This window comes from Allobosea sp. GW821-FHT10B12, from assembly GCF_059415545.1.
Map to the genome: position 1 here is coordinate 611052 of NZ_JBWKNL010000002.1, position 55663 is coordinate 666714.

Here is a 55663-nt window from a genome sequence, read left to right on the forward strand (position 1 = left end):
AACATAGGAGGCCTTGGCGATCGTCGCGATGTCGCCATGGCCCTCGATACCGAAGCCGACCACCGGCTTGCCGGTCTTGGCGATGCCGTCGACGACGCGCTTGGTCCAGCCGTCCTCGATGCCGATGACGACGACGGCGGCGACGTTCGGGTTCGAGCCGGTGCCGATCAGGGTGCGGAAATGGACCTCGAGGTCCTCGCCGAACTGCAGGCGGCCGTAGGCGTGCGGAATCGCCAGCGTGCCCTTGATGTTGTTGGCGACGGCCTCGCAGGCAGCGTTGGAGAGGTCGTCGAGCGGCAGCAGCAGCACATGGTTGCGCACGCCGACGCGGTCGTTCTCGCGGCGCCAGCCCAGGAAGGAATCGAGGCTGCGGCCGGTCGGGCGCTTGACGAAGGGCGTCTTGAACTCGGGCGCCTCGATCTTGCGGCCCTTCACCCTGGCGAGCTTGCCTTTGACGAGGTCGAAATTGGCGACGATGGAGGACATTGGCGTTTCCTGGATGGTTGCGGGCTCGACCTGGCGGGAGCCCGGAGATCGGGATGGACGACTGCCGGCGCTTACCAGCGCCGAGTGCTCACCAACGTTTTGTCTTGGCGTTGTGAACGTGGAGATGTTCGCCCTGCTTCACGTCGGCGACGGCCTTGCCGATGTCCTGGCCGTATTTCCAGATCGTGTCGCCCTTCTTGATGTCCTTCAGCGCGACCTTGTGGCCGATCGGGATGTCCATCTTCGCGGCGAGACGGAAGTCGGAATTGTCATGCGTGACGACACAGAGCATGTCGGTCCCGGCCTTCAGGCCCTCGACGACGACGACGCCGACCGTGTCCTCCTTCTCATGCACCAGCAGATGCGGTTTGCTCATGGCGAACTCCCCTGAACCGATTTCGTGACCTGCACGCCGACCCATTGCGAAATCGGGCTCGACGTGGCGGCGCCCAAGTCTTATATAAGACATATGAGTGTGCACAAGCTCGAAATCGCAGGGCCGCCACGCGAGTCCGACACGCCGGAGACGCTGGGCTTCCGGCCGCTTTATCGGCAGGTGAAGGCGATCTTCGTGCGCAGGCTCATGGATGGCGTCTGGGCGCCTGGAGCGGTGCTGCCGAGCGAAGGCCAGCTCGCCGCCGAGATCGGCGTCAGCCAGGGCACGGTGCGTAAGGCACTCGACGAGCTCGCCGCCGAGAACCTGGTCGTGCGACGCCAGGGTCGCGGCACCTTCGTCGCCGAGCATGACGAGCGCCGTATCCTGTTCCAGTTCTTCAAGCTGGCGCCGGACCAAGGTTCGCCGCGCTTCCCCGACAGCGTCGTCCTCTCGGTGACGACCGCCCTGGCCAGCGAGGCCGAGCGCGCGGCACTGGATCTGGCGGAGGATGCTGGGGTCATCCGCATCCGCCGGCAGCGCGCTTTCGACGGCGCGCCGCTGATCGTCGAGACGCTCAGCCTGCCGCAGCAGCTTTTTCCCGGGCTGGAGAACGGGCCGATCCCGAACAATCTCTACAGCCTGTATGCGGGGCACTACGGTATCACCATCGCCAATGCGCGCGAGCGGCTGAAGGCGGTGGCGCTCTGCGCTGAAGACGCCGCGGCTCTCGGTGTTCAAGCCGGCGAACCGGCCCTGCAGATCGACCGCATCGCCCTGTCGCTCGACGGCACGCCCGTCGAGCACAGGCTCAGCCTGTGCCTGACCCAGGAGGTTCACTACCTGTCGGACCTGCGCTGAGCCGCCCCCGCGCTTCACAGCCGCATCAGAGCGCCGATCGATCGTAATCGACGCATCATCAGTTTGTTGCCAAACATTTCTAAAGTTTCGCTCGAACAGAGCGTTCCAAGCTCGAGGACCAGATGGCCCGAGATTTCGACCAAGCCGACGCAGAGCGGCCGCCACACCGGAGGAAACGAATGATCGCCCATTTCCGCAGATTCCTCATGACGCGCCGCGGCGCCCTCGCGGGGCTGTTCCTGCTGGGGTTAAGCACGCCGGCACTCGCCCAGAGCTTCCCGAGCAAGCCGATCACCTTGATCGTCCCCTTCGCCGCAGGCGGCCCAAGCGACGTAATCGCCCGCCTGCTCGGCGAGCATATGGGCCGCACCCTCGGCCAGCAGATCATCGTCGAGAACATCGCCGGCGCTGGCGGGACGGCGGGCGCCAAACGCTTGGTTTCAGCCGCGCCCGATGGCTACACGTTGCTGATCCATCATCTCGCGCTTGCCGCAGCGCCGGCGCTCTACAGCAATCTCGGCTACGAGACACAGACTGCCTTCGCGCCGGTCGGCCTCGTCAACACCGGCCCGATGGTGATCGCCGGCAAGCTCGCTTTGCCTCCTGTCGACGGCAAGGCCTTCTTCCCTTACGCGAAGCAGCAGGCCGAGAAGCTCACCGTCGCCCATGCCGGTATCGGTTCGAACGCGCATCTGTGCGCCGTGCTGATCTCACAGGCACTGAGCGTCAAGCTCGCCCAGGTCGCCTATCGCGGCACGGGACCGGCGATGAACGACCTCGTCGGCGGCCAGGTCGACGTGCTCTGCGACCAGTCGACCACGGCGGTGCCGCAGATTCAGTCCGACAAGATCCGCGCCTATGCCGTGACCTCGCCCGAGCGGCTCGGCGTGCTGCCGAACGTGCCGACCTCGCGCGAAGCCGGCACCGAGATCGACATGACGATCTGGCATGGACTCTACGCCCCGAAGGGCACGCCGGCAGCGGCACTCGACAAGCTGAACGGCGCATTGCAGGCGGCACTGAAGGACCCGGCCGTGCTCGAGCGCTTCAAGGCAGTCGGCACCAGCGCCTTCCCGGCGGCGGAATGGACGCGCGAAGCCCACGGCAAGCGCTTCGCCGCCGAGGTCGCCAAATGGAGCGCGGCTTTGAAGGCCGCCGGCCTGACGCCGCAGAACGCCAACTGACTCGGGCGGGCCGCTCGCCTGTACGGGCGGCCCGTGCTACCGGCAGCGGATGACCAACCTTGTCGCGCTCGACCACTTCCTGGCATTGCCGGAGCAGGCCCGCCTGCTCGGGCTCGATCTCGGGACCAAGACGATCGGGCTCGCCCTCTCCGATGTCGAGCGCCGGATCGCAACACCGCTGGAGACGATCCAGCGCGTCAAGTTCAAGCTGGATGCGGCGGCACTGCTGAAAGTGGCGGAGAAGCACGCCATCGCCGGCCTCGTGATCGGCCTGCCGCTCAACATGGACGGAAGCGAGGGGCCGCGTGTCCAGTCGACCCGGGCCTTCGTGCGCAACCTCGCGCCGCTGACGACGCTGCCGATCGTGTTCTGGGACGAGCGGATGTCGACGCTCGCGGTCACCCGCACCTTGCTCGACGCCGACGCCTCGCGTGCCCGGCGTGCCGCCGTCGTCGACAAGATGGCGGCCGCGTACATCCTGCAGGGGGCGCTCGACCGACTCGCTCGCCTCGCATCGGATGGAAGCGAGCCGGGAGAGGACTGGGCTACGGAATGACGTAGCCGCGCTTGATCGCCTTCTTCTGCGCGTCGCGGTGATTCTTGAGCGCCTGCTTCTGGTCTTCAATGCTCATCCGGTTGACCGGATTGCCGCGGCCATAGCCGCCGCCGTAGCCATTGTCCCCGCGATAGCCGCGGTCACGCCGGCCCTGATCATAGCCACGATCGTAGCCGCGATCATAGCCACGGTCGTAGCGGGGGCGATCGCGGCGGCCATAGCCATCGTCATAGTACTGGGCCACAGCAGTGCCGGACCAGAACGCCGCCAGGGCGACCGCGCCACAGCCGGACAGCAGCGTCTTGAACGAGGGTTTCATCGTCTTTCTCCAAGGTCGACAAGGCAACGGCTCCGGGATCGGAGCCGCGGGTTCCCGTACGCCGTGAAAAGGGCCGCCGCCGTCGAGCGACGGAAGCGACCCTTCAAAGCTTAAACTTCAGGCGTTCAGAATTGATTAAGGCTGTTGCCCTGGCCGGATCTCAGCGATAGCTGCCGCCAGCCGGGTCCCGGATATTGTCGGGATAGTAGCCGTAGGAGCGCGGCGCATAATAGCGCCGCGGCGCCACATAAACCGGCTCCTCGTAGACATAGCGCGGCTCATAGCCATAGCCGTCATCATAGCCATAGACCGGCTCGGCATAGCGCGGCCGGCTCGCCGCGATTGCCGCGGCGCCGAGGATGCCGAGGCCGACTCCTGCCGCGATCGCCGCGCCGCGATTATTACCGCGCCAGCCGCGACGATAATACTGAGAATAGTCGACCTGTGCCGCATCGAGGCGGCTCTTGTCGAAGCTGACCGAACGGGTCTCGCCCGCCATGACGGGGGTCAGACCCGCCGCCAGAATGCTGCCGGTGACGGCGAGCGTCACGAGGAAGCGACTCTTTCCGAAAGCTGACATGGCATTCTCCTTGAGGGCGGATGTCCGCCTTGACGCCCGATTTAGCTCGCCCCGGTTGAACCGGGCCTGAACCAATCGCGGCTGAATTGCGACCGCCGAGGAACGCGCAGATCAGGAAAACGTTCCATCACAAGAAAATTTTATGCACGCAGTGATTGCATTATTGGAAAGCGAGTAGCAAGAATAGAGCCTATCGAACACCGGTTCGTTCCCGGGCTGAAGCGACCGCGAGGCCAGATAAGATGAGGAAAGCAACGTCACGTCGTATCAAGGAGGATAAAATCTATCCGGATGACAGTCGCTTGCCCCGAGTTTCCCGCCTAAGCCGCAGCGCCGTGCCCTCCCCTGGCCCGCACAGGATGGATGCGCTTGCGCGCATGCAACTTGAAGTTGCTTCGTATATCGAAGAGATCAGCATCGAACTCGGCGCGATGGCCAAGGCCGCACAACTCAGCAGCCTCGCCTATTTCGTCGACATGCTGCGGCTCGAAGCTGTGATCAATCGCCGAACCTGCCAATTGCAGCTCGGCGAGGCAACCGACCCTGACAAAACTGTTTAGGCAAACATGTCCTTTGCAGATTATTAAATCATAGGTTGCGATACTATCGATCAGCAACCTGACGGGAGTGCCTCATGCCGGCTCCTCCGACGACCGATGCTTACGCTTCCAGCGACCATGTGGCTTCTCGGAGCTTGTACGTCCTTGGCGAACCTGAGGCTCTCGCGCTTCAGCTGCTCGTCGAGAAGAGAGCGCGACAACGCGACCTTCAGCGCGATGTGGCAGTCAAGGCGGCCAAGATGCTGGCCGAACTCGGGACTCAGGCTCGCGCAGCCGATCTTGATCTGCTCGGCACCTTCCTGGAACTTGCGGCGGTAGAAGCCGAGCGGGAGCGTTGCCGTTGGGGCGAGGCGACGGACCGATAATTCCTCAGCCGCCAGTTCATGCCAGCCGTGAGAGCGTGCCGCCGGCGTGCCGTTGCACTACGCCTTCCAGTTCCAGTTCGAGCAGTATTTGGCTGACTTCACGTGCGGGCTGGCCGCTGGCGCGAACAAGGTCGTCCATCGCCATCGGTGTCGAGCCGATCAGATCGAGCAATCGCCGGCGCGGCACGTCCTCGGTGATGTCCTGTGGCGGCAGCAACTCACGCTCGAACTCGGTTTTCGGCGCAGGCAACACGTCCGGCAAGTCCAATTCGTCCCAAAGCGGTTCCTGGCGGCGCCCAGGCTCCCCCTCTTCACGAACGAGAATCGGCGCAGGCCCGAACAGGTCGTCGCGCCTCAGCATCGGCGACAGCGCATCGATGACATGAGCCGCCTCGGCGCAGAGAATTGCGCCCTCGCGAATCAGGTGATTGCCGCCCTCAGCCCGCGGATCGAGCGGCGATCCGGGCACGGCGAAGACCTGGCGCCCCTGCTCATTGGCAAAGCGCGCGGTGATCAGCGAGCCGGATTTGCGCGCCGCCTCGACCACCACCGTACCGAGCGCCAGACCCGAGACCAGGCGGTTGCGGCGCGGGAAATCGCGCCCGCGCGGCACCCAGCCGAGCGGCATCTCGCTCAGCGCCGCGCCGCGCTCGCGGATGCGGTCCAGCAAAGGGATGTTCTGCGGCGGATAGACCTCGTCGAGTCCGCCGGCGAGCACCGCGACTGTGCCGCTTTCCAGGCTGGCCTGATGCGCGGCGGTATCGATGCCGCGAGCCAGGCCGGAGACGATGACGAAGCCGGCCTCGCCCAGTTCGCGTGCCAGGGTCGCGGTGAACTTCAACCCGGCGGCGGACGCATTGCGCGATCCGACCAATGCGATGCAAGGGCGATTGAGCGCCGCCGGATCACCATCGATTGCAATCAGCGGCGGGGCCGAATCGATCGCCTGCAGCGGCACCGGATAGGCCGCCTCCCCCAGCGCGATGAGATGGGCGCCGCGCCGCCGTAGCGCCTCGAATTCACGCTCGGCCTCGGCAGGCGTGCACAGCCGGAGCGTCCGCCCGGCCTGCCGGCCGAGCTCCGGCAAGGCGTCGAGCGCTCCGGCTGCGCCACCGAAACGGTTGACCAGGGTACGAAAGGTGCGCGGGCCGATGCTCTCGCTGCGGATCAGGCGGAGCCAGTCGAGGCGTTGCCGGTCGTCGAGAGCGAAACCGGCCATCGGCATTCAGCCCTTCTGCCCGATCTTGCCCTCGCGGCCGGAGAGCAGTCTCGCGATGTTCTCGCGATGCATGAACCAGAGGAGCAAAGCGAGGACGGCCATCAGCCCGGCCATCTGCACATCGCGCACCCAGAACCAGAGCAGCAGCGGCGTCAGCAGGCTGGCGATCAGGGCCGAGAGCGAGGAATATTTGGAGAGATAGGCGATGCTGAGCCAGACCGCGGCGAAGATCAGCGCGATCGACCACTTCAGCCCGATCAGGATGCCGAGAAAGGTCGCGACCCCCTTGCCGCCCTTGAAGCGCAGCCAGACCGGGAAGATATGGCCAAGGAAGGCGCCGAGGCCGGCAGCCAACGCCGCCCCCTTGCCGCCGAGGAGCCAGCCGGCAAGCAGGACCGCGGCCGTCCCCTTCAGCATGTCGCCAAGTAGCGTCAGCGCCGCCAGCTTCTTGTTGCCGGTCCGCAGGACATTGGTCGCGCCGATATTGCCGGAGCCGATCGTGCGCAGATCCGGCCCGCCTGCGAGCCGGGTCAGGATGATGCCGAACGGGATCGAGCCGCAGAGATAGCCGAGGACGAGCGCCGCAAGCCCCATTGGGCCTGGAAACGTCCAAGCGAACGCCTCAGCCATACAACCTCCCCTGCCCGCCTTAGCTGAGCTTAAGCTGCTTCGCCGCGATAGACCACCCGGCCACCGACGAAGGTCGCCTGCACCAGCCCCTGCAGCCGCGCCTCGTCGAAGGGCGAGTTCTTGGCGCGCGATTTGAGCTTGCGCTTGTCGACGACGAAGGGCGCGTCGATGTCGATCAAGGCGAGATCGGCCGGTGCGCCTGCCACGAGGCGGCCACAACCCAGGCCCAGCAGTTCGGCCGGCCGGCTCGACAAGGCGGCGAACAGCGAGGCAAGGCCGATCTGCTCGCCGTGATAGAGCCTGAGCGCCGCCGGCAGCAGCGTTTCGATACCGAGCGCGCCATTTGCGGCCTCGGCGAAGGGCTGGCGCTTGGTCTCGACATCCTGCGGGTCGTGGTCGGAGACGATGACGTCGACCAGACCCTCGGCTACCGCCGCGATCATCGCCAGCCGCTCGTCCTCGTGCCGGAGCGGCGGCGAGACCTTGCAGAAGGTGCGGTACTCGCCGACATCGTTCTCGTTCAGGCAGAGATTGTTGATCGAGACGCCGCAGGTGACGGAAAGCCCGTCCTCCTTGGCCCGGCGGATCAGGTCAAGCGAATCCGAGCAGGAGATCATGGCGGCGTGGTAGCGGGCGCCGGTGGCCCTGGCGAGGCGCAGATCGCGCTCCAGCATCACCGTCTCGGCCTCGTGCGGGATGCCCGGCAGGCCCTTGCGGCTGGCGAACTCGCCCTCGTTCATCACGCCGGAGCCGCGCAAATCGGGGTCTTCGACATGGTTCATCAGCAGCGCGTCGAAATCGCGGGCGTAGATCATGGCGCGGCGCATGAGCTGCGGGTTGCGCACGCCGTTGGCGCCGTCGCTGAAGGCGACCGCGCCGGCCTCGAGCAGCAGGCCGAACTCGGTGATCTCCTTGCCGGCCAGCCCCTTGGTCAGCGCTGCCGCCGGCAGGACATTGACGATCGCCTTGTCGCGGGCGCGGCGCTTGATGAAGTCGATCACTGAGGGGTCGTCGATCGGCGGATCGGTGTCCGGGCGGCAGATCACCGTGGTGACGCCGCCTGCTGCTGCGGCCTGCGAACCGGTTCCCAGCGTCTCGCGGAATTCGGCGCCGGGCTCGCCGAGAAAGGCGCGCAGGTCGACGAGGCCAGGCGCCAGAACGAGGCCGCGCGCCTCTTCCACCTCGATACCGGCGGGCAGCTCCGGGCGATCGCCGCCCCAGTGGACATCGGCGATCAGCCCGTCGCGGATCAGGACGCTGCCGACGCCGTCGCGGCCGGAGGCCGGATCGACCAGCCGCGCGCCGAGGATCGCAACGTCGCCACTCTGCCCGCTGCCGTCAGCCATCGCTACGCTCGACCCCGTTTTCGCGCTCGCGGCGCTGCGTGAAGACATAGTGCCAGAACCCGACCAGCCCCCAGATGCCGACGCACAGGAGCGCGCCGAGCAGCACAATCAGCCAGGTCCAGGCCGAACGCGGCTCGGCATAGACGAAGCCGGCCACGACCAGGAGATAGAGTCCGACGAAGACAATCCGAGCCCGGCGCATCTGACGTAGCAGCCAGGCGAGGAAGAGCTCCATCAGGCTCAACCATTCGGGAGATGCTGCGCAAGCGCATCGAGCACCGCCATGCGCACGGCGACGCCCATCTCGACCTGCTCGCGGATCAGCGACTGGGCGCCGTCGGCGACCTCGGAAGAGATCTCGACGCCGCGATTCATCGGGCCGGGATGCATGACGAGCGCGTCGGGCGCCGCCAGCGAGAGCTTCTCGCGGTCGAGCCCGAAATAGCGGAAATACTCCTTCGAGGACGGCACGAAGGCGCCGTTCATGCGTTCGAGCTGCAGGCGCAGCATCATCACGATGTCGACGCCCTCCAGCCCCTTCTTCATGTCGCGGAAGACCTCGACCCCCATGCGCTCGACACCGGTCGGCAGCAGGGTCGAGGGCGCGATCAGGCGCACCTTGGCGCCAAGCGCGCTGAGCAGGATGATGTTGGAGCGGGCGACGCGCGAATGCACGATATCGCCGCAGATCGCGACGGTCAGCCCGGCGATGCGGCCCTTGTTGCGGCGGATCGTCAGAGCGTCGAGCAGCGCCTGTGTCGGATGCTCATGGGCGCCGTCGCCGGCGTTGACGACCGAGCAGTCGACCTTGCGGGCGAGCAGGTTGACCGCGCCGGCGGCGTGATGACGCACCACCAGGATGTCGGGCCGCATCGCGTTCAGCGTCGCGGCGGTGTCGATCAGCGTCTCGCCCTTCTTCACCGAGGAGGAGCCGACCGACATGTTCATCACATCGGCGCCGAGGCGCTTGCCGGCGAGCTCGAACGAGGCTTGCGTCCGCGTCGAGGGTTCGAAGAACAGGTTGATCTGGGTGCGTCCGCGCAGCGTCGCGGTTTTCTTCTCAATCTGCCGCGATAGCGCGACATAGGTCTCGGCGCGCTCGAGCAGCGCCTCGATATCCAAATGAGACAGCCCCTCGATCCCGAGGAGGTGCCGGTGCGGATAGAGCGGTGCGGGCGATGTCATTTGAAGACCGCTGTTTAGGGGCGAGTCGTGGCCGGCGCAAGGCAGCGGACGAACTTGCTGTGGAGCTTCGTCACTCCGCCTTCAGCGCGTAGACATGCTGCTCGCCCGGAAACTGCCGGCTGCGCACCTCGGCGGCATAGGTATGCACCGCTTCGCGCGCCTGCCCGGCGAGATCGCCATAGGTCTTGACGAATTTCGGCACGCGGCCGGTGAGGCCGAGCATGTCGTCGAGGACGAGGACCTGGCCGTCACAGGCCGCCGAGGCGCCGATGCCGATGGTCGGAATCGCGATCCGGTCGGTGATCTCGGCCGCCAGCGGCTCCGCAACCGCCTCGATCACCAAGGAGAACGCACCCGCGTCGGCTATCGCCGTGGCATCGGCGATAATCGCCGGCCATTCCGCCTTGCTGCGCCCCTGCGCCTTGTAGCCGCCGAGCGTGTTGACCGCCTGCGGCGTCAATCCGACATGGCCCATCACCGGCACGCCGCGCTCGACGAGGAAGCGCACCGTCTCGGCCATCCTCTGGCCGCCCTCGAGCTTGACCGCCCCTGCCCCGGTCTCCTTGAGCAGCCGGGCGGCATTGCGGAAGGCCTGCTCCCGGCTTTCCTCATAGCTCCCGAAGGGCATATCGATCACGACAAGCGAGCGCGTCGTGGCGCGCGTCACCGCCTGGCCATGCAGGCTCATCATCTCCAGCGTCACCGGGACAGTGCTGTCGAGCCCGTAGACGACCATGCCGAGCGAGTCGCCGACCAGCGCCACGTCCGCAACCTCGTCGACGATCCGTGCCATCGGCGCGGTATAGGCGGTCAGCGCGACGAGCGGCTCGCCGCCCTTGCGCCCGCGTATGTCGAGAGAGGTCAGCCGGGTTGTCCGGTTCTGCGACGACATGCTCAGCTCTCCATGACATACATCAAAACAGCGTTGGCTGGTGACGTAGCCTGACCACCCTGCCCTCGAAAAGCAGAATCGGGTTTGACAGGGCCGGCCGCGTGAACCACTTTCGCGCGCAATCCCGAACCGCTATCAACGCGCCCCGCGCCAAGTTCGGCGAGGCTGGCAAGATATGTGCGCCGGCCTCACCTCTTGCTTATGAGATTTGAAGCGTCATGAAGCTCCTCGTCGTCGAGTCGCCGGCCAAGGCCAAGACGATCAATAAGTATCTGGGCCCCGACTACGAGGTCATCGCCTCGTTCGGGCACATTCGCGACTTGCCCGCGAAGGACGGCTCGGTCGACCCCGAGAACGACTTCGCCATGCTGTGGGAGACCGAGGGGCGCGGCGCCAAGCAGGTCGCCGAGATCGCGCGGGCAGCCAAGAACGCCGAGAAGGTCATTCTCGCCACCGACCCGGATCGCGAGGGCGAGGCAATCTCCTGGCATGTGCTGGAGGCGCTGAACCAGAAGCGCGCCATCAAGGGCATCCCGGTCGAGCGTGTCACCTTCAATGCCGTGACCAAGGATGCGGTGCAGAAGGCGCTGGCCAATCCACGCCCGATCGACCAGGCGCTGGTCGACGCCTATCTCGCCCGCCGCGCCCTCGACTATCTCGTCGGCTTCACGCTCTCGCCGGTGCTCTGGCGCAAATTGCCGGGCGCCCGCTCGGCCGGGCGCGTGCAGTCGGTGGCGCTGCGCCTGGTCTGCGACCGCGAGCGCGAGATCGAAGCCTTCCGGGCGCGCGAATACTGGTCGCTGATCGCGACGCTCGCGACCGGCAGCGGCGCGACCTTCGAGGCGCGCCTCTCCGGCGCCGACGGCAAGAAGATCACGCGGCTCGACATCGGCACAGGCGAGGAGGCGCAGGCCTTCAAGGCAGCGCTGGAGACCGCGCGCTTCTCCGTTGCCGAAGTCGAGGCCAAGCCGGTCAGGCGCCACCCCCAGCCGCCTTTCCAGACCTCGACGCTGCAGCAGGAGGCCTCGCGCAAGCTCGGCATGGCGCCTGCCCGCACCATGCAGGTGGCGCAGCGTCTCTACGAGGGCGTCGACATCGGCGGTGAGACCGTCGGACTGATCACCTATATGCGAACCGACGGCGTCGACATGGACGGCTCGGCGATCGCGGCGGCGCGGCGCGTCATCGGCAAGGAATTCGGCGACAATTACGTGCCGGACGTGCCGCGCAAATACACCGTCAAGGCCAAGAACGCGCAGGAGGCCCACGAGGCGATCCGCCCGACCGATCTCGGCCGCCTGCCGGCAATGGTCTCGCGCCATCTCGAACCGGAGCAGGCCAAGCTCTACGAGCTGATCTGGAAGCGCACCATCGCCAGCCAGATGGAATCGGCCTCGATCGAGCGCACCACCGTCGACATCGCCGCTCAGGTTGGTGCCCGTGCACTCGAATTGCGTGCCACCGGCCAGGTCGTGCTCTTCGACGGCTTCCTGACGCTCTATCAGGAGAGCCGCGACGACGAGGAAGACGAGGACTCAAAGAAGCTGCCAGCAATGAAGGCCGGCGATCCGCTGGAGAAGCGCGCCATCGCCGCCGACCAGCATTTCACCGAGCCGCCGCCGCGCTTCTCGGAAGCGAGCCTGGTCAAGCGCATGGAGGAGCTCGGCATCGGCCGCCCTTCCACCTATGCCGCGACGCTGGCGACGCTGCGCGACCGCGAATATGTCCGCGTCGAGAAGAAGCGGCTGGTGCCCGAGGACAAGGGCATGCTGGTCACGGCATTCCTGGAGTCCTTCTTCAAGCGCTATGTCGAGTTCGACTTCACTGCCAGCCTGGAGGAGAAGCTCGATCTGGTCTCCAGCGGCGATGTCGACTGGAAGGCGCTGCTGCGTGAATTCTGGGAGGAGTTCACCAAGTCGATCGGCGAGACCAAGGAACTGCGCGTCGGCGACGTGCTGGAGGCGCTGAACGGCATCCTGGGCGAGCACGTCTTCCCGCCGCGCGCCGATGGCGGTGATCCGCGCAGTTGTCAGGTCTGCGGCACCGGCACGCTCTCGCTCAAGCTCGGCAAGTTCGGCGCCTTCGTCGGCTGCTCAAACTATCCCGAATGCCGCTTCACCCGCCCGCTCAGCGCCTCCGCCGCCGACGGCGAGGCCTCGGCAGAAGGTGGGCAGGCGCAGAACGGCGTGCGCATCCTCGGCAAGGACCCGGTCACCGATCTTGAGGTCACCGCACGCGACGGCCGCTTCGGCCCCTATATCCAGCTCGGCGATGGCGAGAAGCCGAAGCGTTCGAGCCTGCCCAAGGGCGAGACCGTCGGCTCGCTGACGCTGGAAAAGGCGCTCGCCCTGCTCTCGCTGCCGCGCGAGGTCGCGAAGCATCCGACCAGCGGCGAGCCGATCCTTGCCGGCATCGGCCGCTACGGGCCTTACGTCCAGCACGGCAAGACCTACGCCAATATCGACAAGGCCGACGATATCCTGGAGATCGGTGCCAACCGGGCGATCGATCTGATCGTGGCCAAGGAAAGCGGCGCGGGCGGCCGCCGTTTCGGCAATGCCGCGGCGACGCCCGGACGTGAGCTTGGCGAGCACCCGCAGGGCGGCAAGATGGAGGTCAGGGCCGGCCGCTACGGACCTTACGTCGCCTGGGGCAAGGTCTACGCCACCCTGCCGAAGACAATGGCGCAGGAGAGCATCACTGCCGAGCAGGCGATCGAGCTAGTCAACGCCAAGGCAGCGGCCGGCGGCGGCGCGAAGGGCAAGGCGAAGGCTCCTGCCAAGAAGCCGGCGGCCACCAAGAAGGCCCCCGCGAAGGCGAAGGGTACCAAGGTCAAGAAGGCCGACGCCGCCGAGACGTAGAGCAAGCCGTCATAGAACGCAGCTCCATGACAGGTTTCGGAGCTGCGTTGCTTGCGTCGCTTTCCCGGAACGACGCTTCAACCGATTAAAAATTGCTCTGAGGCCAATCGCAGTTAACTCTGGATTCAAGGCCTCTCGCTACCTTGCAGCGCCGCAGTCGAACTAGCGGCCTGCGAGGGGACATCATGAAATCCATCAGGACCCAGATTCTGGGGCTGATCGCGATCGTCGCGGCCGGCGCCTTGGTTGCAGTCGGTTGCGCATTGCTGGCGATGACCCGCATCGACACGATGAACGAGCGCTCATCACAGCAGAACCATATCGCCCTCGCTGCCGAACGGCTCAATGCCGCGGTCAACCTGGTGGTCGCCGATTCCTATCTCGTCTACACCGCCCGCAATCCGCATTTCGCCGGGATCGCCGCGACGACGGTCGAGGGCGGCCTGACCAAGGTCGAGGAGCGCCGCAAGGACCTCGCCAAGCTGGTTCCCGCCAGCGAGCGCGAACGCATGGAGAAGATCAGCGCGCTGATCACCGAGTTCGTCGCCATCCGGCTCGAGACGACACGCATGGTCCGCGAGATTTCGGCACGCGCGGCCGAAGCCTGGGGCAACAGCGACGCCAGCAAGAAGAACCGGACGACGCTGCAGGAAGAGCTCACCGGACTCAGCGGCGCCAACGAGGCCCTCGCCAACGAAGTCGACGCAGCCTCGAGCGCCTTTTCTGAGCAGGTTCGGACCTGGCTGCCGGTTGCGCTGATCCTGGTGCTCGGTGCCGCCATTTTCGGCGCGCTGGTGTTCTCACGGCGCTCGATCATCCGTCCCCTGATCGATCTTGGCGGAACGATGAGCCGCCTGACCGCAGGCGACACCCAGATCGAGGTGCCGCATACCAGACGCCGCGACGAGATCGGCGAGATGGCTCGCGCGGTCTCGGTGCTGCGCCAGAGCACGGAGCAGGTCGCGCTGCTGCAGGAGCAGGAGCGTGCGGCCTCCGCGGCGCGGATTCGCTCGGCTGATGCGATGGCCTTGGTGGTGTCGGATGTCGGCGAGGTCGTCGCTGCGGCGGCGGCTGGCGATTTCTCGGCCCGGCTCCAGATCGAGCATGGTGACGAGCAGATGCAGCAGCTGGTCGCCGGGATCAACGAGATCAACGTGGTGGTCGACAATGCCACCACGGAATTCGTCGCGGTGCTGCAGGCCCTCGCTGCCGGCGACCTGACCCATCAGGTGCCGACCGCCTATCGCGGCCGCTTCGCCGAGCTGAAGGATGCGATCAACGAGACGATGTCGCGCCTGTCCTCGACGGTCAGCACGATCCAGACCATGTCGGCGGATGTCGGGCTTTCGGCGCGCGAGATCAACACAGGCGCGGACGACCTTTCCAAGCGCACCGAAGAGCAGGCCTCCTCGCTGGAAGAGAGCGCTGCGACGACCGAGCAACTCGCTGCCTCGGTGAAAGCGGCCGCCCAGGCCGCCCAGCAGGCAGTGCGCCAGGCCGGCGAAGCGATGCAGGTCGCGCAGACCGGCGGCAACATCGTCACCGACGCCGTCTCGGCGATGGAGCGGATCGAGGCGGCCTCGAAGAAGATCTCCGACATCACCCGCGTGATCGACGATATCGCCTTCCAGACCAACCTGCTGGCGCTGAACGCGGCGGTCGAGGCGGCGCGTGCCGGTGATGCCGGCAAGGGCTTCGCCGTGGTCGCCAGCGAGGTGCGCACCCTCGCCCAGCGTTCCGGCGAGGCGGCCAAGGACATTTCGGGTTTGATCTCCTCCTCGAACATCGAGATCGAATCCGGCGTGAAGCTGGTGCGTCAGGCCGGCGATGCGCTCACCCGCATCGTCTCGGCCTCGCAGAACGTCCAGGCGACCGTCTCGGAAGTGGCTGCCGCTTCGAGCGAGCAGGCCAACGGCATCGAGGAGATGAGCCAGACCGTCGCCCATATGGACGAGATGACCCAACAGAACGCCGCCCTCGCCGAGCAGAGCGCCGCCTCGGCCGGCGCGCTGTCGAGCAAGATCGGCGAGCTCAACACGCTGGTCTCCGGCTTCCGGACCGGCGAGGGCGCCGGCGCGAGCTCGCATCAGTCGGCTGCGCTTGCACCAGCCAATGCGTCCGAGCCGGAGCGGCTTCGGGGGCTGGCGGAGGCGGCCTTTGCGCAGCAGCAGCGGCCTGCTCCACGCCGCGAGCGCGCTACCCCAGCCTATGCCCCGGCCTCTGCCCGCAAGGTCGCGAACGCCCGCGGCGGCGATGCCGGATGGGAAGAGTTTTAAGCGGACGACGCGCAGGGTCGGCGGTCACTCCGCGGCCCTGCATGCTGCTCAATGGATTGGGGCCAGCTTCGCGCTGGCCCCTTTTCGTTTGTCAGTACCGCCTGATGCGTTGGAGGTGGCAGACCTTGACGCGCCCGCCCCTTCCGTCCGAGCGCCAGGTGCAGCCCGAATTGCGCGGCCGGCCTTCATGGATGTGATAGACGCCGCGATTCCTGCGGTCGAAGCGCTGGTTCGAGACGTCATGCCCGCCAATGCGGACATTCTTGCCGAAACGCACTTCGGCAGTGGCCGGACCGGCCACTGCCAATGGGAACGCCAGCACCGAGAACGCCAGCAGGCGTATCGCAAGATCGGCCAGTCTCGTCATTGGCCGATCAGACCAGCCTGATGCCGATCGCGCAAGGCAGGCGGAGCGCTTCAGCTCCGGCCGGCGACGACGACGAGTTGCTTGATCTCGCCACGCAGGAAGGCCTGCAGGAAGCGATCATAGTCCTTGACCGAGACGCAGCCATTCGAGTCGCCGCGCGGCCCGAGCAGGTAGTTGTGGACCAGCAATCCGGCCCGGCCGAAGATCTTGCCGCTGCCGCCGACCGGATGCATGCGGATGGCGCGCACGCCATGGAACAGGGCTTCGCGTTCGGTCAGATTGTAGACGTGCGGCGGCGTCGGCCCCTTCATCCGCACGTGGACGAAGCGGAGGTCGTTCATCATCTCACCGAAGCCGGAATTGGCCTCAAGACGCTCGCCATTGGGCAGGTACACCACGCGCGCGCTGATGTCGTAAACCGCGGTCTTGCCGCTGGCTGCCGGCGGCGTCGACGCCATCGGCGCCGGCATGGGGGCCGGCGCGACCGTGAGGCCGCTGCCGCGGCCGCTGCGCTGGGTGATGTCGTCCTGCGGCGCGGCATAGGCGAGACGCTCGCCGGAGCTCTGCGGCGCATTGGCATTCACGCCGAAGAGCTTTTCGAAGAAGGAGCGGTTGTCGGTGGGCTCGACCTTGGCGACGACGTCCTTGCCTTGGTGAGTCGTCGCACGCACGGCGACGCGCGGCTCGGGCGGCGTCGGCAGCTTGAGATCGGAAGGGCGCGGGACCGGGCGCGGCGCGATCAGCGCGATGCGCGACGGTTCGGTTGCGGGCTGAACGGCGATCGTGGTCGTGCTCGTCGCCGCGCTCGGGCCGACCGGTTCGGACGGCGCGATCGAGCCCGTGGTCTCAGGATCGAACACCGTTGCAATCTGTGTCGGCATCGCAGACTGGAACCGACCGGAGAGCGGACCGCTGTCGGCGAGCGACTGCGCGACATAACCGGCGACATAGCCGGGGCGGAGCAGCGGCGTCGAAGTGTTTGCGGGCATGGCCGGCCGGTGCTGCGCCTGTTTCGCAGCGACATGTCCGATGCTGGCAACCGGCACGACCTGCCGGTTCGACCAGGCCGACATGCCTGCCACCGCACCGCCGGCGACCGCTATGAGCACGCCGAGGCGAATGAACGGGATGCTACGCCGGCGCTTCAGACTATAGGAATAGCCGGCGAACTTGGTCGAGCTACGCATACGCAACGCCTCGGGACACCTTGCAGGCTTCCCGCTGAGGCACAGCGCCCTACTCGTCTAGCCATCGCGCTCGATTGCGCGCTGGGCAGACCGTAGCGGCCCGTTCGTCAGTCTCGGGAAGCCCCAACCTCTCGAGGTTCATTCAGCGCGACCTTGGTTAATTCGCGATGAATCAAAAGCAATTTTAGGGAACGCCTCTCGCGCTGCGGCCGGGGTGGCCGTAGCGCGTTTTTATGACCCGGACGTCGTCAGGCCAGGGGCTTCAGTCCGGCCTCGATCGTCGCCCGCTTCGACTCCAGGAAGGGGGGCAGCGAGAGCCCCTCGCCCATGGTCTCGAAGGGCTCGTCGGTGGCGAAGCCCGGCCCGTCGCTGGCGATCTCGATCAGCACCCCATTCGGCTCGCGCAGATAGAGCGAGCGGAAATAGAAGCGATCGACCGGCCCGCTATTGGGGTAGCCCGAGGCGCGCAGCCGCTCGGCCCAGGCATCGTACTCGCCGAAGCTCGGCGTACGCAGCGCCAGGTGGTGGACGCCGCCAGCGCCTTCGCGCGCCGGAGCAAGACCGGCCTCGACTGCGACGTTGAGCTCGGCTGCCGGGCCGCCCTCGCCGATCCGGAAGACATGGATGTCGCCGGTGGCATGGGCCGCGTCGCGATAGTCCGCGATCCGCTGCAATCCGAGCAGCTTGGTCAGGACGAGCTCGGTCCGCTCGATTTGCGGTACCGAGATCGTCACTGGACCGAGGCCGCGGATCTGGTGCTCGGCCGGAACCGGACTCTTCTCCCAGGCGACGAAGGGGATCGCACCACCATCGACGACGAGCGTCAGGCGCTGGCCTTCCGGATCCTCGAAATCGAGTGCGGCGCGACCATTGAGAAGACGCGTATCCGAGACCGCAACGCCCGCCGCCGTCAGGCGCTCGCGCCAGAAGTCGAGCGAGGCTTCGCTCGCGACCCTGAGCGCGGTGCGGGTGATCGAATGCGTGCCGCGCCTTGCGGGAGCCGTGGGCCAGTCGAAGAAGGTCAAATCGGAGCCGGGCGAGCCGGCGCCGTCGGCATAGAACAGGTGATAGGCGGAGGTGTCATCCTGGTTCACCGTCTTCTTGACCAGCCGCAGGCCAAGCGTCTCGACATAGAAGCGCCGGTTCTGCGCGGCCTGGGCGGTGATGGCGGTAACGTGGTGGATGCCGGTGAGCTGCATGGTGCTGACCCCTTGGTTGCACGCCTCATCTGACGAGGCGCTTCCGTTGCCCACCAAGATAGTCGTTGCGTCTACGCCATAAAGGCGGCGCACATCCAATCATAAATTGCGCCAATGCAATGTCAGGCGCATCTCCAGCGCTTCTGGTGTTGCGGCGTTGCGCGGCTTCTCCGGAACTACGGAGGAGTTTCCACTACTCCGCCGCCCGTGCGACCGAAACCGCCGGAGCGCCGCCATGCCGGCTCGGCTTGGCCTTGATCTTCAGGTCCTGCAGCTCTTCGCGCTCGCGCGGCGTGTTGCGCATGAGCTGATCCTTGCCGGGCTGGTACTGCACCGGCTGGGCGACATCGGCGCCATACCAGGCTGCGGCCCGCAGCACGAAGGAGGGATCGGCCAGATGCGGCCGCCCGAGTGCGACGAGATCGGCGCGCCCGGCAGCGACGATGGTGTTGGCCTGGTCGGCAGAGGTGATGGCGCCGACACACATGGTTGCGACACCGGCCTCGTTGCGGATCCGGTCCGCGAAGGGAGTCTGGAACATGCGGCCATAGAGCGGGCGCGCGCGCGGCGTGGTCTGACCGGTCGAGACGTCGACGAGGTCGCAGCCCGCCTCGGCGAACGCTTCCGAGATGGCGACCGAATCCTCGGGGCTGATGCCGCCCTCCTGCCAATCCGTCGCCGAGATGCGCACCGACATCGGCTTGTCGGCCGGCCATGTCTGGCGAAGCGCGGCAAAGACTTCGAGCGGGAAGCGCAGACGGTTTTCGAGCGAGCCGCCATAGGCGTCGGCGCGCTGATTGGTCAGCGGCGAGAGGAAGCTCGCGAGCAGATAGCCATGGGCGCAGTGCAGTTCGAGCATGTCGAAGCCGGCGCGCAGGCCGCGCTCAGCCGCCGCGACGAAGTCGGCCTTGACCCGGTCCATGTCGGCACGTGTCAGTTCGCGCGGAATCTGGCTCTCGGGATAATACGGCAAGGGCGAGGCCGAGACGATCGGCCAGGCGCCTTGCGCAAGCGGACGGTCCATCCCGTCCCACATCAGCTTGCTCGCGCCCTTGCGGCCGGCATGGCCGAGCTGCAGGCAGATCTTCGCAGCCGAGTTGTCGTGGACGAAGTCGACGATACGGGTCCAGGCCGCTTCCTGCTGGTCATTGTAGAGGCCGGTGCAGCCGGGGGTGATGCGGGCATCGGCCGAGACGCAGGTCATCTCGGTGAAGACGAGCCCTGCCCCACCGACGGCGCGGGCGCCGTAATGCATCAGGTGCCAGTCGCCCGGGAGGCCGTCCTCAGCCGAATACTGGCACATCGGCGAAACGACGAAGCGGTTCGCGACCTTCATCTCGCGCAAGGCGAACGGCTGGAAGGCCGGCGGCACCGGCGTGCCGTCGCGGCGCGTCGCCTGATCGGCGCCGAGATCGTCGGCGACCAGCCGGTCGATCGCCGCGACGAAGTCCGGCGCGCGCAGAGCGAGATTGTCGTAGGTGATCGCCTTGGAGCGGGTCATCAAGCCGAAAGCGAAGCGCAGCGGCTCGAAATCCCAGAAGCGCTCGAGTTGCTCGAACCAGACCAGCGAGACATCGGCGGCGTGCTGGGTCTTCTCGACCTCCTCGCGCCGCCCGGTCTCGAAGGCGGCGAGCGCCGCTCTGACGTCGAGCCCGGCACGATGGAAGGCGCGGTGCAGCGCGATCGAATCCTCCATGGCGAGCTTGGTGCCGGAGCCGATCGAGAAATGCGCCGTCGCCTTGGCGTCGCCGAGCAGCACGACATTGTCGACCACCCAGTTGCTGCAGCGGATCATCGGGAATTGCCGCCAGAGCGAGCGGTTGGCGATCAGCCTGTGGCCCTGCAGTTCCTCGGTGAAGACCTCCTCCAGGAAGGCGGCGGTGCCGGCTTCGTCCATGCCCTCCAGCCCGGCGCGGGCGAAGGTTTCGGGATCGGTCTCGAGCACCCAGGTCGATTGCCCCGGCTCGTACTGGTAGCAATGGGCGATGAAGACGCCATGCTGCGTCTGCTTGAAGAAGAAGGTGAAGGCGTCGAAGGGCCGGGTCGAGCCCATCCAGACGAAGCGGTTCGGCCTGAGGTCGACCTCAGGCGCGAAGCGCTCGCGATCACCCTCGCGGATGCGGCTGTTGATGCCATCGGCAGCGACGACGAGGTCATAATCGCGCTTCAACGCCGCGACATCCTCGATCTCCTGCGAGAAGGTGAGCTTGACGCCGACCTGGCGCGCCCGCTCCTGCAGCAGCATCAGCAGCGTGCGGCGCGAGCAGCCGCAGAAGCCGTTGCCGGGCACGCGGCGCACCGTGCCTTTGAAATGGATCTCGATATCGTCCCAATAGGCGAAGCTGCGGACGATCGCCTCATAGCTCGGCAGATCGGCGGCCTTGAACAGGTCGAGCGTCTGGTCGGAGAAGACGACGCCGAAGCCGAAGGTGTCGTCGGGGCGGTTGCGCTCGAAGACGGTGACGTCGAGCTCGGGCCAGTCCCGCTTCATCAGCAGCGCGTAATAGAGGCCTGCCGGCCCGCCGCCCACCACCGCAATGCGCATGACGCTCTCCCTGGCTGAGAAAATCATTTTAAACCTAAAATAATTTTGGCTCAAGCCTCCGATCGGAAGTTAGCGTCGAGCCGCTGCTCATTCGGGCCAAACTCAACAAGAACATGCATAAAACTCTGATATTTCGGACCATTCTGCACCAACGTGCAACTCCCCCCTCGCCTCTTGCAAAATGTTTCAGACCTAAAATATATTGACTGCCAAGAGGGAGTGAACGGCATGGCATCGGCTCTGGCGGGACAACATGCCCTGGTGAGCGGCGGCGGACGCGGCATTGGCCGCGCTATCGCCTCCACCTTGCGCCAGGCCGGCGCCCGCGTCTCGATCATCGGCCGCAATGACGACATCCTGCAACAGGCGGTGCTCGCCGGCGCGGCCGATTCCGCCCATGCCGTCGACGTCACCGACGAAGCGGCGGTGCGCGAGGTGATGGCCGGGCTCGCGGCGGGACGCCCCTTCGACATCGTCGTCGCCAATGCCGGCGCGGCCGAGAGCGCGAGTTTCCAGCGCAGCGATGCCGAGCTGTTCCGGCGCATGGTCGAGATCAACCTGATCGGTGCGGTGAACTGCTTCCGGCCGGCCTTGCCGGGCATGACCGAGCGCCGCTCCGGCCGGCTGATCGCGATAGCCTCGACTGCGGGCCATCGTGGCTACGCTTACGTCTCGGCCTATGTCGCAGCCAAACACGCCGTGGTCGGCCTCGTGAGGTCGCTGGCCCTGGAAACGGCGCGCAGCGGCGTCACGGTCAACGCCGTCTGCCCCGGCTATACCGATACCGACATGGTCGCCGGCAGCCTGACGACGATCGCCGCCAAGACCGGCAAGAGCCGCGAAGAGGCGTTGGCGGAGCTGACCAAGGACAATCCGCAGCATCGGCTGATCACGCCGGAGGAGGTTGCTGCCGCCGTGCTCAATCTCTGCGGCCCGCAGAGCCGCGGCATCACCGGGCAGTCCATCCTGATCAATGGCGGGGAGTTCTGATCATGGAGATCCCGTCCACCGCCCCCCTGCTCGACCGCGAGACCAAGGCGAGCGAGCGCCCCGGCGACCATAAGGACGAGCTTCGGCTCTGGCTGCGGATGCTGACCTGCTCGACCCTGATCGAGAGCGAGATCCGCACCCGCCTGCGCGAAGAGTTCAAGACGACACTGCCGCGCTTCGACCTGATGGCGCAGCTCGAGAAATCGACGACCGGCATGACCGTCGGCGAGGTCTCGCAGCGCCTGATGGTCTCGAACGGCAACGTCACCGCCGTCGTCGCGGGCCTGCTCGCCGACGGGCTGGTCGACAAGCGCCCGGCGGCGCAGGACCGGCGCGTCCAGGTGCTGACGCTCACCGCCCAGGGCCGGCGCGCCTTCAAGGCGATGGCCGAGCGCCATGAGGACTGGATCGCCGAGCTCTTCGCCGGGCTGGGACCGGCCGAGATCGGCCAGCTTTTCCGGCTGCTTGGTGGGGTCAAGACCTCGCTGCACCAGGCCATCAGCAATCGCCAGAACGGCACGCCGTCCACGGCGGGAGAGAACGAATGACCAGCGCCAACCCCGTCACCCTGCCGCTCTCCGGCTTCAAGCCGCAGCATTTCCAGCTCTCGGTCGCCGGCAAGGTCGCGACGGTGACGCTGAACCGGCCTGAGAAGAAGAACCCGCTGACCTTCGAGAGCTATCGCGAGCTCACCGACTTCTTCCTGGCGACGCAGAAGGAAGAGGACGTCAAGGCAATCGTGGTCACCGGCGCCGGCGGCAATTTCTCCTCGGGCGGCGACGTCTTCGAGATCATCGGGCCACTGGTCGCGATGGACACCAAGGACCTCCTCAAATTCACCCGGATGACCGGCGAGCTGGTCAAGACCATGCGCGCCTGCCCGCAGCCGGTGATCGCCGCGATCGACGGCATCTGCGCCGGCGCCGGCGCGATCGTCGCGATGGCCTCGGACCTGCGCCTCGGCACGGCCGAGACCAAGATCGCCTTCCTGTTCAACCGCGTCGGCCTCGCCGGCTGCGACATGGGCGCCTGCGCGATGCTGCCGCGCATCATCGGCCAGGGCCGTGCCGCCGAGCTGCTCTATACCGGCCGGGTGCTCAAGGGCGACGAGGCCGAGCGCTGGGGCTTCCTCAACCGCCTGATCGCCCGCGAGACCGTCCTCGCCGAGGCGCAGGCGCTTGCCGCCGAGCTCGCCGACGGGCCGACCTTCGCCAACGCCATGACCAAGCGCATGCTCGAAATGGAATGGGCGATGTCGGTCGAGTCCGCGATCGAGGCGGAAGCGGTGGCGCAGGCGCTGTGCATGCAGACCGAGGATTTCGCCCGCGCCTATCACGCCTTCGCCGAGAAGCGGAAACCGGTGTTCGAGGGCAATTGAGATGGCTTCGCTCGGCACCGGCATTCTTGGCGACACGCTCGACTGGCCCTTCTTCGAGGCCGATCACCGCGACTTCGCGCAGCGGCTCTCCGCCTGGGCCGACGCCACCCTGCCCGGCCTGCCGCATGACGACGTCGACGAGGCCTGCCGGGCCCGGGTGAAGGCGCTGGGTGATGCTGGCTTCCTCAGGGCCGCGGTGCCGGCCGAACATGGCGGACTGCATGCCGCGCTCGACGTGCGCACGCTCTGCCTCGCCCGCGAGATCCTGGCCGCCCGCGACGGGCTCGCCGATTTCGCCTTCGCCATGCAGGGGCTCGGTACCGGCTCGATCAGCGTCGCCGGCTCGCCCGAGATGAAAGCACGCATCCTGCCGGCAGTGGCGCGTGGCGAGGCGATCGCTGCCTTCGCCCTCTCCGAGAAGGAGGCCGGCTCCGACGTCGCGGCGCTGGCGACGACGGCGACGCCGGATGGCAATAGCCATGTCCGGATCGACGGCGAGAAGACCTGGATCTCGAATGGCGGCATCGCCGACCATTACGTCGTCTTCGCCCGCTCCGGCGAAGCGCCGGGCGCGCGCGGCCTCTCCGCCTATCTGGTCGAAGCCGATACGCCCGGTCTCTCGATCGCCGAACGCATCGACGTGATCGCGCCGCATCCGCTGGCGACACTGCGGTTCGATGCCTGCCGCATCCCCGTCACGAACCGCATCGGCGGTCCGGGCGACGGCTTCAAGGTCGCGATGGCGACGCTCGACATCTTCCGCTCGACAGTCGGCGCCGCGGCGCTGGGCTTCGCCCGGCGCGCCCTGCACGAGACGGTGTCGCACGCCAAGAACCGCAAGCTCTTCGGCGGCACGCTCGGCGACCTCCAGCTCTCGCAGGCGGCGATCGCCGACAGCGCGACCGAGGTCGATGCCGCCGCCTTGCTCGTTTACCGCGCCGCCTGGACCAAGGACCGGGGCGCGGCCCGCGTCACCCGTGAGGCGGCACTGGCCAAGCTGGTCGCGACCGAGAACGCCCAGAGGGTGATCGATCGCGCCGTGCAGATCCATGGCGGGCTCGGCGTCACCCGCGGCGTCAAGGTCGAGGAACTCTACCGCGAGATCAGGGCGCTCAGGATCTACGAGGGCGCCAGCGAGGTGCAGAAGGTCGTGATCGCGCGCGACCTGCTGAAGTAGGCGCGAGCATAGTCCGCAAACGGGGGAGCCGGCTTTGCGACAGGACCATGCTCGAGAGATAGACCAGGGGAACGAGATGGGTACCGCAGATTTCATGCGGTCGGGACATGTGGACAGTTTCGCGCGGGACAACCTGCCGCCGCGCGAGAGCTGGCCGCGCCTCGACCTCGCCGCCGCCGGGCTGAACTATCCCGAGCGGCTGAACGTCGTCACCGAATTCGTCGATCGCCATGTCGCCGAGGGGCGCGGCGGGCGCGATGCGGTGATCGGGCCGAGCGAGACCTGGAGCTATCAGGCGCTCGCCGACACTGTGAATCGCATCGCCAATGTGCTCACTCGCGATCTCGGCATGGTGCCCGGCAACCGCGTGCTACTGCGCGCCGCTAATACGCCAATGATGGTCGCGACCTATTTCGCAGTGCTGAAAGCGGGCGGCGTCGTGGTCGCGACCATGCCGATGCTGCGCGCCGGCGAGCTCGCCTATCCGATCCGCAAGGCGAAGATCGGCCTGGCGCTCTGCGACGCGACGCTGATCGACGAACTCAAGGCAGCGCAACAGCTTGCGCCGGAACTCTCGACCATCGTCACATGGGGCGACGGCGGGCTCGAAGCGCTGATGGAGAAAGCCGGCTACGAACATTTCGAGCCGGCTGACACGGCTCAGGACGATGTCTGCCTGATCGCCTTCACCTCGGGCACCACCGGCGAACCCAAGGGCACGATGCATTTCCAGCGCGACCTGCTGGCGATCTGCGATGCCTATGGCGCGCGCGTCCTCAAGGCAGCGCCCGATGACCGCTTCATCGGCTCGCCGCCGCTCGCCTTCACCTTCGGGCTCGGCGGCATCGTGCTCTTCCCCTTGCGGATCGGCGCCGCCTGCGTGCTGCCGGCCAAGGTCGCGCCGCCCGATCTGACCGAGGCGATCGAGCGCTATCGCGCCACCGTCTGCTTCACTGCTCCCACAGCTTATCGCGCCATGCTCGGCAAGCTCGGCGAGCGCGACCTCTCCTCGCTGCGCATCTGCGTCTCCGCTGGCGAAGCCTTGCCGAAGGCGACCTTTGACGCCTGGCGCGAAGCGACGGGCATGTCGCTGATGGACGGCATCGGCGCGACCGAGATGCTGCACATCTTCATCGGCGCGCCCCACGAGAAGATCCGGCCGGGCTCGACTGGCCTGCCGGTGCCAGGCTACGAGGCGAAGATCGTCGACGAGGACGGCACGGAGGTGCCGGACGGCACGCCCGGGCGCCTCGCCGTGCGCGGCCCGACCGGCTGCCGCTACCTCGCCGATCCGCGCCAGGCCAAATACATCCTCGATGGCTGGAACATCACCGGCGACACCTATCTGCGCGATGGCGACGGGTATTTCTGGTACCAGGCCCGCTCCGACGACATGATCATCTCGGCCGGCTACAACATCGCCGGGCCGGAGGTCGAGGCCTGCCTGCTCACGCATGCGGCGGTGGCCGAATGCGGCGTCGTCGGCGCGCCCTGCCCCGAGCGCGGCCAGATCGTGAAGGCCTATGTCCTGCTGCGCGAGGGTTTTGCCGGCGATGCCGCCCTCGCCAAGGCGCTGCAGGACCACGTCAAGGCAGCGATCGCGCCCTACAAGTACCCGCGCGCCATCGCTTTCGTGACAACCCTGCCGAAGACCTCTACCGGGAAGCTGCAACGCTTCGCCCTGCGCGAACTCGCGCGTCAGGAAGCCTCGGCGTCCTGACTATTGCTTGAGAAAGATCACGCCATGACCAGCGGCATGCCGCCCTCCGATACCGCTTCGCGTCGCGCCCGCGCCGTCCTGCCCGAGGGCTGGCCGCAGCCGCGCGGCTATGCCAACGGCATGGTCGCCGAAGGCAAGGTGCTGATGACCGGCGGCCTCGTCGGCTGGGATGTGCAAGGCGTCTTCGCCAAGGGCTTCGTCGCGCAGGTCGGCCAGACGCTCGCCAACATCAAGGCGGTGGTCGAGGCCGGCGGCGGCCGGGTCGAAGATGTCGTGCGATTGACCTGGTACGTCACCGACATCGAGGCCTATCGCAACAGCCTCTCCGAGCTCGGCCCGGCCTACCGCGCCAGTTTCGGGCGACATTTCCCGGCCATGGCGGTGGTCGCCGTCGCGGCGCTGGTCGAGCCCGAGGCGATGGTCGAGATCGAGGCGACGGCGGTGCTGGCGGGCTGAGCATTCCGCCCAGCAAGGTTTCCGGGCTGATAGGAATTTACCAAGAATTATCCACGATACTCGACCGCGCCGTCCATACCCGGGCGGTGCGTAACCAGGAGTATCGCATGACAAGCATTGGCGGCGTTGGGGGCTTTCGGCCACCACCGCCGGGAAAACCACCGAGCTTCGACAAGCTCGACGGCAATGCCGACGGGGCGCTCAGCCTCGATGAGTTTGCTGCCGGCGCGCCGAAGGGCGCCGACAGCAAGAAGACCGAGCGGCTGTTCAAGGCGATGGACGCCGACCAGGACGGTTCGGTCAGCAAGGCGGAATCAGACGCCTTCAAGGCGAAGTTCGAGAAGGCCGAGCAGCAGATGCAGGCCCTCCTGCTGATGCTCCAGTCGGATACGACCAGCACCAAGACGGACGCCAAGGATGGCGAGGACAAGAACTACTTCGCCAAGCTCGACGCCGATTCCGATGGCAGCGTCGCCAAGGAAGAATTCCTGAAGGCGGTCGCCCCAGATGGCGACAGCTCGAACGGCCTGCTCAACCGCCTCTTCGCTGCGATGGATGCGGACAAGGACGGCAAGATCTCCAAGGAGGAGATGGCCGACTTCAAGAAGCAGATGGAGGAGCGTGCCTCGCACCGGCCGCCTCCGCCACCGCCGCCGGCCGAGATCACCGGCGCGTCGGAAGCCTATGGCCAGACCTACCAGCTCGGAACAAAGGCTTCCGCTGGCACGACCTACTCCCAGGCGGCTTAAGTCACCGCTTGCGCAACGCCGGGCCGGCAGAAGGCCGTCCGGCGCTCTTCAGCTTCCGCTTTTCAGATTCCGGCCCCGTCATAGAGCGCAGGCGGCGTCCGCTTCGCCCACACTCTCGCATGCAGGCCCTTCAGCAATGGCCGCAGCGCGACATCACCGAGCCCCAAGGCAGCCGCAAGGCTCCACTGCCCCGTCGTTAGCGCTACCGCGGCAAAGACCAGCAATCCGCTCGCCAGACGCCAGCTCGCCGCCTCGAACCAGGCTCGCCGCTCCTGCGCACCGCGCCAGCCTACGAGACGCAACGCCGCACGGCGAGCCGAGCCGGCCTCCACTGTCAAACGCTCGTTAGATTTATTCTTGCGCGCCTCGATGAAACCGAACGCGACCGTCTGGTTGCTGAGCCTGTCGATCAGGATGAAGCCGCCGAGCTCGCGGCTGTGAGTGTAGTCGAGCACCGCAAGCTGTCGGTCGAGCGTCAGCGTCGCCAGCCCGATGCCGTTCATCGCCAGGCTCTCGGCCGGCGCCTCGGCATAGCTCTCGATGTCGACGCTGTGATGCAGCCGGACGATCTGGGCGTTGGCCGTCGCGGTGGCGAGCTTGAGGATGAACTCACCGCCTTCGCGCAGCGCCGCCTCGCCGGTCCAGAGCAGCCGCGCCTGCAGTTCCTGCTTCACCAACGGGGCATGCGCGACCGAGGCGATGACGTCGCCGCGCGAGATATCGATCTCGTCCGCGAGCGTCACCGTCACCGACTGGCCGGCGCTCGCCTGCGAGACGTCGCCGGACGGCGCGAGGATGCGCGCGATCGTGCTGCGGCGGCCTGACGGCAGCGCCGCGACCGCATCGCCGACGCGCAGGCGTCCGCGCGCCACCGTGCCGGCAAAGCCACGGAAGTCGAGATCGGGCCGGTTCACCCACTGCACCGGCAGCGCGAAGCCGGCCTCGACCTCAGCCTCGGCGACGACCACGACGGATTCGAGCAGCGGCAGCAGCGCGGGCCCGCGATACCAGGGCGTCAGCCTGGACAGGCTGGTGACGTTCTCGCCGTCTCGGGCCGAGACCGGGACGAAGTCGATGCTGGCGAAGCCCAAGCCCGCCACCGCCTTGCGATAGTCCAGCTCGATCTGGCGGAAGACCGCCTCGTCATAGCCGACCAGGTCCATCTTGTTGACGGCGACGACGACATGGCGAACCCCGACCAGCGAGACGATGAAGGAATGCCGGCGCGTCTGCGGCAGCAGGCCCTTGCGGGCGTCGATCAGGATGATGGCGAGATCGGCGGTCGAGGCGCCGGTCGCCATGTTGCGGGTGTACTGCTCATGGCCGGGCGTGTCGGCGACGATGAAGCTGCGAGCATCGGTCGAGAAATAGCGATAGGCGACATCGATGGTGATGCCCTGCTCGCGCTCGGCCGAGAGCCCGTCGACCAGCAAGGCGAAATCCGGTGCCGCGCCCTGCGTGCCGAACTTGCGGGAATCGCTGTCGAGCGCAGTGAGCTGGTCGTCGAAGACCGCGCCGGCCTCGTAGAGGATGCGGCCGATCAGCGTCGACTTGCCGTCGTCGACCGAGCCGCATGTGATGAAGCGCAAGAGCGCGCGGGCGCTGCCCTCGGTGTTCTGACCCTGGTCATTGGCGGGATGCGGCTGGCCAGCCGGCGCCGGCTGGCCCTTCAACTTCGCGAGCGCCGCCATCAGAAATAGCCTTCCTGCTTCTTCTGCTCCATCGAGCCGGAACCGTCATGGTCGATGACGCGCCCTTCGCGCTCGGAGGAACGTGACGCCCGCATCTCAGCGATGATGTCGGTGAGGTTCGCCGCCTCGCTCTCGACCGCCCCGGTCAGAGGGTAGCAGCCGAGCGTGCGGAAGCGGACCATGCGGGTTTCGAGCTGTTCGCCGGGCAGCAGGTCCATGCGCTCGTCGTCGCGCATGATCCAGGCGCCGTTGCGGCGCACGACCGGACGCGGCGCAGCGAAATAGAGCGGCACGACCGGGATGTTCTCGAGCGCGATGTAGTCCCAGACGTCCTTCTCGGTCCAGTTCGACAGCGGGAAGACGCGGAAGCTCTCGCCCTGGGCCTTGCGGGTGTTGAACAGCCGCCAGGGCTCCGGCCGCTGGTTCTTCGGATCCCAGCGATGCTGGGCCGAGCGCAGCGAAAACACACGCTCCTTGGCCCGGCTCTTCTCCTCGTCGCGGCGGGCACCGCCGAAGGCCGCGTCGAAGCCGTATTTGTCGAGGGCCTGCTTCAGCCCTTGCGTCTTCATCACATCGGTGTGCAGGCGCGAGCCCGAGGCGAACGGATTGACGCCGGCGCTAACGCCCTCCTGGTTGATATGCACGATCAGGTCGAGCCCGAGCCGGCTGGCGGTCTGGTCGCGGAAGGCGATCATGTCCCGGAATTTCCAGGTCGTGTCGACATGGAGCAGCGGGAATGGCGGCTTGCCGGGATAGAAGGCCTTCATGACGAGATGCAGCAGGACGGCCGAGTCCTTGCCGATCGAATAGAGCAGCACAGGCTTCTCGCAGGTCGCGGCCACCTCGCGGATGATGAAGATCGCTTCAGCTTCGAGCTTCTGCAGATGACTGAGCTGGATCACGCCAAAACCTCCGCAGCCGGCTTCGACCGCACCAAACGACCATCCGGGCCGACATGCAGACCGCATTCCTTGGCGGCCTCCTCTTCCCACCACCAGCGCCCGGCCCGCTCCGGCTCGCCCGGCTGGATGGCGCGGGTGCAGGGCTGGCAGCCGATCGAAAGGAAGCCTCGCTCGTGCAGCGGGTTGAGCGGGATATCGTTCTTGCGGGCGAAGGTCAGCGCCTCGTCGCGTGACCAGTCGAGCAGCGGGTTGAGCTTGATCAGGCCGCGCTCCCGGTCGACCTCGGCAAGTGCGACGCCGCCGCGTGCAGCCGACTGGTCGGCGCGCAGGCCGGTGATCCAGGCGGCGGCGCCTGCGAGCGCCCGGCCGAGTGGCTCGACCTTGCGGACAGTGCAGCAGGCCTTGCGGGCCTCGATCGAGTTGTAGAAACCGTTGATGCCATGGCCGAGAACGAACGCCTCGACGGCATCGTGACGCGGATAGAACGGCGTGATCGTGATGCCGTAGCGCGCCTCGGTCTCAGCCCAGAGCGCGTGGACTTCGCCGAAGAGCCGGCCGGTATCGAGCGTGACGATCTCGATCGGCAGGGCCTGCGTCGCGATCAGATGGGTGACGACCTGGTCCTCGAGGCCGAAGCTGGTGGTGAAGACGAGGCGACCCGCGACTTGGCGCACCAGCCCCGCAAGGCGCTCGGCAGCATCCGCCGTTCCGAACGCAGCGTTGAGGTTTTCGGCCTGATCCTGCAACTCGAACATGTGTTTGCTCTGCGCATGCGTGGCCAACGCGAGCCGCTCAACGCTGCCCTCGCTCGCCGCCACCCGCCATACCACTCGTCATTCGGGTGTTCTGTAAATCGAACAATCCACATATAACCTGAACGCCGTCCAATCAATTTACATCAGGTAGCGTGAATTTTCTTATTTGACGGAGGAAGGAGAAGATCCTTCCCGCGTTACCCAACTCACGCGGCGAACACCGGTGCGGCTGGCCCTTTGCCATAGGAACTTTCGCTCCGGCACCTGCGTTGAGCGGACAGGCAGGCAGGGCCCTGCGACGCAACAGGGGAACGTCATGGTGAATTCCACGAACCAGGCGGTCGAGAGCTTGCGCAAGGAGCAGCGCGAGCAGCGTAAGGACGAGAAGAAGGCCCGCGGCAAGGGCGAGAACGAGCTCGACAAGGCGCTCGAGGGCACATTTCCAGCCAGTGACCCTGTCGCCCCCCAAAGCCCAACCAAGTCCGGAGCGCCCAAGCGCGGGGCCTGATGCTGACAGGCCTGGTTGAGAATGCAGTTACTCTCCCCCATCTCGACCTGACGAGATGGAGATGACTATGCCCGAGCGCGCCAGAGTTGATGCCTTCGTTGCCGCTGTCGTCAGCGGTGACCATGTCGGCGCCATTCGCGACTTCTACACCGACGACGCGACGATGCAGGAGAACGCCAACGAGCCGCGCCGCGGCCGCGAGGCGCTGATGGCGCATGAGGCGCGCGCTTTGGCGAGGCTTGAAAAGATGCACACGCACCCTGCCGTCGCGGTTCTGGTCGACGGCGATCATGTCGTCGTCCGTTGGATTTTCGATGCGACCGACAAGGCAGGCGTGACGCGCCGGCTGGAAGAGCTCGCATTCCAGCGCTGGCAGGGCGACCGCATCGCCGAGGAGCGCTTCTTCTACGATACCGGAAGCGCCTGGCGGGAGGTCGGCTCCGACGCTCTCTGACCCCCGAGCCGGGCTTTCACGGCCTCCATGCTTGCGCTTGCTGCCGCTGCAGCGGGGGCGCTATCGATCTCATTTCGAAAGCGAGAGCATTGATGGCCCCACCCGATCGGAATGATATCCGTCATGCCGCCATGTTCCTGCCTGGCGGAGTTCGGCTCCACCTGACGGAATACGGCCCGCAGGAAGCAGAGGCGGTGCTCCTTCTGCACGGATGGCCCCAGACCTCCTACGCTTGGCGGCATGTTTCACCGCTGCTTGCAAAGGCTGGTTACCGGGCGATTGCGGTCGACCTTCGCGGCTTCGGCCATAGCTCGAAGCCGCCAGGCGGCTACGACAAGAAGACGGTCGCAAGGGATTTGCTCGAATTGCTCGACAGCCTCGCCATTCAGTCGTGCTGGGTCGTCGGTCATGACATGGGTGGCCAGGTCGCCTACCCCTTCGTGGCGCAATGGCCTGAACGGGCGAAGGGTCTGGTCTTCATTGAATCGGGGCTCCCCGGCTTCGGCCAGGAGAACGCCATGAATGTTGCGCGGGGCGGCAGCTGGCATTTTGGCTTCAACGCGGCTGGCGACATTGCCGAAGCCTTGGTCGCCGGCCGCGAGCATATGTTCATCCGCCACATGATCCATCGCGACAAAGTCGGGCTATGGGACCGTACGGCAATCACTGAGGATGATATCGCAGCTTATGCCGCCGCCGCAGCAGCGCCCGGCGGCTTGAGGAGCATGTTCGCCTACTACCGGACCCTGTTGTCGCATGATCTTCCGGACAACATTGCGCTGGGCGCGCGCAAGCTCCCGCTTCCAGTCCTCGCGATCGGGGCGGAGCATGGCTATCGCGACGCAGCGCTCTCGACGATGCAGCAGGTCGCGTCAAATCCGCAAGGCTGGATCGTGCCGAACTGCGGCCACTACGTGCCGGAAGAGCGTCCGAACGAGCTCGCCGAGCGGCTTGTGTCCTTCTTCGCACATGCCGATCAGGGCTAGATTTGGCAATGCTCTGAACCTCAGCGCAGGCCGCTCGGCCCGACCGCCAGCTTGTCGCCGAGCTGGATGAATTTCAGCGGGTTGCGCGCCTCGTCCAACAGCCGTGTCTCATAGTGCAGATGCGGGCCGGTCGAGCGACCCGTCGAGCCGACGCGGCCGATCACCTGCCCGGCGGCGACGATCTGCCCTTCCTTGACGTCGAAGGCCGAGAGGTGGCCATAGCGCGTGGTGATGCCGTTGCCGTGGTCGAGCTCGATCAGATTGCCGTAGCCGCCGGCGACCTCGGCGCGCAGCACCTTTCCGGCTCCGGGCGCGCGGATCGGTGTGCCGGTCTCGCCACGGAAATCCATGCCGGCATGCATCGCCGTGCCGCCGGTGAACGGATCGGAGCGCGGGCCGAAATTGCTGGTCGTGGTGTCATCGCCTTCGAGCGGGCGCTGGAACGGCATGATCGCCGCCAGATCACGCCAGCGACCGAAGACCGCCCTCGCCTCGCCGAGCTGCATCAGCGCATGCTCGAAAGTGCCGGGCTTCACAGTTATGGGGATGAGCGGCCCGCCCATGCCGGCACGGCCCGGCGGCAGCTTGACCTTGGCCGGGTCGAGCCCGACCTCAGCCAGCGCCGCCCTCACCTCCTGCACGCGGCCGACGAGTTGGCGGCCAAGCGCGGAAAGCTGCTGGTTCTGGCCGTTCTGAACCCGGTCGAGCGATTGGCTGAGCACGGTGATGCGCTGGTCGAGCGACATGGTCTCAGTTGCCTTGACCGCCGCCGCGACCTGCCGGCGCTGTTGCGCCAGCACGGCGGGATTGACGCGGTCGAGCACATTCTGACCGTCGGCGAACTGATTGCCGCCCGGCGCCTGCGCGCCGCCCTGCGGCAGGATCGGCCCGACCGCCTGGCCCGTGAGCGCGCCGAGCAGCGCCTGGCGGGCCTCCAGCTCGATCTGGCGGGTGATCAGGTCGGCGAGTTGGTCACCCGCCCTGCCCGCTGCGGCGGGCTGGCCCGGCTGCGCCGGCAGGCCGGGCGAATTGCCGGAGGCGACGATGGCGCTGACGAGGCGGCGCTGCAGCGCCTTCAGCTTCTCGTCATAGCTGCTCTGCAGGATCGCCTGTTCCTGCTGCAGGGCGGCGACGCGGCCCTTCTCCTCATAGAGCAGGTAGCCGGTGACGCCGGCCCCGACCAGGGCGAAACAAGCCAGACACCAGGGCAGGACGCTGCCCCGGCGACGCGGCGAACGTCCGGTCGGTGGCGGCTCGCGAAAGCGCCGCGGAGAGGCGCTCTCGCCATCCGAGATGGCGACTGCCGGCACCGCTTCATCGCGCCGCTTCAACCTGACCGGTTGCATCACTCCTGTTCCATCCCCACGGGCCGCTCAGCCGAACCACGCCGGCGGGCGCACGATCAGAACTTTTGCCGTCTTGTTGCTCTGAATATATTTCGCGCCACCATTCGTCTTCACTCCGTCCCAGCTCTTGCGGTTGTGCTTGGGTCCATAGTGACCGCTGCCGTCCGTAGCACCACTCGATTCGGCGACGAATAATGTATCCGTGCTGATATCGACATCGGATATCAAGGCGATGTGGCCGGGTGCTTTTGTCTCGACCATCCGGCTGTTCATCCAGACCATCATATCGCCGACCCGCACCTGGTCCAATTCCCAAATCAATGCGCTTTCCAGGCCCGGGGCCTTGTTCTTGACCGCTCGCTGGACAAGGTAGGGGCAACCAGCTCCGCCCTTGTACTTGTCGATGTCGATACGCCCGATCTCGCTGTAGTAGGCGACAACGAAACCCGTGCAGTCGACCCCGAGGCATTGGTCGGCCCATTTCTGCAGGTCAGCGGCTTCGACCAGCTTGCTCCTCACGGCAAGGATGAGGATATGCTGGCAATCGGCGGGGCTGACCTTGCCGACGCTCGCCCGGAAGAAGGCGTTCGCGTCGACGCGATGGTTGAGCCTGGCGGCGGCCTGGGCAACGGCCTTGCGCTTCAGACCACCCGCATCCGAGTCGTGGGTCCCGATCATGTATTTGTTGATCGAGATGTAGTCATCGTCGACCTGCACATTCCAATAGGCCTCGACCATGTCGACCGGCTTGAAATGATAATTGCTGATGTCGCTCGCATTGTTGATGTCGGGCACGGGCATGATCGCATCTCCTTCGCAGGCAATCCGAATGTGTCCGTCTCCTGCGGCCGTACGGCCGCAGGGATCGTCAGTACTCCCTGCGGACCGCCTGAGCGGCAGCCCGATCCTCAGTTGCAGGCATAATGGAAGGCGCCGTCCTCGACCGTGACCTTCGCCTCGGTCAGCGGCTTCTTCTCCAGTTGCAGGTTGAGGATGCTGCGTGACAGGGCCGGCAGCATCGAATTGGTGATGATGTTGTCGATCATGCGCCCGCCCGAATCCGGGTCGTTGCACTGGGCGACGATGTGCTCGACCACGGCGTCGTCATAGATGAAGGCGGCGTTGTGGTTGTCGCGCAGGCGCTTGCCGATGCGGCCGAGCTGCAGGCGCACGATACCGCCCAGCATCTCGCCCGAAAGCGGGTAGTACGGGATCGTCACGAGGCGGCCGATCAGCGCCGGCGGGAAGACCTTGAGCAGCGCCGGGCGCAGCGCCACCGCGAGCTCCTCGGCATCCGGGCGGCTGGTTTCGTCGCCGGCCATGCGCATGATCTCGTCGGTGCCGACATTCGAGGTCAGGATGATCAACGTGTTCTTGAAGTCGATGCGCCGGCCGGTGCCGTCCTCCATCTGGCCCTTGTCGAAGACCTGGAAGAACAATTCGTGCACGTCGGGATGGGCCTTCTCGACCTCGTCGAGCAGCACCACCGAGTAGGGCTTGCGGCGCACGGCCTCGGTCAGCCGTCCGCCCTCGCCATAGCCGACATAGCCGGGAGGCGCGCCCTTCAGCGTCGAGACGGTATGCGCCTCCTGGAACTCGCTCATATTGATGGTGATGACGTTCTGCTCGCCGCCATAGAGCGACTCGGCCAGCGCCAGCGCCGTCTCGGTCTTGCCGACACCGGACGGGCCGCAGAGCATGAACACGCCGATCGGCTTGTTCGGATTGTCGAGCCTGGCGCGATTGGTCTCGATGCGCTTGGCGATCATGCCGATGCCGTGCCCCTGCCCGACGACGCGCTTGTTCAGCGTCGCCGCGAGGTTGAGCACGGTCTCGATCTCGTCCTTGACCATGCGGCCGACCGGGATGCCGGTCCAGTCGGAGACGACCGAGGCGACCGACTGCTCGTCGACATGGGCATAGATCATCCGGTTGGCTGGATCGATCGCGCCGAGCGTATTGAACTTCTCCTTCAGGCTGGCGCGCGTCGCCTCCGGATCGGCCGGCGCTTCGGCTGGCGCAGCCTCGGCCAGTGCCTCGCCATCGGCAGGCGCAGCGTCCGCGGCCGGCTTCTCGCCGAGCTTGCCGCGCAGCAGCGTGATCTCCTCGACCAGGGCTAGCTCGGAAGCCCAGTCGGCCTCCAGCTCCTCCAGCTTCGCTGTCAACGTGGCGTTCTCCTCGTCGATCTTGCCGAGGCGCTCATCGGTGGCGTCGCCGAGGTCCTTGTCGGCGATCAGGGCCAGCTTCTCCTTTTCGAGCGCCGAGATCGCAACCCGCGCATCCTCGATTGCCGCCGGTGTCGCAGTCTGACTGATCGCGACACGGGCGCAGGCGGTGTCGAGCAGGCTCACCGCCTTGTCGGGCAGCTGACGGGCGGGGATATAGCGCGAGGAGAGCTGGACGGCGGCGACGATGGCGGCGTCGGAGATGCGTACCTTGTGGTGCTTCTCCATCGGGCCGATCAGGCCGCGCAGCATGGTGCAGCAGCGCACGACATCCGGCTCGTCGACTTGCACGGGCTGGAAGCGCCGGGTCAGCGCCGGGTCCTTCTCGAAATATTGGCGGTATTCGGACCAGGTCGTCGCCGCGACAGTACGCAAGGTGCCCCGGGCCAGCGCTGGCTTGAGCAGGTTGGCGGCATCGCCCGTGCCGGCCGGGCCACCGGCACCGATCAGGGTATGGGCCTCGTCGATGAACAGGATCACCGGGGTCGGCGAGGATTGGACCTCGTCGATCACCGAGCGCAGGCGCTGCTCGAACTCGCCCTTCATCGAGGCGCCGGCCTGCATCAGGCCGATGTCGAGGGCGCAAACCTTGACCCCGCGCAAGGGCGGCGGCACGTCGCCGGCGACGATGCGCTGGGCGAAGCCCTCGGCGATCGCGGTCTTGCCGACGCCGGCCTCGCCGGTGAGGATCGGGTTGTTCTGGCGCCTGCGCATCAGGACATCGATGACCTGGCGGATCTCGTCGTCGCGGCCGAGGATCGGGTCCATCGTGCCGGAACGGGCCTTCTCGGTGAGGTCCTGCGAGAAGCGATCAAGGGCCGTGGTGCCCTTGGCGCCTTCCGCCTGCTCGGCGCCGGGCGTGCCCGCGGCACGCAGGCCCGAGCCATCCATCGGCCGCAGGTTCTCTTCTTCCGAGTCCTTCCAGATCTTGGCATGGCCGGCGGCGAGTTCCTCGACCGGGATCTTGCCGAACTCCTTTGAGATACCGGTCAGCGCGCGCTTGAGCTCGAGCGATTTCAGCGCCGCGACCAGGACATGGCCGGTCCTGATCTGGGTCTCGCCAAAGAACAGCGTGGCGTAGTGCCAGCCGCGGTCGAGCACGTCGACGACGTTGTTGGCGACGCCGGGCATCTCGGTCTCGTTCTTGCGGAAGCCCTCGATGACCCCGCCGATATCGGTGGCGAGCCGGGCCATGTCGAGGCCGTAATGCTGCGCGGTCAGCCCGATATCGGTCGAGCGCCGCTGCAGGATCTGCGCGAGCCAGTGCGCCAGCTCGACGTTGCGGTTGCCGGCCCCCTTGGCCTGGCGCAGCGCCTGGATGAAGGCCTCATAGCCGACGCGGTTGAGTTTGCCGGTGACGGCCTCGAGACTGATATCGGCCATGACTGCCTCCTTATCGTCGGTTCTGCGTCTGTTGGCTGCTCTTCAGCCGCATGCGTTCGGCGGGATGGAAACGGGCATCGCGGCGCAGACTGCCGTCGGGCACGTTCCAGTTCGGCGAGATCCAGCTCGACCAGCCGAGCGCGCCGGAGCGGCCAAGCTGCATCGGCCTGACCTTGCCGACCGGCAGAGCGAGCTCAACGTCCCATTCGAACTGCTCACCGAGATAGAAGAACACCGCGTCGGCGAGGGGCTCGCAGCGGTCGCCATTCGGCAGGAAGCGATTGAACTGCTCGAGGTCGCGCGCGACGAGCTTGACCCGGAACTTGTCCTCGACGCTGTAGACACTGGCGCCGAGCAGGACATTGCTGCCGAGAGCGCATTGGCCGCGGCCGAGCTTTGTCCGATCCTCCGGATCGAAGACCAGCCGCATGCCGACGAACTGCTCGACCTCGACCTCGATGTCGAAAAGGCCGGCAAGCAGGCTACGCAAACGCGAGGCCGACTTGGCCTGCGCACCGGCAAGGCCGGCATGGGCCAGTTTCTCTGGATCGGGAACGCTGTCGCGGTTCTGATAGGGCTTCGAGCCCAAGCCCACCATGCTGCCGACATAGGCGATGAAGCGGTCCTTGTCGGGCCGGTCATGCTGGGCGACCGGCCTGGAATCCGCCCAGGCCCGGTAGAAGAGCTGCAGGAAGCGGTTGTTGAAAATGTCGAGGAAGCGTGGGAAGGCGTCGTCGCGCACGAGCTGCCAGTGATAGCTCTCCTCGGTCGTCGCCAGCGGCAGCGCGCCCTGGGGGCCGAGCAGACCGAGGAACTTGACGAAGAGCCGCAGGCGCCCCTGCAGATCGCGATCGGCCTCGGCGAAAGTCGAGGCCGGGAAATCCATATAGGCCTGCTCGCCGAGCGCGACATATTCGTCGCGTCTGGCTGCGACATCGCCGATGCGCTCGTGCTCCGGAAAACTGCGCTCGATCCGCCGCAGCACTGCATAAAAGTCGTGCCGCCAGGGCTCGGCCCGCAGCCCCTCGACGAAGGGCGGCTCGACGCGCAGCTCGTCGAGCGCAGCCGGCGGCGGCAATGGAGCGGTCTCGTTCACAGGATGCGCCTCGTACCCGCACGCGGCGGAAAGCGCATGACCTCGCCGCGTTCGACGGTGCGGATCACCGTCTGGGTGAAATGGTTCATCGCAGCATACTCGGCGAAGAAGCGGTCGAGGATCGCGCCGAGCAGGAAGACGCCGCTGCCCTCGAAAGCCTTCTCGTCGAGCACGACCGTGATCTCGAGCCCACGGGCGGCTCCCGTTCCGGCCCGCTGCGGGAAACGCCGGACGACGGGGCGGCTGTCGACGCTCTTGATGCCGCGGATGCGGCGCTCGGTGGCGCTGTCGGCAAGATCAGCAAAGAGCGAGAGCATCTCGCGCAGGGCCTCGGCATTCTCGCCGGCCCCGCGCTGGACGAGGCCGAGATGGTTGAGGCTGAGCATGTTGATCAGCCGCCAAGTCACCACGCCGGTGCTCGCCGTCTCGGAGCGGAGCCTGAGCTGCGAGACAATCGGCTCGCGTGGCGGCGTCGGCCCGGCCAGGCACGTCACGTCGAGCACGACATTGTCGATCAGGCGGAAATCGGCACCGCCAATGCCGGTCGGCAAATGCTCGGTGAGATGGCGGTTGGAGCAGAGCGCGCGGATGCTCAGCTCGGCGACCGAAGCAGCATCGGTCACCGTCGCCGGCTCGTAGAGCGAGATGAACATCTCGGTGCCGGTGTAGTCGGACGCCCGCCCCTCGCGCCGCTCGGCGGCGGAACGCCGGCGCGGCAGGCGCCTTTGCGTATAGAGCAGCCCGTGGGTCGGCGAGGCGCCCTCGGGCGAGGAATAGAGGGGATGGGCAGGCTGCTTGTCGCGGCCGCCGGTATAGTGCGCATAGACGTCGAGGATCGAGTGCGGCTCATAGTCGAGCATACGGCTGCGATCGGGCACGACATGGTATTCGTGCTCGTTCCGCCGCACCGGGATGCGGTCGGTGGTCTTCTCGAACAGATTAACCGCCGGCGCGGCGTAAAGGGCGAACATCTCGCGCTGGACCGCCGCCGGCAGGCGCGTATTGAGCTCGTCGAAAACCAAGATGATATCGACTGTCTTGGCCTTAAGCCGCGACATCACCTTGTCGAGGCCCGCCAGCTTGAAGCCGAGGAATTTGCGTGGGAACCAGAACTGCTCGCGCAGCAGGTCGAAGCCGCGGAAGATTCGCGTATCGGCCGGCAGCAGTGCCTCGTCTTCGTCGAAACCGATCTGCTCCAGCAAGCATTCCGCCCCCGATACGACCACCGGATCGCCGAATTCGTCGAGATAACGGAAATAGATGCCGAGGCGGTCGGCGAAGATCTGCTCGTAGAGCGCGATCGCATCGGCTTCCCCGCCGAGCAGATGCACGGTCAGCTCTCGCGTCTTGCAGCCGGCAAACCAGCTGGTCGGCAGCTTGCTCGCCTGCTCCGGCGACGGCTCCTCGGCAGGGTCGCTGGCGATGCGATGGGTCAGCGAAAGACGCAGCCCCGAAAGCACCCGCTGATCGGCCGGGAGCCCCAGCGCCTGCAGCCGGCCGGGCGCGGCGATGTACTCGGCCGAAGCGACGTCGAACGGCCAGAGCGTCACGGCTGAGCCCAGCCGATAGCGGCAGGCGACGCGCCGGTCGCGCTCGACATAGGTTGCGTCGAGATAAGCGCCGCGCGGCACCTCGACACCTTCGCGCAGGGCCGGATCGCCATAGGTCGGCGCGATGCCGGCGAGGAGCGCAGACGGCGTCGGTGCCAGATAATTCGGGATGAGCTGCTCGAGCAGGTTGTTGGTGAATTCCGGGAACTCGTGCTTGAGCTTGAGCTGCACCCGCGCGGCAAGGAAGGCGGCGCCCTCGAGCAGGCCGCCGACCATCGGGTCCATGTGCTCGCCGACCAGCCCGCCGAGACGTTCGGCGATCCCGGGATATTCCTCGGCAAACTCCTTCGTGTGCTCGGTGAAGAGCCTCAGTTCGCGATTGTAGAAGTCGAGGAATTCCTGGTTCATGACGCGCTATCTGTTCTTGATCGCGATCTTGCCGGTATCGAGCTCGACATCGGCGACGAATTGCACGGGAATGTTGAGCGGCTCGCAATTGAGATCGGCCCGGACGATGAAGCGGATCTTCAGCTCGGCCTTGTCGAGCCCCTCGTCGCGCTCGACAATGATAGACTGCTTCAGCAGCCTCGGCTCGTAGGCGAGCAGCACCTGTGCCAGCTCGTTCTTGATCGAACCGACCCGGTGTTCGTCGATCGACTTGTTCTGGACGTCCGGGAAGCCATGGTTGAGCACGGAACGGCGAATGTGCTCGAAACGCGACAGGTCGGTTGACGAGCCGAAATTGATCGTATTGACCAGGGCCTCGAGATCGATCGCGATCTCCTGCCGCAGCTTGCTTTCGGTGATCGCGGCCCGCTGCGCCGCACGACGGCCGGCGACGACCCGTTCACCACCCGAGTCACGCAGATCGAGATGAACCTTGGCGTCCTTGGCACGATGCGCCTCGCGGAAGGCGAACATCAGCGGCGGGCGCAACCGGTTCTTGATCTTGGGATCCGCCATCCCGAACTCCCGCGCCACTTGGCTTCCAAGCGGCGGACTCCCCGCGATCGCAGGGAGTCCGCTTGTATCCGCCCGATGGCCCGAACCATCGCGCCATCAAGGTACCGCCCAGCCCGACCGCGTCTCACTGCGATCGGCCGGGCGGCAAAGCTTACTTCTCGTTCTTCTTCAGGTTCCAGGTTCCGGTGACAGGAGCGCCGACAGCGCCCTTCTCGTCCTGGGCCTTGTACTCGTACTTGATCTTGTTGAAGTTGAGCGAGAACTGGTCGGTCGGAGTGGGGTTGCCGCCCGTGCTGTCGCCGGACTGGTAGCTCGACACCAGCAGCTCCTCGAGCGTGACGGTGTAGAACTCCTGCTGCTTTTCACCCTGCTTGCGAACGTGCAGCACAGCCTTGGTGATGTGCTTGCCGTTCGCGCAGAACTGCATCAGATTTGGCGAAGCCTTGCTGACGTTCGCCGTGCAATGCAAGTCTTGGTAACTCACCTTGCCGGCGCCGCCGCCCGTGCCGGCCGCGTGCGTGCCGGAGTTGCTGAGTCCCCAGGAGAAGGATTCGATCTCGATCGCTTCCTTGAACTTGTGATCTTGGCTTTCGCCCTTGATACCGTCGATCTCTAGCAGGAAATCGCTCGCCATGGTGCTCTCCAATGGTTGGCTGTCTGAGGTGATTTAGGCATAGAACTCGCGTCGCCTGGAGAGCTCCCCCCATGCGTCGCCACTCTCCCTGCGCGGTTAGCGCAGGGCCAACTATCGTCCCGGATGCCCTGCGCGCCGTGGGCGCGACTGTGGGCTCAGGTCTTGGGCGCCGGCAGGCGCGAGACGAGGCTCAGGCCGATATCCATGCCCTCGAGCTGGAAATGTGGCCGGAGATAGAACTTGGCCGAATAGTAGCCTGGGTTCTCCTCGTCCTCGAAGACGTCGATCCGCGCTTCGGACAGGGGCCTGCGCGCCTTCGTCTCCTCGCTGGAGTTCAGCGGATCGCCGTCGACATAGTCGGTGATCCACTCCTGCAGCCAGCGACGCAGGGGTTCGCGCTCCTTGTAGGAGCCGACCTTGTCGCGCACCATGCACTTCAGATAGTGCGCAAAGCGCGACACGGCGAACATGTAGGGCAGACGCGAGGACAGGTTGTCGGAAGCGGTCGCCGCGACGCCGTCGGGCCCGAAGAAGGCCTTGGGCTTGTAGAGCGACTGCGCACCGATGAAGGCTGCCTTGTCCGTGTTCTTCCGATGGATCAGCGGGATCAGGCCGGACTTGGCCAGCTCCGCTTCGCGGCGATCGCTGATCGCGATCTCCGTCGGGCACTTCAGGTCGACACCGCCGTCATCCGTCGGGAAGGTGTGGGTCGGCAGGTTGAGCACCTCGCCGCCCGACTGGACACCGCGGATGCGCGTGCACCAGCCATATTCCTTGAAGGCCCGGTTGATGTTCACCGCCATGGCGTAGGCAGCGTTCATCCAGGCATATTTCTCGCCCTTGTGACCGTCGGTGTCCTCCTCGAAGGCGAACTCCTCGACCGGTTCCGACTTGGCCCCGTACGGTACTCGCGAGAGCACCCGCGGCAGGCACAGCCCGACATAGCGGGAGTCGGCCGCGTCGCGCAGGCCCTTCCAGGCCGCATAATCCGGTGTATCGAAGACCTTGCCGAGATCGCGCGGATTGGAAAGCTCCGTCCACGAGTCCATGCCCATCAGCGTGGGGTCGGCACCGGTGAAGAAGGGGGCGTGCGCCGCGGCGGCGACCTTCGAGAGATCGCGGAGCAGTTGCACATCCGTCGGGACATGGCTGAAGTGATAGTCGCCGACCAGGCAGCCGAAGGGCTGGCCGCCGAGCTGGCCGAACTCCTGCTCGTAGAGCTGCTTGAACAGCGGGCTCTGGTCCCAGCGCGCGCCCGGATAGGTCTTGAGGTTGCGGTAGAGCTCCGTCTTGCCGACGTTCATCACCTTGATCTTCAGCTGCGAGTCGGTCTCGGAGTTGAAGACGAGGTAGTTGAGGCCGCGCCAGGCGCTCTCGAGCTTCTGGAACTCCGGCGCGTGCAGCACCTCGTTCATCTGCTCGGTGAGCTTGGCGTCGAGCCGGGCGATCATCTCCTCGATCGTGTCGAGCACGTCGCTCTTGATCAGCGTCGAATCTGCGAGCGCCTGGTTGACCAAGGTCGCGACCGCGTTCTCGACCTCGGTCGCCGCTCGTTCGGTCTTCGGCTTGAAGCTCTGCTTCAGAAGGGCCGAGAAATCGTCGGCACCTTGCGTTTCAGCAGTTGCCGCGCCGGGTTGTTGGATCTGTGCTTCCGCCATGGCCGCCTCGCTCAACCGTTGCCGTCCTGCTTGTCGTCACCAGCCGGCTTTTCGCCGAGCTTCTCCTTCAGCGCCGCCATCAATTGCGGGTCGGCCAGGAGGGCCTTGATCTGGTCGCTGGCCGCGACCTTCCCGTCCATGTAGCGCATCAGATTGGCAAGCTGCTCACGAGCCTCGAGCAGTTTCGCCGTTGCCGGAATCTGGCGGGCGATCGCTGCCGGGTTGAAATCGTCGTACTTCTTGAACTTCAGCGAGACCGAGAGCTTGTCGCCCCCCTCGCCGCCAAGCTTGTTTGGCACGGTGAACGCAGCCCCAGGCTCGATCGCGGCCATGCGCTGATCGAAATTGTCCATGTCGACATCGAGGAACTTGCGTTCGGCGATATCCGGCTTCTCCACGGCGGAGGCATTGCCGGAGAGATCGGCAAGGACGCCCATTACGAAGGGCAGCTCGATCTTCTGATCCGCGTTATAGGGATCCTCATAGGTAATGTGGACCCGCGGCGGCCTGTTGCGGCGAATGAATTTTTGCCCCGAATCTCCGGCCATGACGGCGCCCCTTCCTCTAGAGGCATCACGCAAGGAGAGCGTGATACCACGCCAACGATCCAGCTCGCTATACCATACACACTTGCCGATCGCTTGACAGTTCTCGTCGAACTGCTCGCATCGGCCAGGAGAGATCCAGCCAGCTGAGGTTTGCAGGCGGATGACGTCGCCGCATCCACCCGACGAATGAGGCGCGGCGCTCCATCAGTGGATCGTCGCGCCCTATTCGTCGCTGCTCTGCCTTATGCCGACGTCAGGGAGGATATCGCTGAGGAGCGAGAGAAAATCTTGCTGTGCCAGCGCGCAGGCCTTGTCCATCAGCAGGGGGACCGGGTTGGACGGCTCGGCGTGGCGGTAGAAGGCAGCGACGGCCTTCATTCGGGCGACCGCCTCGACACGGCTCGCGACGGTGATCGCCGGCACAGGCGCGCCTGCCGATGCGCTCGTCCCGGGCTCGCTCCGCGCCTCCGGCTGCTCGCTTTCGGTCGCGCCGTCGGCCCCCTCGGCCTCGGCGCCGTCCGCTTCGTCGATCACACCGTCTTCGGCACTCGCCTCCTCGTCATAGGATGAGCTTTCCTCGTCGCCATCGGACGAATAGCCCTCATCATGGCTGCGACCGTCATCGCTGCTGCCGCTGTCGTAACCGTCGCCACCTAGGCGCTCCAATGGCAGCTGGTACTTCGTGTCGCTGCCGATCTCGAGCATCGCCTTGTCGACGTGCTCCGGGAACATGATCTGGATCACCTCGATCAGCGACTTGCCGATCAGGCGCTGCGCCTGGCCGATCAATAGCACCGCCGGGCTCGACGGCTCGATCCGCCGGAAATAGGCGAGACAGCCGGCGAGCGCGGCCTGCGCCTCGGCGACGGAGGCGCAGGCCCCGGCCGGGACTGCGACTTGCGCGATCGTGACCGTCCCCGCGGTGCCGGCAGCGGTTTCGGCGGCTGCCGCACTCTGCCCGCCCGGAGCACGGCGCTCGATCGCGGCTTCGAGAAAGCTGATGATCTGCTCCACAAGGCCGGCGAGGCGCGGAAAGGTCACGGCCTGATCGGCCCCGAGGCGCTCGCCCCAGATTGCTCGCAGCCGGGTGAGCGCGTCACGGATGGCGCCGACATGACCGCGCATTGCCGTTAGATCGGAGAGCTCCGCCTCCTTCAGAGCAGCGGCGATCCCTCCGGCATCCGGGTGCTGCTCGTCCTCGCTGGCGCGCAGCTCGCCCGAGGCGATGAGCTGGCTACGGAAGATCACCGGCCCCAGCCGCTTGCTCATGAAGATCGGCGCATGCTGCAACGGCAGGACGATGGTGGCGTTCTCGTCGAGGCCCTGCAACGCGACTTCACGCATGATGAAATCGCCATCTTCGGCCCTGGGATAAACCTCCTCCCAATAGTCGCCGAGATGGCTCACGATCAGCCCGAGGCTCGCTGCGAAGCCGGCGATATCCCGATTGAGCAGGCAGAGCTTGGCCGCCAGGACGAAGCCACGCAGATCGCGGCTCTGCTTCAGGACTTTGCCGAGATCGCCGAAGGCCGCCGGAAAATCGATCGTAGCGCGATCGAAGGGCATCTGCCGCCCTTCGTCGTCGCGCCGGAAATACGACGTCGGCAGCGCCACTTCCAGGCGCGCCAGGACATTCATGATGTCCGGTTCGGCATCCGGATCGGGGCCGCAGGGATCGTCGGCCGAAACCGGCTTCGCCAGATCAGCGAAATTGAGCGCGGCCATGGCCCCTCACCGTCGATCTAGAATACGGGCCTGGCCGCCAGATTTCACTCGACCTGCAACCGCGTCTCGACCCGGCGATTATCGGCGGAGAACTTGTCGGCGGAGAGCGGCTTGGTCTGGCCCAGGCCGCGCGGCACGAGCTTGGCGGTATCGACCCCGCGCTCGCTGAGATAGCGCACCACGGCCTTGGCCCGGCGATCCGACAGGCTGAGATTGTAGTCCGCCGTGCCGCTGGCATCGGTATGCCCCTCGACCAGGAAATTGCTGGTCGAGAGCTGCGGGTCCTTCAGCGCCTTGGCGAACTCGTCGAGATTCGCCTTCGCCTCGGGCTCAAGCAGGTCGGAATTGTACTTGAATTTGACGACGAGATCGAAGGCGGTCGGTGGCTTCACGACGTGACCGGCCTTGTTGCATTCGGCCTCGGTGCCGACGCAAAGGCCGCGCGAGACGCCGAGATTCGGCTTGCCGGCTCCGAAGTGCTTGACGATATCGTCCGCTTTATAGGCTTGTGCCTGCGCGGAAAACGGCGACAAGGCGCAGAAGCCTGCGGCAAGAGCGGCACTAACCATGACAAGGGCCTGCTTGCGCACGGTCTTCCTCCCGTTTAGGTTCGCTGAGGCGGTTGAAGACTGACGGCACGAAGTATGCCTCGCAGCGTTTGCTGCGTCAATAGTCGTCTCTTGTCGCAAGCCACGAGGTTTGGTTAATGGCCGCCGCCCCTGGACAATCGAAAAGACTTGCCTCCTTTACGACACCGGCGGGTCAAGATGTCTTTTCGCTTCTGAAGTTTGAAGCACGAGAAGCTCTCAGCGAATTGTTCGTTTATCAGATCGAGGCTGTGAGCACATCTCGTGGCGATGAGCTTCAAAACTTGATTGGAGAGAAGTGCCATATCAAGATGACGCTGAAGAACGGTGAGAACCGGATCTTCAACGGCGTCTTGGTCGAGGCGCAATGGCTCGGCCGGGACCAGGATCTCGACCATTACCGGTTCGTGCTGCGCCCCTGGCTCTGGCTGCTCTCGCAGCGCTCGGATTGCCGCATCTTCAAGAACAAGACCGCGCTGGACATCATCAAGACGATCTTCGGGAAAGAAGACAAGGCGAGCTTCGAGGACCGCGTCAGCGAGGCGCCGCCGGAGATCGACTATTGCGTGCAGTATCGCGAGAGCGACCTCGACTTCGTCCTGCGTCTGATGGAGAAGTACGGGATCTACTACTACTTCAAGCATACCGAGGGCGATCACAAGCTGGTCCTATCGGATGCCCGCAGCTCGCATGATGCGGTCACCCCCGCGGCCGAACCGACTTTCGGCGCGGCGCCCAGTGCCTATCCCTTCATGCCGACGGATGGATCTCAGCGCCGCCAGATCGAGCATCTGACGCAATGGACAGCGCAGCGGCGGCTGCGCACCGGCAAGATCGAGCTCAAGGACTATGATTTCGAGAAATCGACCTCCGACCTGACGGCGCGCGCCGAGGATGGCTTCCCGCGCACCAAGTCGTACGAGGTCTTCGACTATCCCGGCGCCTATATCGAGCGCGGCAAGGGCGAGAAGCTCGCCCGTATCCAGGTCCAGGCCGAACAGGCGCAGGACGAGCGCCGCCTTGCCGTCGGCGAGGCCCCCAGCCTCAATCCCGGCACTCTGATGACGCTGACCGATCATCCGGTCGGCTCGGAGGATGCGGAGTTCCTCGTGGTGCGGGCGACGCACAGCTACGGCGTGCAGAGCTATCGCTCCTCGAAGCGCACCGACCAGGCGATCTATCACGGCTCCTACGAGCTGCAGAAGGGGACCAAGCGCTTCCGCGCCCCGCTGGTCACGCCCTCCCCGCTCCATATCGGCCCCGACACCGCCAAGGTGGTCGGCGAAAAGAACAAGGGCGAGGAAGGCGACATCGACGTCGACAAATACGGCCGCGTCTGGCTGCGCTTCCACTGGGATCGCGAGAAGGATTCGACCTCCTGCCGCGTCCGCGTGGCGCAAGCCTGGTCCGGCAAGAACTGGGGCGGCCAGATCATCCCGCGCATCGGCCAGGAAGTCGTCGTCTCCTATATCGGCGGCGACCCCGATCGGCCGATCATCACAGGCGCGGTGGTCAACGACCAGCACATGCCGCCCTATGATCTCCCCGCCAACAAGACCCAGTCGGGGCTGAAATCGGAATCGACCGACGGCGGCGGCAAATCGGGCAAGTTCAACGAGATCAAGTTCGAGGACCTCGCCGGCAAGGAGGTCTTCTCCATGCAGGCCGAACGCGACCATAAGACGGAGGTCTTCAACCTCGAGACCCGCGATGTCGGCAAGAATTTCGAGGGCGGCCCAACCGACTTCGCCCGCACGACGCAGATTCTGAGTGGCAGCGACAAGCTGCACGTCAAGCAGGGCAAGCGCTATGTCGAGGCGGCGCTGGAGATCAAGCTGGTTTGCGGTCAGAGCGAGATCACGATGACCCCGACCGACATCACCATCACGTCGCCGATGATAAAGGTGGAAAGCACCGCGAAGACCGAGATCAACGGCGGCGGCATGACCATCATCACCGGCGGTGTCGTGAAGATCAACTGAGGCCGCGATGTCGAAGCTTCGTTTCAGCACGGCGCTGCAGGTCTTCGAGGCCTTTCCGACGGCCCGGCAGGTCATCGCCACCGCGCCGACCACCGAGCCCCCCCTGACCTTCCTGCGCAGGCTCGTCGCGTCCGGCGAGCACAAGGACGCGATCGGCTTCTGCGCCTTCCTGATGCCCCGACGCGAGACGGTCTGGTGGGCGCTGCAGAGCGTCCAGCGCATGCAGCCGGCCGGAGCGCCGCCCGACCCCGCTCTCAACGCGGCCGAGGCCTGGGTGCGCGACCCGACCGACGAGACGCGCCGGGCCGCGCTGGCGCACGGCGAAAGCGGCCATCATGCCAGTCTGGGAACCTGGGTTGCGCTGGCGGCCGGCTATTCCGGCGGCAGCATGGTTTCGACCCATGCCGTGCCCTGCCCGCCGGACCTGACGGCCAAGACAGCACGGATCGCGGTGTTAACCGCACTCGGACGGGTGCCCGAGCCCGAGCGCGATGCCGCATTGCGAAATTGCGTCGAAGCATGCATTCGTCTGGTCGATGACGAAAGCGGCAGAACGAGAGCGTAGCATAGCCCCGGCGCCGATGCGGCAGCCGGCGTTCGGCCACAACGAAGCGGGCGGCCCGACATGGCGCTGACGCTGACGATCGAGAATCAGGCCTCGTTGCCCGATGGCGGACCGCTGAGCGTGTCGCTGAGCGGCGGGCGCGGGCTCGACATCGGCCGCGACCAGCATCTCGACTGGTGCCTGCCAGATCCGAGTCGCGCCATCTCCGGGCGCCATTGCGAGATCCGCTTCAACGACAACGCCTATTGGCTGCGTGACATCTCGACCAATGGCACCTTCGTCAACGGCGCCGCCTATCGCGTGCAGTCGCCCTATCGGCTGCAGCATGGTGACCGGCTCGAGATCGGCCACTACATCATCGCCGTCGCGATCGACGAAGCGGAACGTGGAGCTGCGGTTCAGACCGGGCAACCAGCGATGCCGCCGCCATCCGGCGAATCCCTATGGGAGTCGAATGGCGACGAAGCGCCACCGATCGCCCGCCGCGACCTGATCCCGCCGCAGAAATACCAGCCGGTGCATGCCCCCTTCATCGACTGGGCGGCAGATATCCCGACGCCGGCCGATCCGGCGCAGGCTTATCCCGCGCCCCCACCCCCATCGGCGCCCCCGCCGCGCCAGGATGACATGGCCTGGGCGCCCTACCAGGCGCCGCCGGCGCCGGTGCCCGAGCCGATTGCCCCGATCCCGACACCGCGGCGGCCGCCTTCGGCCGGCCCCGTCGGAAATCCTTGGGACGAGGCATCGGCCGAGCCGCCCCCACGTCCGAGTTTCGATGCCCCCTACGAGCCGCCGCCGCGGCCCGCGGCTTCACCGCAGCCACCTCCGCCGCCGATGGGCGCCCCTGCTGGCGGCCCGTCTATCTCGCCCGGCGAATTCATCGCCCGCTTCGCCCGCGGCGCCGGCCTGCCGGTCGAGGAACTGTCCTGGCAGGATCCCGGCGCCTTCGCCGAGCAGACCGGCGCGCTGATGCGCCTGATCGCGATCGAGCTCAAGGCGCTGCTGGCGGCGCGCGCCGAGAGCAAGCGCATCGCACGCAGCTCCAACCAGACGATGATCCAGGCGCAGGACAACAACCCGCTGAAGTTCTCGCCGACGATCGAGGACGCGCTGAAGCTGATCTTCGGCCGGCCGACCAGCGGCTATCTCAACGCCCAGAAGGCGTTCGAGGAGAGCTTCAAGGATCTCAAGATCCACCAGATCAAGACCTATTCGGCGATGCAGCACGCGCTGCGTATGCTGGTCGAGGACCTCGATCCGCAGGCGGTCGCCGAGGGCCTCGACGCCGGACGCGGGCTCGACGGCCTGCTCTCCTCGCGCAAGGGCAAGCTCTGGGACGCCTATGTCGCGCGCTGGGAAGCGAAGACCGCCCCTTACGAGGACGGGCTGGTCGACGCCTTCATGCTCTATTTCGCCGAGTGCTACGACCGCGGCGGGCGTTGAGGGGGCCGTGGACGAGAAGCCACTGCCCTCCCTCCTGAAACGCCACTAGTCCCGCATAGGCGCCTTGCTGAGGGAAGATCGACGGTACTCGCGCCAAAGCAGCAGTAGCGATGCTCCAACGGTCATCGCACCGATTGCCGCCAGAGCGGCCCGCGGGAACACGTGATCATCGGCAAGAGGCCACGGCTCTCCTGCGAGCAGGACTGCGGTCAACAGAATGGGAGCGAGTACCGGCATGACAAGGCCGGCAACGCCAAAGCCGATAGAGGTGCCGAAACTGCCGCCTGCTCCGACCAGGATCGCAAAAGCACAACTCAACAGGGCAGCGAAGACAAACCCTTTGGTGCCAGATTGATGTTCAGCCTCTGCAGGCATGAGCCCCTCGTCGCTAAGCCAGCGGCACCACCATCCCGTCGCGGATCGTGACCTGGCGATCCATGCGCCGTGCAAGGTCGAGATTATGCGTCGCGATCAGCGCGGCCAGGCCCGAGGCGCGTGCCAGCGCAACCAGCGTGTTGAAGACGTGCAGCGAGGTGTGCGGATCGAGATTTCCGGTCGGCTCGTCGGCCAGCAGGACTCGCGGTGCATTGGCAACGGCGCGGCCGATCGCGACGCGCTGCTGCTCGCCGCCCGACAATTCGCCCGGCAGATGGTCGAGCCGCTCGCCGAGGCCGAGGAAGCTCAGAAGCTCGGTCGCGCGCGATTGCGCCTCGGCCTTGCCGAGGCCGCGGATGCGCTGCGGCAGCACGACGTTTTCCAGCGCGGTGAATTCCGGCAGGAGATGGTGGAACTGGTAGACGAAGCCGATCTCGGTACGCCGCAGCCGGGTCAGACCCTTGTCGTCGAGCTGCGAGGTCGGCACGCCGCCGATGAAGACCTCGCCGCCATCGGGGCTCTCGAGCAGGCCGGCGACATGCAGCAGGGTCGACTTGCCGGTGCCGCTGGGCGCGACCAGCGCCACGAGCTCGCCCGGCCAGATCGCGAAATCGGCCTTGCGCAGCACCTCGAGCGGGCCGTCGGACTGGGGGTAGTAGCGCTCGATCTGGGAGAGGAAGAGCGCCGGAGTCTCGGTTGCCATCGGTTGCGCCCTCACCCCATCCGCAAGGCTTTGACGGGGTCGAGCCGCGCCGCCTTCCAGGCCGGATAGAGCGTCGCCAGCAGCGACAGGACGAGCGTCATCACCACCACGGCGGTCACTTCACGCCAGTCGATCACCGAGGGGATATCGCTGAGGAAGCGCACGGTCGGGTCCCAGGGGTTGACGCCGAGGAGGCTGCTCAGCCCCTTGTTGATCGTCTGGATATTCTTGGCGAAGACGACGCCGAGGACGAAGCCGGCGAAGGTGCCGAACACGCCGATCGCCGCGCCCGTGATCAGGAACACCCGCAGCACGGTGCCGCGCGAGGCGCCCATGGTGCGCATGATCGCGATGTCCTCGGTCTTGTCCTTCACCAGCATGATCAGGCCGGAGACGATGTTGAGGGTCGCGACCAGCACGATCAGGGTCAGGATGATGAACATCACATTGCGCTCGACCTCGAGCGCATTGAAGAAGGTGCGGTTACGCTGGCGCCAGTCGGACAGCACCAGCGGGCGCGGCGCGTCCTGCTCGATCCGATCGCGCACGGCCTGCGTCTGATCGGGATCGTTGATGAAGATCTCGATGACGTTCACGTCGCCGTCGCGATTGAAATAGGCCTGGGCCTCGCCGAGCGGCATGAAGACGAAGGAGGCATCGAACTCCGACATGCCGATCTCGAAGATCGCCGTGACCGGATAGGCCTTGATCCGCGGCGCCGTGCCGAACGGCGTCGAGGCGCCGCGCGGGGTGACGATGGTGATCGTGTCACCCACCTGCAGGCCGAGCGAGCCCGCGAGCCGCCGGCCGATCGCGACGCCATTGGCGGCGGCGAAGCCGTCGAGCGTGCCCTGACGAACGTTGTTGGCGATGAAAGGGATCGACTTGATGTCGTTTTCCGAGATGCCACGGACCAGGACGCCGCCATTGCCGACCTGCGAGGAGGCGAGCGCCTGCCCCTCGACCAGCGGGATCGCCAGCTTGATGCCCTGGACCTGGCGCAGCCTGGCCGCGACCTGCTCGTAATCGTCGAGCGGCCGGTCGATCGGCGTCGCGAAGATGTGGCCGTTGACGCCGACGATCTTCTCCAGCAGCTCCTTGCGGAAGCCGTTCATCACCGACATCACGATGATCAGCGTGGCGACGCCGAGCAGGATGCCGAGGAAGGAGAAGCCGGCGATGACCGAGACGAAGCCCTCGCGCCGGCGCGTGCGCAGATAGCGGCCGGCAAGCAACCATTCGAAGCCGGCGAACGGCTTCGTGCCGGTCGGCACGCTCTCCCGAGCCTCGGCGACGGCGCTCATGACCGCCCTCCTCCGCTCACGCGTTCGTCTCCGCGCCCTTGCCCGGGAAGCGCGCCAGCGCCGCGTCGAGCGAGACCAGCTCGCGCTCGCCGCCGGCGCGGCGCTTGAGCTCGACCTTGCCCTCGGCCAAGCCCTTCGGGCCGACGATGATCTGCCAGGGAATGCCGATCAGGTCGGCAGTGGCGAACTTGCCTCCCGGGCGCTCGTCGCGATCGTCATAGACCATGTCGTAGCCCTTGGCAGCGAGCCCCTTGTAGAGCTGCTCGCAGGCGCCGTCGGTCGCCGCATCGCCGGTCTTGAGGTTGAGCACGGCGATGTCGAAGGGGGCGATCTCGTCGGGCCAGACGATGCCGCCCTCGTCATGACCGGCCTCGATCAGCGCGGCGACGAGACGGCTCGGGCCGATGCCGTAGGAGCCCATATGGACCGGGACCAGTTGCCCGTCGGGGCCAGTGACGGTCGCGCCCATCGGCTCGGAATACTTGGTGCCGAAATAGAAGATATGGCCGACCTCGATGCCGCGCGCCGAAACTTGGCTTTCGGCGGGAATAGCCTCGAACGCATCCTTCTCGTGCATCTCCTCGGTCGCAGCGTAGAGGCTCGTCCACTTGTCGACGATGCCCTGTAGGCCTTCGACGCTGTCGAAATCGGTGTCGACTGCGGGCGTCGCGAAGTCGAGATAGTCCTTGTGGCAGAACACCTCGCTCTCGCCGGTCGAGGCGAGCACGATGAACTCGTGGCTGAGGTCACCGCCGATCGGACCGGTATCGGCGCGCATCGGGATCGCCTTCAGGCCGAGCCGGGCGAAGGTGCGCAGATAGGCGGTGAACATGCGGTTATAGGCATGGCGGGCGCCGGCCTGGTCGAGATCGAAGGAATAAGCGTCCTTCATCAGGAATTCGCGGCCGCGCATCACGCCGAAGCGCGGGCGGACCTCGTCCCGGAACTTCCACTGGATGTGGTAGAGATTGAGCGGCAGGTCCTTGTAGGACTTGACGTAGGAGCGGAAGATCTCGGTGACCATCTCCTCATTGGTCGGCCCGTAGAGCATCTCGCGGTCATGCCGGTCCTTGATACGCAGCATCTCCTTGCCATAAGCGTCGTAGCGCCCGCTCTCGCGCCAGAGATCGGCCGACTGGATCGTCGGCATCAGGATCTCGATCGCCCCCGCGCGGTTCTGCTCCTCGCGCACCACGGCGCTAATCTTGTTGAGGACCCGCAGGCCGAGCGGCAGCCAGGAATAGATGCCGGCCGACTGCTGGCGGATCATGCCGGCGCGCAGCATCAGCCGGTGCGAGACGATCTCCGCCTCCTTGGGCGTATCGCGCAGGATCGGCAGGAAATAGCGGGACAGGCGCATCGGAACACTCGTTGGAGGACGATGCGCCGGGACCGCGCACCGATTCAGATTAGTCCAGAGACACCATCGGCGTTTGCAAATTGCAAACGCTAATGCACATCGCCATCAGGCAAATGCACATCGATAGCGTTTGCGCAGGTGTCAGCGCTTGGCGAACTTCGCCTTCAGCCTGTCGCTGACTAGGGGCGGAACGAAGGCGGAAACATCGCCGCCCATCGATGCGACCTGGCGCACCAGCGTCGCGGTGATGTGGCGGGCCGGCGGCGTCGCGGGCAGGAAGACCGTCTGCAGTTCCGGCACCATGGTGTGGTTCATGCCGGCAAGCTGCATCTCGTAGTCGAGATCGGTGCCGTCGCGCAGGCCGCGCACCAGGATCGTGGCGCCGACCCGGCGGGCCGCATCGATGGTGAGGTCGTCGAAGGTGACGACCTCGAGCTTCGTCCCGGATGCAGTCGCGATCGGGCCGCAGATCTCGCGCAGCAATGCAGCGCGCTCCTCTGCCGAAAAGATCGGCGTTTTGCCGGGATGGATGCCGATGGCGAGGATCAGCCTGTCGCACAGCCGGCAGGCGGCCTCGATCATGTCGACATGGCCGTTGGTGACGGGGTCGAACGACCCGGCATAGAAGGCGGTGTGGCTCATGCCCTGAGCGTTAGCCAACGCCGGCCCGCATCACAAGCGCTCAGGCGACGCGCAGCTCGCCGATGACATGATCGACGCGCGCATTCAGCGCCTGGGCCAGCTCAGTCAATTCGCTCGCAGCCTTCAGCACCGCATCGGACGCGCCAGCGGTATTGCGCGAAGCGAGCGCGACCTGGCTGGTGGCCTGTCCGATCAGGACGATCTCCTGCGTCGCGGCGAGCACGTCGGCGGCGATGGCGTGGGCCGCCTCATGCTGGCGCAGCATAGTCTGGCTGGTGCGGCGCGTCGCCTCATTCAGATCCTGCACCAGAGCGCGAATGCCGGCGATCCCTTCGACCGTCGCGGCGGTCGCGTGGTTCATCGCTTCGATCTGGCGGGCGATGTCCTGCGTCGCAGTGGCGGTCTGCGTCGCCAGCGATTTCACCTCGTTGGCGACAACGGCGAAGCCCTTGCCGGCCTCGCCGGCGCGAGCCGCCTCGATGGTGGCGTTGAGCGCGAGCAGGTTGGTCTGGCCGGCGATCGCCGAGATCAGCCCGACCACCTCCGAGACGCGGGCTGCGCCGTTGGAGAGGCCATCGACGATCCGGCTGACCGAATCCGCGTGCTGGCGCGCGTGGCCGGCGGTCGCATCCGAAGAGCGCACCTCCTCGGCCAGAGCGTCGACGGCGCCGAGCAGATCCTGCGCCGCGCGCTCGATCGACCTGACGCTGCGGATCGCATTGCCGGTGGCACCGTCGGTATCGGTAGCGCCGGCCTGAGTCTCGCGCGCACCTTCCGCGAGTTGATGCGCCGTCGTGCCCAAGGTTGCCGCAGAAAC

General features: G+C 66.2%; 55 protein-coding genes (2 of these 55 only partly in view). 20 read left to right on the plus strand and 35 right to left on the minus strand.

Annotated features, from left to right (window positions below; translation table 11 throughout):
* Positions 1-486: the 5' portion of a UxaA family hydrolase gene (locus AC07O0_RS08215; RefSeq protein WP_494621782.1), read on the minus strand. 798 nt of this gene lie to the left of the window's left edge; 486 of the gene's 1284 nt are visible here — the first part of the coding sequence; it begins with the start codon at positions 484-486; its stop codon lies off the left edge, out of view.
* Positions 487-574: 88 nt separating this feature from the next.
* Entirely contained in the window at positions 575-862 is a 288-nt protein-coding gene (locus tag AC07O0_RS08220) for a UxaA family hydrolase (protein ID WP_494621784.1), read from the minus strand.
* 99 nt (positions 863-961) lie between these two features.
* Here AC07O0_RS08220 and AC07O0_RS08225 point away from each other — a divergent pair, with 99 nt between their 5' ends.
* The gene (locus AC07O0_RS08225) at positions 962-1720 is read left to right on the plus strand and encodes a GntR family transcriptional regulator (RefSeq protein WP_494621786.1); all 759 of its coding nucleotides are present in this window, start codon (positions 962-964) and stop codon (positions 1718-1720) included.
* 14 nt (positions 1721-1734) lie between these two features.
* On the opposite strand, the gene AC07O0_RS08230 is transcribed toward AC07O0_RS08225, so the two are convergent.
* On the minus strand, positions 1735-1911 hold the full coding sequence (locus AC07O0_RS08230; protein WP_494621788.1) for a hypothetical protein: 177 nt from the start codon (positions 1909-1911) through the stop codon (positions 1735-1737).
* Between the two features lie 15 nt (positions 1912-1926).
* Between AC07O0_RS08230 and AC07O0_RS08235 the strand changes: the two genes are divergently transcribed.
* Both AC07O0_RS08235 and ruvX read left to right on the plus strand, forming a co-directional pair.
* On the plus strand, positions 1927-2904 hold the full coding sequence (locus tag AC07O0_RS08235) for a tripartite tricarboxylate transporter substrate-binding protein (RefSeq protein ID WP_494621790.1): 978 nt from the start codon (positions 1927-1929) through the stop codon (positions 2902-2904).
* Positions 2905-2953: 49 nt separating this feature from the next.
* A complete protein-coding gene (gene ruvX / locus AC07O0_RS08240; RefSeq protein WP_494621792.1) occupies positions 2954-3460 on the plus strand; it encodes a Holliday junction resolvase RuvX in 507 nt (168 codons plus the stop codon).
* Here the strand turns inward: ruvX and AC07O0_RS08245 are convergent.
* Complete coding sequence (locus AC07O0_RS08245) at positions 3450-3779, minus strand: hypothetical protein (protein ID WP_494621794.1); 330 nt, start codon at positions 3777-3779, stop codon at positions 3450-3452. The genes ruvX and AC07O0_RS08245 overlap by 11 nt on opposite strands.
* A 160-nt stretch (positions 3780-3939) precedes the next feature.
* Entirely contained in the window at positions 3940-4359 is a 420-nt protein-coding gene (locus AC07O0_RS08250) for a hypothetical protein (protein ID WP_494621796.1), read from the minus strand.
* A gap of 242 nt (positions 4360-4601) precedes the next feature.
* Between AC07O0_RS08250 and AC07O0_RS08255 the strand changes: the two genes are divergently transcribed.
* Together AC07O0_RS08255 and AC07O0_RS08260 are read left to right on the plus strand one after the other, a co-directional pair.
* Entirely contained in the window at positions 4602-4919 is a 318-nt protein-coding gene (locus tag AC07O0_RS08255) for a hypothetical protein (RefSeq protein ID WP_494621798.1), read from the plus strand.
* Positions 4920-4993: 74 nt separating this feature from the next.
* Entirely contained in the window at positions 4994-5284 is a 291-nt protein-coding gene (locus tag AC07O0_RS08260; RefSeq protein ID WP_494621800.1) for a hypothetical protein, read from the plus strand.
* A gap of 16 nt (positions 5285-5300) precedes the next feature.
* On the opposite strand, the gene dprA is transcribed toward AC07O0_RS08260, so the two are convergent.
* The 6 genes from dprA to panB form a co-directional block, all read right to left on the minus strand.
* Positions 5301-6509, minus strand: coding sequence for a DNA-processing protein DprA (gene dprA / locus AC07O0_RS08265; protein WP_494621802.1), 1209 nt, complete (start codon positions 6507-6509; stop codon positions 5301-5303).
* Entirely contained in the window at positions 6510-7133 is a 624-nt protein-coding gene (plsY, locus tag AC07O0_RS08270; RefSeq protein ID WP_494621804.1) for a glycerol-3-phosphate 1-O-acyltransferase PlsY, read from the minus strand.
* 29 nt (positions 7134-7162) lie between these two features.
* The gene (gene pyrC, locus AC07O0_RS08275) at positions 7163-8479 is read right to left on the minus strand and encodes a dihydroorotase (RefSeq protein WP_494621806.1); all 1317 of its coding nucleotides are present in this window, start codon (positions 8477-8479) and stop codon (positions 7163-7165) included.
* Positions 8472-8714: a hypothetical protein gene (locus tag AC07O0_RS08280; protein ID WP_454027430.1), complete on the minus strand. Its 243-nt coding sequence runs from the start codon at positions 8712-8714 to the stop codon at positions 8472-8474. Before AC07O0_RS08280 ends, pyrC begins: the two co-directional genes overlap by 8 nt.
* A 5-nt stretch (positions 8715-8719) precedes the next feature.
* The gene (locus AC07O0_RS08285; protein WP_494621808.1) at positions 8720-9664 is read right to left on the minus strand and encodes an aspartate carbamoyltransferase catalytic subunit; all 945 of its coding nucleotides are present in this window, start codon (positions 9662-9664) and stop codon (positions 8720-8722) included.
* A 70-nt stretch (positions 9665-9734) separates the two neighbouring features.
* Complete coding sequence (gene panB / locus AC07O0_RS08290) at positions 9735-10556, minus strand: 3-methyl-2-oxobutanoate hydroxymethyltransferase (protein ID WP_494621810.1); 822 nt, start codon at positions 10554-10556, stop codon at positions 9735-9737.
* Between the two features lie 218 nt (positions 10557-10774).
* Between panB and topA the strand changes: the two genes are divergently transcribed.
* Positions 10775-13417, plus strand: a complete 2643-nt coding sequence (topA, locus tag AC07O0_RS08295; protein ID WP_494621812.1) for a type I DNA topoisomerase — start codon at positions 10775-10777, stop codon at positions 13415-13417.
* Positions 13418-13602: 185 nt separating this feature from the next.
* Entirely contained in the window at positions 13603-15693 is a 2091-nt protein-coding gene (locus tag AC07O0_RS08300) for a methyl-accepting chemotaxis protein (RefSeq protein WP_494621814.1), read from the plus strand.
* A gap of 91 nt (positions 15694-15784) precedes the next feature.
* Here AC07O0_RS08300 and AC07O0_RS08305 read toward each other — a convergent pair whose 3' ends face one another.
* From AC07O0_RS08305 to AC07O0_RS08320, 4 genes are all read right to left on the minus strand, one after another.
* Positions 15785-16060: a hypothetical protein gene (locus AC07O0_RS08305; RefSeq protein WP_494621816.1), complete on the minus strand. Its 276-nt coding sequence runs from the start codon at positions 16058-16060 to the stop codon at positions 15785-15787.
* Between the two features lie 50 nt (positions 16061-16110).
* On the minus strand, positions 16111-17247 hold the full coding sequence (locus tag AC07O0_RS08310) for a DUF2778 domain-containing protein (RefSeq protein WP_494621818.1): 1137 nt from the start codon (positions 17245-17247) through the stop codon (positions 16111-16113).
* A 248-nt stretch (positions 17248-17495) separates the two neighbouring features.
* Entirely contained in the window at positions 17496-18446 is a 951-nt protein-coding gene (locus AC07O0_RS08315) for a ring-cleaving dioxygenase (protein ID WP_494621820.1), read from the minus strand.
* A 193-nt stretch (positions 18447-18639) separates the two neighbouring features.
* The gene (locus AC07O0_RS08320) at positions 18640-20991 is read right to left on the minus strand and encodes a bifunctional salicylyl-CoA 5-hydroxylase/oxidoreductase (RefSeq protein WP_494621822.1); all 2352 of its coding nucleotides are present in this window, start codon (positions 20989-20991) and stop codon (positions 18640-18642) included.
* A 228-nt stretch (positions 20992-21219) separates the two neighbouring features.
* Between AC07O0_RS08320 and AC07O0_RS08325 the strand changes: the two genes are divergently transcribed.
* From AC07O0_RS08325 to AC07O0_RS08355, 7 genes are all read left to right on the plus strand, one after another.
* The gene (locus tag AC07O0_RS08325; protein ID WP_494621824.1) at positions 21220-21981 is read left to right on the plus strand and encodes an SDR family NAD(P)-dependent oxidoreductase; all 762 of its coding nucleotides are present in this window, start codon (positions 21220-21222) and stop codon (positions 21979-21981) included.
* Between the two features lie 2 nt (positions 21982-21983).
* The gene (locus tag AC07O0_RS08330; RefSeq protein WP_494621826.1) at positions 21984-22529 is read left to right on the plus strand and encodes a MarR family winged helix-turn-helix transcriptional regulator; all 546 of its coding nucleotides are present in this window, start codon (positions 21984-21986) and stop codon (positions 22527-22529) included.
* On the plus strand, positions 22526-23359 hold the full coding sequence (locus tag AC07O0_RS08335) for an enoyl-CoA hydratase family protein (RefSeq protein WP_494621828.1): 834 nt from the start codon (positions 22526-22528) through the stop codon (positions 23357-23359). The genes AC07O0_RS08330 and AC07O0_RS08335 overlap by 4 nt, the downstream gene beginning before the upstream one ends.
* A gap of 1 nt (position 23360) precedes the next feature.
* Positions 23361-24536: an acyl-CoA dehydrogenase family protein gene (locus tag AC07O0_RS08340; protein WP_494621830.1), complete on the plus strand. Its 1176-nt coding sequence runs from the start codon at positions 23361-23363 to the stop codon at positions 24534-24536.
* 76 nt (positions 24537-24612) lie between these two features.
* Positions 24613-26256 carry a benzoate-CoA ligase family protein gene (locus tag AC07O0_RS08345; RefSeq protein WP_494621832.1) on the plus strand — a complete coding sequence of 548 codons (1644 nt, stop codon included), beginning with the start codon at positions 24613-24615 and terminating at the stop codon, positions 26254-26256.
* Positions 26257-26280: 24 nt separating this feature from the next.
* Positions 26281-26712 (plus strand): RidA family protein, encoded by a 432-nt coding sequence (locus tag AC07O0_RS08350; RefSeq protein ID WP_494621834.1) that lies wholly within the window; start codon positions 26281-26283, stop codon positions 26710-26712.
* A 107-nt stretch (positions 26713-26819) separates the two neighbouring features.
* Complete coding sequence (locus tag AC07O0_RS08355; RefSeq protein WP_494621836.1) at positions 26820-27461, plus strand: EF-hand domain-containing protein; 642 nt, start codon at positions 26820-26822, stop codon at positions 27459-27461.
* 62 nt (positions 27462-27523) lie between these two features.
* Here AC07O0_RS08355 and cysN read toward each other — a convergent pair whose 3' ends face one another.
* Genes cysN through AC07O0_RS08370 form a run of 3 tightly spaced genes read right to left on the minus strand, consistent with a single transcriptional unit; the run spans position 27524 to position 30809 of the window.
* The gene (cysN, locus tag AC07O0_RS08360; protein WP_494621838.1) at positions 27524-29152 is read right to left on the minus strand and encodes a sulfate adenylyltransferase subunit CysN; all 1629 of its coding nucleotides are present in this window, start codon (positions 29150-29152) and stop codon (positions 27524-27526) included.
* Entirely contained in the window at positions 29152-30054 is a 903-nt protein-coding gene (gene cysD / locus AC07O0_RS08365) for a sulfate adenylyltransferase subunit CysD (RefSeq protein WP_494621840.1), read from the minus strand. The genes cysN and cysD overlap by 1 nt, the downstream gene beginning before the upstream one ends.
* Entirely contained in the window at positions 30051-30809 is a 759-nt protein-coding gene (locus AC07O0_RS08370; RefSeq protein ID WP_494621842.1) for a phosphoadenylyl-sulfate reductase, read from the minus strand. Before AC07O0_RS08370 ends, cysD begins: the two co-directional genes overlap by 4 nt.
* A 316-nt stretch (positions 30810-31125) precedes the next feature.
* Between AC07O0_RS08370 and AC07O0_RS08375 the strand changes: the two genes are divergently transcribed.
* The 3 genes from AC07O0_RS08375 (at position 31126) to AC07O0_RS08385 (ending at position 32757) form a co-directional block, all read left to right on the plus strand.
* On the plus strand, positions 31126-31317 hold the full coding sequence (locus tag AC07O0_RS08375) for a hypothetical protein (protein WP_494622381.1): 192 nt from the start codon (positions 31126-31128) through the stop codon (positions 31315-31317).
* A 61-nt stretch (positions 31318-31378) separates the two neighbouring features.
* Positions 31379-31771, plus strand: coding sequence for a nuclear transport factor 2 family protein (locus AC07O0_RS08380; protein WP_494621844.1), 393 nt, complete (start codon positions 31379-31381; stop codon positions 31769-31771).
* Positions 31772-31863: 92 nt separating this feature from the next.
* On the plus strand, positions 31864-32757 hold the full coding sequence (locus tag AC07O0_RS08385; RefSeq protein WP_494621846.1) for an alpha/beta fold hydrolase: 894 nt from the start codon (positions 31864-31866) through the stop codon (positions 32755-32757).
* A gap of 20 nt (positions 32758-32777) precedes the next feature.
* On the opposite strand, the gene AC07O0_RS08390 is transcribed toward AC07O0_RS08385, so the two are convergent.
* The 11 genes from AC07O0_RS08390 to AC07O0_RS08440 form a co-directional block, all read right to left on the minus strand.
* Positions 32778-34103 carry a peptidoglycan DD-metalloendopeptidase family protein gene (locus AC07O0_RS08390; RefSeq protein WP_494621848.1) on the minus strand — a complete coding sequence of 442 codons (1326 nt, stop codon included), beginning with the start codon at positions 34101-34103 and terminating at the stop codon, positions 32778-32780.
* A gap of 27 nt (positions 34104-34130) precedes the next feature.
* Positions 34131-34904: a hypothetical protein gene (locus AC07O0_RS08395; RefSeq protein ID WP_494621850.1), complete on the minus strand. Its 774-nt coding sequence runs from the start codon at positions 34902-34904 to the stop codon at positions 34131-34133.
* A 107-nt stretch (positions 34905-35011) separates the two neighbouring features.
* Positions 35012-37711, minus strand: a complete 2700-nt coding sequence (tssH, locus tag AC07O0_RS08400) for a type VI secretion system ATPase TssH (RefSeq protein WP_494621852.1) — start codon at positions 37709-37711, stop codon at positions 35012-35014.
* 10 nt (positions 37712-37721) lie between these two features.
* A complete protein-coding gene (gene tssG / locus AC07O0_RS08405) occupies positions 37722-38807 on the minus strand; it encodes a type VI secretion system baseplate subunit TssG (RefSeq protein ID WP_494621854.1) in 1086 nt (361 codons plus the stop codon).
* The gene (gene tssF / locus AC07O0_RS08410) at positions 38804-40765 is read right to left on the minus strand and encodes a type VI secretion system baseplate subunit TssF (protein WP_494621856.1); all 1962 of its coding nucleotides are present in this window, start codon (positions 40763-40765) and stop codon (positions 38804-38806) included. Before tssF ends, tssG begins: the two co-directional genes overlap by 4 nt.
* A gap of 6 nt (positions 40766-40771) precedes the next feature.
* On the minus strand, positions 40772-41320 hold the full coding sequence (locus AC07O0_RS08415; protein ID WP_494621858.1) for a type VI secretion system baseplate subunit TssE: 549 nt from the start codon (positions 41318-41320) through the stop codon (positions 40772-40774).
* Between the two features lie 151 nt (positions 41321-41471).
* Positions 41472-41954, minus strand: coding sequence for an Hcp family type VI secretion system effector (locus AC07O0_RS08420; protein WP_494621860.1), 483 nt, complete (start codon positions 41952-41954; stop codon positions 41472-41474).
* A gap of 155 nt (positions 41955-42109) precedes the next feature.
* Positions 42110-43612, minus strand: coding sequence for a type VI secretion system contractile sheath large subunit (tssC, locus tag AC07O0_RS08425; RefSeq protein ID WP_494621862.1), 1503 nt, complete (start codon positions 43610-43612; stop codon positions 42110-42112).
* A gap of 11 nt (positions 43613-43623) precedes the next feature.
* Positions 43624-44160, minus strand: a complete 537-nt coding sequence (tssB, locus tag AC07O0_RS08430; RefSeq protein ID WP_494621864.1) for a type VI secretion system contractile sheath small subunit — start codon at positions 44158-44160, stop codon at positions 43624-43626.
* A gap of 222 nt (positions 44161-44382) precedes the next feature.
* The gene (locus AC07O0_RS08435; RefSeq protein WP_494621866.1) at positions 44383-45885 is read right to left on the minus strand and encodes a type VI secretion system protein TssA; all 1503 of its coding nucleotides are present in this window, start codon (positions 45883-45885) and stop codon (positions 44383-44385) included.
* Positions 45886-45929: 44 nt separating this feature from the next.
* On the minus strand, positions 45930-46475 hold the full coding sequence (locus AC07O0_RS08440; RefSeq protein WP_494621868.1) for an OmpA family protein: 546 nt from the start codon (positions 46473-46475) through the stop codon (positions 45930-45932).
* Positions 46476-46591: 116 nt separating this feature from the next.
* Between AC07O0_RS08440 and AC07O0_RS08445 the strand changes: the two genes are divergently transcribed.
* The 3 genes from AC07O0_RS08445 to tagH are packed head-to-tail and all read left to right on the plus strand — an operon-like array spanning position 46592 to position 50462.
* Complete coding sequence (locus AC07O0_RS08445) at positions 46592-48454, plus strand: type VI secretion system Vgr family protein (RefSeq protein WP_494621870.1); 1863 nt, start codon at positions 46592-46594, stop codon at positions 48452-48454.
* Positions 48455-48461: 7 nt separating this feature from the next.
* The gene (locus AC07O0_RS08450; RefSeq protein WP_494621872.1) at positions 48462-49019 is read left to right on the plus strand and encodes a DUF6931 family protein; all 558 of its coding nucleotides are present in this window, start codon (positions 48462-48464) and stop codon (positions 49017-49019) included.
* 60 nt (positions 49020-49079) lie between these two features.
* Positions 49080-50462 carry a type VI secretion system-associated FHA domain protein TagH gene (gene tagH / locus AC07O0_RS08455; RefSeq protein WP_494621874.1) on the plus strand — a complete coding sequence of 461 codons (1383 nt, stop codon included), beginning with the start codon at positions 49080-49082 and terminating at the stop codon, positions 50460-50462.
* Between the two features lie 45 nt (positions 50463-50507).
* Here tagH and AC07O0_RS08460 read toward each other — a convergent pair whose 3' ends face one another.
* The 6 genes from AC07O0_RS08460 to AC07O0_RS08485 all read right to left on the minus strand — a co-directional run.
* Positions 50508-50837, minus strand: a complete 330-nt coding sequence (locus AC07O0_RS08460) for a hypothetical protein (RefSeq protein WP_494621876.1) — start codon at positions 50835-50837, stop codon at positions 50508-50510.
* Positions 50838-50850: 13 nt separating this feature from the next.
* Complete coding sequence (locus tag AC07O0_RS08465; RefSeq protein ID WP_494621878.1) at positions 50851-51540, minus strand: ABC transporter ATP-binding protein; 690 nt, start codon at positions 51538-51540, stop codon at positions 50851-50853.
* Positions 51541-51551: 11 nt separating this feature from the next.
* Positions 51552-52844, minus strand: coding sequence for a lipoprotein-releasing ABC transporter permease subunit (locus AC07O0_RS08470; RefSeq protein ID WP_494621880.1), 1293 nt, complete (start codon positions 52842-52844; stop codon positions 51552-51554).
* 16 nt (positions 52845-52860) lie between these two features.
* Positions 52861-54204 carry a proline--tRNA ligase gene (gene proS / locus AC07O0_RS08475; protein ID WP_494621882.1) on the minus strand — a complete coding sequence of 448 codons (1344 nt, stop codon included), beginning with the start codon at positions 54202-54204 and terminating at the stop codon, positions 52861-52863.
* Positions 54205-54345: 141 nt separating this feature from the next.
* On the minus strand, positions 54346-54846 hold the full coding sequence (coaD, locus tag AC07O0_RS08480; protein WP_494621884.1) for a pantetheine-phosphate adenylyltransferase: 501 nt from the start codon (positions 54844-54846) through the stop codon (positions 54346-54348).
* A 40-nt stretch (positions 54847-54886) separates the two neighbouring features.
* Positions 54887-55663: the end of a methyl-accepting chemotaxis protein gene (locus AC07O0_RS08485; protein ID WP_494621886.1), read on the minus strand. 1320 nt of this gene lie beyond the right edge of the window; 777 of the gene's 2097 nt are visible here — the last part of the coding sequence; its start codon lies off the right edge, out of view; its stop codon occupies positions 54887-54889.

Bases quoted from the DNA above. Each gene is read 5' to 3' on its own strand.
- AC07O0_RS08220 (WP_494621784.1), bottom strand. From the start codon at position 862: ATGAGCAAACCGCATCTGCTGGTGCATGAGAAGGAGGACACGGTCGGC.
- AC07O0_RS08230 (WP_494621788.1), bottom strand. From the start codon at position 1,911: ATGGGCGATCATTCGTTTCCTCCGGTGTGGCGGCCGCTCTGCGTCGGC.
- AC07O0_RS08235 (WP_494621790.1), top strand. From the start codon at position 1,927: ATGACGCGCCGCGGCGCCCTCGCGGGGCTGTTCCTGCTGGGGTTAAGC.
- ruvX (WP_494621792.1), top strand. From the start codon at position 2,954: ATGACCAACCTTGTCGCGCTCGACCACTTCCTGGCATTGCCGGAGCAG.
- AC07O0_RS08245 (WP_494621794.1), bottom strand. From the start codon at position 3,779: ATGAAACCCTCGTTCAAGACGCTGCTGTCCGGCTGTGGCGCGGTCGCC.
- AC07O0_RS08250 (WP_494621796.1), bottom strand. From the start codon at position 4,359: ATGTCAGCTTTCGGAAAGAGTCGCTTCCTCGTGACGCTCGCCGTCACC.
- AC07O0_RS08255 (WP_494621798.1), top strand. From the start codon at position 4,602: ATGAGGAAAGCAACGTCACGTCGTATCAAGGAGGATAAAATCTATCCG.
- AC07O0_RS08260 (WP_494621800.1), top strand. From the start codon at position 4,994: ATGCCGGCTCCTCCGACGACCGATGCTTACGCTTCCAGCGACCATGTG.
- dprA (WP_494621802.1), bottom strand. From the start codon at position 6,509: ATGCCGATGGCCGGTTTCGCTCTCGACGACCGGCAACGCCTCGACTGG.
- plsY (WP_494621804.1), bottom strand. From the start codon at position 7,133: ATGGCTGAGGCGTTCGCTTGGACGTTTCCAGGCCCAATGGGGCTTGCG.
- pyrC (WP_494621806.1), bottom strand. From the start codon at position 8,479: ATGGCTGACGGCAGCGGGCAGAGTGGCGACGTTGCGATCCTCGGCGCG.
- AC07O0_RS08280 (WP_454027430.1), bottom strand. From the start codon at position 8,714: ATGGAGCTCTTCCTCGCCTGGCTGCTACGTCAGATGCGCCGGGCTCGG.
- AC07O0_RS08285 (WP_494621808.1), bottom strand. From the start codon at position 9,664: ATGACATCGCCCGCACCGCTCTATCCGCACCGGCACCTCCTCGGGATC.
- panB (WP_494621810.1), bottom strand. From the start codon at position 10,556: ATGTCGTCGCAGAACCGGACAACCCGGCTGACCTCTCTCGACATACGC.
- topA (WP_494621812.1), top strand. From the start codon at position 10,775: ATGAAGCTCCTCGTCGTCGAGTCGCCGGCCAAGGCCAAGACGATCAAT.
- AC07O0_RS08300 (WP_494621814.1), top strand. From the start codon at position 13,603: ATGAAATCCATCAGGACCCAGATTCTGGGGCTGATCGCGATCGTCGCG.
- AC07O0_RS08305 (WP_494621816.1), bottom strand. From the start codon at position 16,060: ATGACGAGACTGGCCGATCTTGCGATACGCCTGCTGGCGTTCTCGGTG.
- AC07O0_RS08310 (WP_494621818.1), bottom strand. From the start codon at position 17,247: ATGCGTAGCTCGACCAAGTTCGCCGGCTATTCCTATAGTCTGAAGCGC.
- AC07O0_RS08315 (WP_494621820.1), bottom strand. From the start codon at position 18,446: ATGCAGCTCACCGGCATCCACCACGTTACCGCCATCACCGCCCAGGCC.
- AC07O0_RS08320 (WP_494621822.1), bottom strand. From the start codon at position 20,991: ATGCGCATTGCGGTGGTGGGCGGCGGGCCGGCAGGCCTCTATTACGCG.
- AC07O0_RS08325 (WP_494621824.1), top strand. From the start codon at position 21,220: ATGGCATCGGCTCTGGCGGGACAACATGCCCTGGTGAGCGGCGGCGGA.
- AC07O0_RS08330 (WP_494621826.1), top strand. From the start codon at position 21,984: ATGGAGATCCCGTCCACCGCCCCCCTGCTCGACCGCGAGACCAAGGCG.
- AC07O0_RS08335 (WP_494621828.1), top strand. From the start codon at position 22,526: ATGACCAGCGCCAACCCCGTCACCCTGCCGCTCTCCGGCTTCAAGCCG.
- AC07O0_RS08340 (WP_494621830.1), top strand. From the start codon at position 23,361: ATGGCTTCGCTCGGCACCGGCATTCTTGGCGACACGCTCGACTGGCCC.
- AC07O0_RS08345 (WP_494621832.1), top strand. From the start codon at position 24,613: ATGGGTACCGCAGATTTCATGCGGTCGGGACATGTGGACAGTTTCGCG.
- AC07O0_RS08350 (WP_494621834.1), top strand. From the start codon at position 26,281: ATGACCAGCGGCATGCCGCCCTCCGATACCGCTTCGCGTCGCGCCCGC.
- AC07O0_RS08355 (WP_494621836.1), top strand. From the start codon at position 26,820: ATGACAAGCATTGGCGGCGTTGGGGGCTTTCGGCCACCACCGCCGGGA.
- cysN (WP_494621838.1), bottom strand. From the start codon at position 29,152: ATGGCGGCGCTCGCGAAGTTGAAGGGCCAGCCGGCGCCGGCTGGCCAG.
- AC07O0_RS08370 (WP_494621842.1), bottom strand. From the start codon at position 30,809: ATGTTCGAGTTGCAGGATCAGGCCGAAAACCTCAACGCTGCGTTCGGA.
- AC07O0_RS08375 (WP_494622381.1), top strand. From the start codon at position 31,126: ATGGTGAATTCCACGAACCAGGCGGTCGAGAGCTTGCGCAAGGAGCAG.
- AC07O0_RS08380 (WP_494621844.1), top strand. From the start codon at position 31,379: ATGACTATGCCCGAGCGCGCCAGAGTTGATGCCTTCGTTGCCGCTGTC.
- AC07O0_RS08385 (WP_494621846.1), top strand. From the start codon at position 31,864: ATGGCCCCACCCGATCGGAATGATATCCGTCATGCCGCCATGTTCCTG.
- AC07O0_RS08390 (WP_494621848.1), bottom strand. From the start codon at position 34,103: ATGCAACCGGTCAGGTTGAAGCGGCGCGATGAAGCGGTGCCGGCAGTC.
- AC07O0_RS08395 (WP_494621850.1), bottom strand. From the start codon at position 34,904: ATGCCCGTGCCCGACATCAACAATGCGAGCGACATCAGCAATTATCAT.
- tssH (WP_494621852.1), bottom strand. From the start codon at position 37,711: ATGGCCGATATCAGTCTCGAGGCCGTCACCGGCAAACTCAACCGCGTC.
- tssF (WP_494621856.1), bottom strand. From the start codon at position 40,765: ATGAACCAGGAATTCCTCGACTTCTACAATCGCGAACTGAGGCTCTTC.
- AC07O0_RS08415 (WP_494621858.1), bottom strand. From the start codon at position 41,320: ATGGCGGATCCCAAGATCAAGAACCGGTTGCGCCCGCCGCTGATGTTC.
- AC07O0_RS08420 (WP_494621860.1), bottom strand. From the start codon at position 41,954: ATGGCGAGCGATTTCCTGCTAGAGATCGACGGTATCAAGGGCGAAAGC.
- tssC (WP_494621862.1), bottom strand. From the start codon at position 43,612: ATGGCGGAAGCACAGATCCAACAACCCGGCGCGGCAACTGCTGAAACG.
- tssB (WP_494621864.1), bottom strand. From the start codon at position 44,160: ATGGCCGGAGATTCGGGGCAAAAATTCATTCGCCGCAACAGGCCGCCG.
- AC07O0_RS08435 (WP_494621866.1), bottom strand. From the start codon at position 45,885: ATGGCCGCGCTCAATTTCGCTGATCTGGCGAAGCCGGTTTCGGCCGAC.
- AC07O0_RS08445 (WP_494621870.1), top strand. From the start codon at position 46,592: ATGGCCGCCGCCCCTGGACAATCGAAAAGACTTGCCTCCTTTACGACA.
- AC07O0_RS08450 (WP_494621872.1), top strand. From the start codon at position 48,462: ATGTCGAAGCTTCGTTTCAGCACGGCGCTGCAGGTCTTCGAGGCCTTT.
- tagH (WP_494621874.1), top strand. From the start codon at position 49,080: ATGGCGCTGACGCTGACGATCGAGAATCAGGCCTCGTTGCCCGATGGC.
- AC07O0_RS08460 (WP_494621876.1), bottom strand. From the start codon at position 50,837: ATGCCTGCAGAGGCTGAACATCAATCTGGCACCAAAGGGTTTGTCTTC.
- AC07O0_RS08465 (WP_494621878.1), bottom strand. From the start codon at position 51,540: ATGGCAACCGAGACTCCGGCGCTCTTCCTCTCCCAGATCGAGCGCTAC.
- AC07O0_RS08470 (WP_494621880.1), bottom strand. From the start codon at position 52,844: ATGAGCGCCGTCGCCGAGGCTCGGGAGAGCGTGCCGACCGGCACGAAG.
- proS (WP_494621882.1), bottom strand. From the start codon at position 54,204: ATGCGCCTGTCCCGCTATTTCCTGCCGATCCTGCGCGATACGCCCAAG.
- coaD (WP_494621884.1), bottom strand. From the start codon at position 54,846: ATGAGCCACACCGCCTTCTATGCCGGGTCGTTCGACCCCGTCACCAAC.